Genomic DNA, 53,364 nt, shown 5'->3' on the forward strand with positions numbered 1-53,364 from the left:
GCTACGGTCAGCAGCCCGGTTACGGTCAGCAGTCGTCCCAGCCGGGTTACGGCCAGCAGCAGTACGGTCAGCAGCCCGACTACGGTCAGCAGCCCGACTACGGTCAGCAGCCCGGCTACGGTCAGCAGCAGCCCGCGTACGGACAGCAGCAGGGGTACGGCCAGCCTTACGGCGGTCCTCCCGGCGCTCCCGCTCCGCTCGCCGAGTGGTGGCAGCGCCTGGTGGCGCGGATCATCGACGGAATCATCCTGGCGATCCCGACATTCATCATCAGCGGGGTGCTGACCGCCATCCTCGTGACGTCTCCCAGTTTCAACCTTGAGTCGGGCGCCGTCACGGAGGGGAGCGGCATCTTCCTCGCGAGTCTGCTCAGCTCCCTGATCGCCGCGGCGATCTACTTCGCCTACGAGTTCTTCATGATCAGTAGGGGTGGGCAGACCGTCGGCAAGATGGTCATGGGCATCAAGATCGTGCCCGTCGGCAGTGCCCTGCCGCCGGGCGGGCTCAGCTCCGACGTCGCGCTCAAGCGCGGCGGTGTGTTCTTCGGTCCGCAGTTCCTGAGCTGGATCCCCGTCCTCGGCTGGATCGTCAACATCTTCAGCCTCGTGAACGTGCTGTGGCTGCTGTGGGACAAGCCCCTGCAGCAGGCGCTGCACGACAAGGTGGCCGGGACGGTCGTCGTCAAGATCAAGTAGTTCCGGGTAAATCGGGGCCGGCGGTTGAACCGTCGGCCCCGATTTCGCGCCCGGACGAGAAAAACGGGGATCGTTAGGGGCGGGTAACCGTCTCGGCCGCGGAAGCCACGGAAGCGTAAAAATCATTTGCCGCGCCTTGGCCGGCGCGGGGGGACTTATGATCGGGCCCCGGTGCGGCGGAATATTCGTGTTTGAGGCCGACAAGGGGCTCAGGGGAGCTCACAAGCCGCTATGAGACGCCAATGCCGGTTCTGCCCTCGCCGAGGGTTCGCACGCCAGTCATCGAATGGCGGGACCGGCCTGCCTCCGGCATCCCCGGGGACGGCCCGCGGGTTTCTCTCCTTCACCTTCCGTCGCGCGTTCAGGGTCTTCTCGCGGAGCCGGATCACCGGGTGTGCGGTGTTGCCTGGGTTGTCCGGTGAGCCCATCGTCTTTGGTGGTTATACGGTCTACGACTATGTACTCCGCGCCGGAGTGGGTCGTACTCTTGGCAAGAAAGCGTTGAAGATCCGTCTTGTTCCGCAGGCTTGCGTCGCATCGGCTGCCACCCGGGTGATGAAGCGGGCCGCTCTCCATCCGGATGTTCCACCGGCGGTGGACATTCTCGCGATGAACCCGCCCGCGGTGATCTCCGGTTCCGTGACAAGGCGTTGTTCATCCCGGCGGGCAGGCTCTCCCACCAGGAGCTTCGCCCCTCCGAGGCCGGTGGCGCGGGGGCCGGAGAGCGGGCGGGCATTGGTATTTCCGAAGGCGACGGTGATCACCTGATCGTCCTGTCGGTTTTTCCCTGCGGCTTTACGACTGCAACCGGTAAGGCGGCTGGAGAGAAGCATTAGGCTGGAGAGTGACGGGCATGGTCGCCCCTGCTGACGCACGTCGCCGTCCGGTGGCGCTATGGTCATCTGTGGGCGGTTCCAGACTGAACGGGCGGACACCCGCGTGGCTCGGGAGTCGTCGCCAAATTTTCATGGTCTCCAGAAAGCCACCTAGCGGTACGGAGCGAGGACGAATGTACGACGTATTGTCCGCGTTGATACCTCCGGCGGTCGTCGGCGGAGCCTTCATCTTCGGAGTCGTCAAGCTACTTCGGAGTGAAGCCGCCGGTCGCCGGCCAAAACAGTCCGACCCGGCCGAGTCGCAGAACAGCTGATCCACCGGAGCGCCGACTGAGAGTGTCTCGGTTGCCTGTGAGAATCGCCGGGCTCCTGGAATTGCCGCTCTTCGATCGCGGGTATATGTTTAGCTTGCGAATGAAACAATACTCCGCGAAAGGATTGTGTAGATGGCCAAGCAGATCCAGGAGATTCTCATCGACGACCTCGATGGGGGCGAGGCCAATGAGACTGTCGCCTTCGCGATTGACGGCACCAGCTATGAGATTGACCTGAGTGACGTTAACGCGAAGAAGCTCCGCGACTCCCTGTCGCCTTTCGTGCAGAGCGCCCGTCGTTCCGGCGCGTTGGCACCCCGCCGCCGCCGCGCGGGTGGCGCGCGGGCACTCACGCGAGAGAAGAGCGCCGACATCCGGGCATGGGCGAAGTCCCACGGCCTTAATGTCAGCGAGCGCGGTCGAATCGCCTCCAAGATCGTCGAGCAGTACGAAGCGGCTCACTAGATCGGCTCAGTAGATCGAGTGAATCATGCGGTTATGGCGGTCACGGTGGGGTCCGGTGGCGGCCATGACCGCATGATGTGTTTGTCCGGCGGACAAACGTCGTTCGCTTGCGGCGTAGCGGGAACATCCCACCCCCCGTAAGTAGTTGGATGGAGGGTGAACGCCCTGCTCTCGGGGAACGTCTTCTGCATAGAGCGGTCGCCGGGTCGGGGCTACCATGCGGGATGACAGGGCCCGGATATCCCGGACCTGCCTGACCGCTCTGTGAGGAGCGACGAGATGTTCGAGAGGTTCACCGACCGCGCACGGCGGGTTGTCGTCCTGGCCCAAGAAGAGGCCCGGATGCTCAACCACAACTACATCGGTACGGAGCACATTCTTCTTGGCTTGATCCATGAAGGTGAAGGCGTTGCCGCCAAGGCTCTGGAGAGCCTCGGCATCAGTCTTGAAGGTGTGCGTCAGCAGGTCGAGGAGATCATCGGCCAGGGCCAGTCCGCGCCGTCGGGGCACATTCCGTTCACCCCGCGTGCCAAGAAGGTCCTTGAGCTGTCCTTGCGCGAGGCGCTGCAACTGGGTCACAACTACATCGGCACCGAGCACATCCTGCTCGGCCTCATCCGTGAGGGCGAGGGCGTGGCCGCCCAGGTGCTGGTGAAGCTGGGCGCCGATCTCAATCGGGTCCGACAGCAGGTCATCCAGTTGCTCCACGGCTACCAGGGCAAGGAACCGACCGCCGCCGGCGGTCCGGCCGAGGCCGCTCCTTCGACCTCTCTGGTGCTTGACCAGTTCGGCCGCAACCTGACCCAGGCCGCTCGCGAGGGCAAGCTCGATCCGGTCATCGGCCGGGAGAAGGAGATCGAGCGGGTCATGCAGGTCCTGTCCCGCAGGACCAAGAACAACCCGGTCCTGGTGGGTGAGCCCGGCGTCGGCAAGACCGCCGTCGTGGAGGGCCTGTCCCAGAAGATCGTCAAGGGCGAGGTGCCCGAGACGCTCAAGGACAAGCAGCTCTACACCCTGGACCTGGGCGCCCTGGTGGCGGGTTCGCGCTATCGCGGTGACTTCGAGGAGCGCCTGAAGAAGGTCCTCAAGGAGATCCGCACCCGCGGCGACATCATCCTGTTCATCGACGAGCTGCACACGCTCGTCGGCGCGGGCGCCGCCGAGGGGGCGATCGACGCCGCCAGCATCCTGAAGCCGATGCTGGCCCGAGGCGAGCTGCAGACCATCGGTGCCACCACCCTGGACGAGTACCGCAAGCACCTGGAGAAGGACGCGGCGCTTGAGCGGCGTTTCCAGCCGATCCAGGTGGCCGAGCCCAGCCTCAGCCACACGATCGAGATCCTCAAGGGTCTGCGGGACCGCTACGAGGCCCACCACCGCGTCTCCATCACCGACGGTGCCCTGGTGGCCGCCGCGCAGCTGGCCGACCGCTACATCAGCGACCGGTTCCTGCCGGACAAGGCGATCGACCTCATCGACGAGGCCGGCTCGCGCATGCGCATCCGCCGCATGACCGCGCCGCCGGACCTCCGCGAGTACGACGAGAAGATCGCCAACGTGCGGCGCGACAAGGAGTCCGCGATCGACGCGCAGGACTTCGAGAAGGCCGCCGCCCTCCGGGACCAGGAGAAGCAGCTCCAGCTCAAGCGCGAGCGCCGGGAGAAGGAGTGGAAGGCCGGCGACATGGACGTCGTCGCCGAGGTCACCGAGGAGCTCATCGCCGAGGTCCTGGCGACCGCCACCGGCATCCCGGTCTTCAAGCTCACCGAGGAGGAGTCCCAGCGACTGCTCCGCATGGAGGACGAGCTGCACAAGCGGATCATCGGCCAGGACGACGCCATCAAGGGCCTGTCCCGCTCGATCCGCCGCACCCGCGCCGGTCTGAAGGACCCGCGCCGCCCCGGTGGCTCGTTCATCTTCGCCGGTCCCTCCGGTGTCGGTAAGACCGAGCTGTCCAAGGCGCTGGCCGAGTTCCTGTTCGGGGACGAGGACGCGCTGATCATGCTGGACATGTCGGAGTTCATGGAGAAGCACACCGTCTCCAGGCTGTTCGGCTCGCCTCCCGGCTACGTCGGATACGAGGAGGGCGGCCAGCTCACCGAGAAGGTGCGGCGCAAGCCGTTCTCGGTCGTGCTGTTCGACGAGATCGAGAAGGCCCACCCCGACATCTTCAACTCGCTGCTGCAGATCCTGGAGGACGGTCGCCTGACCGACGCCCAGGGCCGGGTGGTGGACTTCAAGAACACCGTCATCATCATGACGACGAACCTGGGCACCCGGGACATCTCCAAGGGGCAGGGGGTCGGCTTCGCGAAGAGCAACGACGCCGAGTCCAACTACGACCGGATGAAGTCCAAGGTGCAGGAGGAGCTCAAGCAGCACTTCCGGCCGGAGTTCCTCAACCGTGTCGATGACATCGTGGTCTTCCACCAGCTCACGCCGAAGGAGATCATCCGCATCGTCGACCTGATGCTGGCCCAGGTGGGCCTGCGTCTGAAGGACCGCGACATGGGGATGGAGCTCACGCAGGAGGCCAAGCAGCTGCTGGCCGACCGTGGCTACGACCCGGTGATGGGCGCCCGCCCGCTCCGTCGTACGATCCAGCGCGAGCTGGAGGACACCCTGTCGGAGAAGATCCTGTACGGCGAGCTCCGTCCCGGCCAGATCGTGAAGATCGGGATCGAGGGCGAGGGGGAGAACGCGAAGTTCACCTTCGTCGGTGAGGACGCGCCGGTCGACCGGGTTCCCGACTCGGCCGCCGCCATCGCGGAGCCGATCCAGAACTAGGCCTGCGGGCCCTGGCCGTTGAGGACCGGTCAGACGGTGCCTCGCCAGGTCGGCGGAGGTCACCGCAGCGTGCTGCGGTGACCGGCGACGGCCCGGCGAGGGGTCGTCCGGCCGCGTCGGGCGGAATCCAGGGCACCGGGTATGGCCTGGTCAGGCGGAAAGGACAGACCCCGCCGTGAGGATACTCACGGCGGGGTCTGTCTATTTGTTACCAAAGAAGGTGTCTCGCCACGATAGGTAGTACTACACTGCGTAGAGCGAGTTCGATAAGTCTTGCCCGAGTGATCCGTGGGTCGCAGTGATCGCGGTGAGATCGGCGTCGAGGTCAGCCTGGCGACGTACCGGGAAATCAGCTCCGTGAGTGACGCGGAGCCCGGTGGTCGCACGGAATGCTTCGGACGGCCGGGTCGAGCTCCCGGCAGGGAGAGCCTCCGGCTCACGGCGCTGGAACACCGGCGTGGGGCGATCGGAGACGCTTACACGGAAGTACTTCTTGGAGGCACGCATGCGTTTACGGCACGAGGACGGGACGCTCGTTCACCTGGCCTACAACGCGGGCGTGCACCCCGCCGAGGACCTGGAGAACCTCATCGCGCACCTGACGAGGTACGCGGTGCCGGTGCGCAAGCGCCTCGGAGTGGAGCGCATGGGCGTCGGCCTCTGGCTCTCCCCGAGCGTCGCCGACCATCTCACCGCGGACCGGATAGAGCTGGTGCGTCTGCGCCGCTCCCTTGAGGAGCGCGGCCTGGAGGTCGTCAGCCTCAACGGAACCGGCGGCAGGAACCAGGAGTCCCCCGGTCCCGACTGGGCCAAGCCCGAGCGTTACCGCTACACGATGGCACTCGCCAAGATCCTGGCCTTCCTGCTCCCGCAGGATGTCCGCTTCGGAAGCATCTCCACCATCCCCATCGGCTGGCGCCGCGACTGGCCGGCCGACCTGCACGCGATAGCCTCGCGCCGGCTGGAGCGCCTCGCCCGCGAGCTGCGCGGGCTGTACAGCGTCACCGGAAAGACGATCAGGGTCGGCTTCGAGCCGTGGCCCGGCTGTGTCCTGGAGACCACCAAGCAGGCGCTCGACAGGGTCTCCGGCATCGACTCCGAGCACCTGGGGGTCTGCCTGGACGCCTGTTACCTCTCCGGCGGCGCTGAGGAGCCCGGAGTCGCCCTGCGCGGCCTGGCGGATGCCGGAGCCCCTGTCGTCAAGCTCGGCCACGTGCACAACCACATGGCCGCCGCCTGCCAGGAGCTGCCCAGTACCCGCTCGGTGCTGGAGGACACCCTCACCGCGATGCTCTCCGGCGCGGTGAACGGCACCGCTCACATCGAGGTGGAGACGCACGACCTGGCCGTGCCGCTTCGGGCCAAGGGGCCCGGCGCACTGGTCAACGTGATCGCCGAGGAGCTCGACTGGGCCCGCACCAGCCTCACGGCTCTCGGCCTTCGCCTCGCCGCCTGATCGCCTTCGCCCGCCAGGTCCGCGGCGCGGCGGTGGGAGCCTTTCCCGCCGTGCACGGAGGCCCCGGCGGGAAAGCACCCGGTGACCGTGAGCAGGGCGGCAGGTGCCTTGTCGAGGGCGCGTTCAGCCGGGTAGGCGGTAGGTGCCGTCGTCGAGGACCTCGGCCAGGCCGTCGGAGATCAGGCCGTCGAGGGCGCGCTCTCGCTGCGGGGCGTCGTCCCAGACCACGTCGAGGGCGCCCTTGGGCACCGGGCCGTGGGCCTGGCGCAGCACCGCGAGGAGACGGCCGCGGCACTGGCGGTCCGTGCCCGCGTACGTCTGGCCCCTGCGCGCGGGACCGTCGTAGGCGGGCTTGCCCGCCAGGCGCCAGGCGCACAGGTCGCTGACCGGGCAGTCGGCGCAGCGGGCGGCCCGAGCGGTGCAGACCAGTGCGCCGAGCTCCATGACGGCGACCGCCCAGACGGGGGCGCGGTCGGCGTCGGGGAGCAGCGAGGCGGCGAGCCTGCGCTCGGGGGGCGTGGTGGCCTTCGGCGGGTATTCCTCGCCGCTGACGGCCCGCGCCAGGACCCGCCGCACGTTGGTGTCGAGGACCGCGTGCCGGCCCCCGAAGGCGAAGCTGGCGACCGCGGCCGCGGTGTACTCGCCGACGCCGGGAAGCGCCAGCAGGGCGTCGTGCTCCGAGGGGACCTCGCCGCCGTGCCGGTCGGTGATCGCGCGGGCGCACGCGTGCAGGTTCAGCGCCCGGCGGGGGTAGCCGAGGCGGCCCCAGTGGCGCACGGCCTCACCGGGGGCTTCGGCGGCGAGGGAGGCGGGCGTGGGCCAGCGCTCCGTCCACTCGGTCCAGACGGGCAGCACCCTGACCACCGGTGTCTGCTGCAGCATGATCTCGCTGACCAGGATCGACCAGGGCGAGGCGCCGGGCGCCCGCCAGGGCAGGTCGCGGGCGTTGCCGGCGTACCAGTCGAGGACGGGTTCGAGTAAGCGGTTCGACTCGGGCACCTTTTGACGATAGTGCGGGATCAGGCCCCCTTGTCCCTCCTTCACCTGCCTTCACCCGCCTTCTGATGATGATCGGTGGCCGAAACGGGGACGGTAGCGGCGGGTCTCCCCCTGTGGCCCGCGAGCACTAACCATACTGTTGGTATGGATCCCGACACGTTCCGTAGCGATATCGGAGCCGACATCTACTGGCGGCGCCGGATGGCCGCGCTCGTCGGTGTGCTCGTGGTGGTCGCCGTCGTGGCGTGGGCCTGCTCGTCGACGAGCGGGCCGCAGGACGCCCGGGAGAAAGGCACCTCGGCCGCCAAGAAGGACGTGCCGGACCCGCTGCTGGCCATCCTGCCGACCGTGACGGTCATCCCCTCGCCGTCCGCGAGCCCGTCCGCGAGCCCGACCCCGGAGCCGAGGGAGAGCAAGGCGGCCCCCAGGCCCCGGCGGCCCGGTGAGGCCTGCACCTCCCCGCAGCTCGTACTGAGCATGGAGGGCCAGGGGACGGTCTACCCGCCGGGCATCCGGCCCAGGTTCATCCTCACCCTCGTCAATGTCGGCAAGGTGATGTGCACCACGGACGTGGGGCCGCGCACCATGGAGGTGCGCATCACCTCCGGTGACGACCGCGTGTGGTCCTCCTCCGACTGCGTCAGCGGCGAGACGGAGAACATCCGCAAGCTCGACCGGGGCATCCCCTATGTCCGGGAGCTGGTGTGGGACCGCCGCAGGTCCGGGAACGACTGCACCGCCGACCGCGTCGCCGCGCGTCCCGGTACCTATGTCGCGGTGGTGCACGCCCCAGGCCTGAGGAGCCGCAAGGCCGTCTTCCACCTTCGCTAGCGATGTCCCCCCGGGTTCACCGGGCCGGTGAACCCGGGGCACCGAAGGGCCGCCTTCGCGAGGCGGCGGCCGGAGAACCGGCCGAGGTTCGCGGCCACTGCCCGCCCAGGCCGCCGGGCGAGGCGTACCGGAAGGACCCGGGAGCCTCCGCGCTCGGCCGGGGGATTTCTCACACGTAGCGTTCCAGGATGGACGACTCGGCCAGCCGGGACAGGCCCTCGCGGATGTGGCGGGCCCTGGCCTCGCCCACCCCGCCCACCTCCTGGAGGTCGTCGATGCTGGCGGCCAGGAGCTTCTGCAGGCTGGCGAACTGGTCGACGAGGCGCTCGACCACCGTGCCCGGCAGGCGCGGAACCTTGGCCAGCAGGCGGTAGCCCCTGGGACTCACCGGTGTCTCCAGGGCGTCGTTGCCCGAGTGGCCGAGGATCTGGGCGATGACCGAGAGGTCGAGCAGGTCGGCTGAGGAGAGCTGGTCGAGCTCGTGAAGCGCCTCGGCGAACCTGCGCGGGCGGCGGCCCGTCACGGGCAGGTAGTCGCGCACGATCAGTTCGAGGTCGCTCTCCGTGCCGGCCACGAGCTCGTCCAGCTGCAGGGAGAGCAGGCGGCCGTCAGTGCCGAGTTCCACCACGTAGCCCGCGATCTCCTCGGAGATGCGCCTGACCATCTCCAGCCGCTGGGCGACCACCGCGATGTCGCGGACCGTCACCAGATCCTCGATCTCCAGCGCCGAGAGCGTGCCGGAGACCTCGTCCAGGCGGAGTTTGTAGCGCTCCAGCGTGGCCAGGGCCTGGTTGGACTTGGACAGGATGACCGACGACTCCTCCACCACGTAGCGGATGCCGTCGAGGTAGAGGGCGATGATCCGCATGGACTTGCTGAGCGAGATGACCGGAAAGGATGTCTGCAGGGCCACCCGCTGGGCGGTGCGGTGCCGGGTGCCCGACTCGTCGGTGGGCAGGGACGGATCAGGCATCAGGTGCACGGCCGCGCGCACGATCCGCAGGTCGCCGGAGTTGAGGACGATCGCGCCGTCCATCTTGGCCAGCTCGCGCAGCCGGGTCGCGGAGAACTCGACGTCCAGCTCGAAGCCGCCGCTGCAGATCTCCTCGACGGTGCTGTCGTATCCGAGCACGATCAGGCCGCCGGTGTGTCCTCGCAGGATGCGCTCCAGGCCGTCGCGCAGGGCCGTGCCCGGTGCGACGGCGGCGAGGACGTCCCTGCGGCGTTCGTCGAGCCCTTTGTACGTTGCTGCCACATGACCCCCGTGGTCTGCGTATAGCGCTCAGCTTACCGGCGAAGGCCCCGCCCGGCCCGAAATCATCTGACGACCACGGGCCGCGCTCGCGCCTCAGGTGACGTGGGTGAGGGCGTCCCAGACGTTCTCCGCCTCGACCACGTCGAAACCGGGCGCGAAGGCCGCGCCGCGCCCGGCCATCGGGACCAGGGAGTTGTCGCCGTTGCGTCTCTTGCCCACCTCCAGGGAGCCCGCCGGGACCAGTGCCCGGGTGAAGCCCAGCCGCGCGGCCTCCGACAGGCGGCGCCGCACGTCGCGCACCGGGCGCAACTCCCCTGCCAGGCCCACCTCGCCGAGCACCACCAGGCCGGCGGGGAGTGCCTTGTCGCCGGCCGCGCTGGCGACCGCCAGCATCACGGACAGGTCGACCGCGGGATCGCTGAGCTTGATCCCGCCGACGGTCGCGGTGAAGACGTCGCACCCGCCCAGCTTGGCGTTGAGCCGCCGTTCCAGCACGGCCAGCACCATCGTCACCCGGTAGGTGTCCAGCCCCGAGGAGGAGCGGCGCGGCTGCTGGGCCTCGGTCCTGGCGACCAGTGCCTGGACCTCGGCCGGCAGCGGCCGGGTGCCCTCCAGGGTGACCGTGACGCACGTGCCGGGCACCGGGTCGGTGCGGTGTGAGACGAACAGGCCGCTGGCGTCGGTGATGCCCTCGATGCCGCTCTCGTGCAGGTCGAAGCAGCCGACCTCGTCGACCGGGCCGTACCGGTTTTTGATCGCGCGGACCAGGCGGAGGCGGGAGTGCCGATCGCCCTCGAAGTGGAGCACCACGTCGACGAGGTGCTCCAGCGTGCGGGGGCCGGCGATCGAGCCCTCCTTGGTGACGTGGCCGACCAGCACGGTGGCCATACCGCGCTCCTTGGCCAGCCGCACCAGGTTTCCCGCGACCTCCCTGACCTGGGTCACCCCACCGGGCACGCCGGTCGCCTGGGCCGAGCCGATCGTCTGCACCGAGTCGACGATGAGCAGGTCGGGCTGGACCTTCTCGACGTGTGAGACCAGCGCGCCCAGCTCGGTCTCCGCGGCCAGGTAGAGGCGGTCCTGGATCGCGCCGATCCGGTCGGCCCTGATCCGCACCTGGGCGGCCGACTCCTCACCCGTGATGTAGAGGACGGTCTGCTGCCGGGCGATCTTGGCCGCCGCCTCCAGCAGGAGAGTGGACTTGCCGATGCCGGGCTCACCGGCCAGCAGCACGACGGCCCCGGGCACCAGGCCGCCGCCGAGGACCCGGTCGAGCTCGGGCACCCCGGTGCCGCGCGCGTGCGCCACCTCGGCCTTGACCTGGCCGATCGGAACCGCCGGCGCCGACACCGCTCCGGCGGAGGCCACCCGCGCACCCGCGGGTGCCGTCTCCTCCTCGACCGTGCCCCAGGCCTGGCACTCGCCGCAGCGCCCCACCCACTTGGCCGTCTGCCACCCGCACTCGGCACAGCGGTAGCCACCAGCCTTCTTCGCCATGGCCGCACGTTACCTGTAGGACCCGACAACTTTCACCCGGCGGGGGCGCCGTACCGGATGGAAGTCGTCCGGGGAGGCGCCGGACGGTCCTTCGGACGTGCCGTCAGATGTGGCCTTCGAGGTCGGCCAGGAGCAGGCGCTTGGGCTTGGCGCCCTTGATCTGCCGGACCACCTCGCCGTCCTTGTAGAGGTTGAGCGTCGGCAGGCCGAGGACGCCGTACCTCGCGGAGATCTCGGGGTAGTCGTCGGCGTTGAGTTTGGCGATCGTGAGGCGGTCGCCGTACTCGGCCTCGATCTCCGCCAGGACCGGCGCGATCATCTTGCACGGCCCGCACCACTCGGCCCAGAAGTCGACCAGGACCGGCTTGTCGCTCCGCAGCACCTGCTCGTCGAAGTTCTCGCTGGTCAGTGTGATCATGGTTTTCCCGCTTTCCTCAGTACGCATCCTGGGCAGGCGGTGGTCAGCTGTGCCGCCACCTCCGCCCTCCGGGTGAGAAGCGCGCGGATCTCGTCGTCGATCTGGGCCAGCTTGCGCTGGTAGACGGCCACGGACTCCGGGCACGATCCCCCCGAGGCGTGCCCGGCCCGCAGGCAGGCCACGAACGGTCGGGCGTCCTCCAGGGTGAAGCCGACGGCGAGCAGCGACCGGATCTCGGAGACGAGCCGCAGGTCGGTCTCCCCGTACTCCCGGTAGCCGTTGGCCGAGCGCCGGGCCGTGATCAGTCCCTGCTGCTCGTAGTAGCGCAGTGCCCGGGTGCTGACACCCGCCCGCCGCGCCAGCTCGCCGATCCGCATCCGGTCCTCCTCATGAGCCGACGATAAACCTTGACATCAACGTCAAGGTCAAGCCGGTGTCCCGTTGTTCCTCCTCGCGCCCGGCCGGCGGGCGGGTGGCCGCGGGACAGGCTCAGAACCGCCTCCAGCGCAGCAGGTTGGGGTAGGCGATCTCCAGGCCGGGGGTCTCGGCGATGGCGAGGTCGGCGACCGGGGGGGTGAACTCGATGCGGAGCACCGCCTCCAGGTCGGCGCGACGCTCGAAGCACATGCGCAGGTCGAGTTTCTCCACCTGCCAGCCCTGACGGTTCCAGAAACTCTCGACGGCCTTGGCCGAGTACGCGGGGATGGACTGGCTGAACCAGCGGCCGAAGGCGCCCCGGGTGGGGTCGATGTCGATCACGAAGGCCGCGCCGCCGCGTCGCGTCACCCGGGAGAGTTCGGCCAGGCCTGGTTCGCAGCCGGGGCCGAAGAAGTAGGCCCAGCGAGCGACGGCCACGTCCACGGAGGCGTCGGGCACCGGAAGCGCCTGGGCGGTGGCGGTGTGGATCTCGACGTTTCGCAGGGCATGGCAGCGGCGCCTGGCCAGCCGTACGAGATCCTCGTGCGGTTCGACGCCGATCACGCGGGCGGCGGTGGCGGCCATGGCCGGCAGGTGGTAGCCGGTGCCGCAGCCGATGTCGAGGACCGTCGCCCCGGTCCACGAGCGGACGGCTGCCATCGCGGCCTCGGCACGCCCCTCGGGATCCACCGCCCGGTTCTCCAGCTCGTAGGTCTGGGGGGTGTTCCAGATGTTGGGGCTGGGGATGGCCCCCTTGGCGAACCTCGGCATGCCCTTACCGTAGTGACTCCTCCGTCCCGGTGAGGAGAGCGGTTCCTCGCCCCCTCCTCGAACGCCCGGCGGTCTCCTCGCCGGACACGACGATGTGATCTCGGTCGCGTCGGTGGTGGCGGACAGCACTGCTCGCCGGACCCGCTTAGGCTGGCAAAGGTGAGCGACATGAGCGAGCGGGCCGGTATGCCCAGCGGTGTTCGCCAGGGTGTGCTCCGAGCCGGAGACGAGGAAGCGGTATGAGCGTCCGTGTATCCAGCGCGAAGATCGCGCTGTCCACCGCGTCGGTGTATCCCGAACGCACCCCCGATGCCTTCGAGTTGGCCGCGCGTCTGGGATACGACGGCGTGGAGATCATGGTGGGCGCCGACCCCGTGAGCCAGGACATCGATGTCCTGGAGCGCCTGTCGGACCACTACCAGCTGCCGATCCTGGCCATTCACGCGCCGTGTCTGCTGGTGACGCAGCGGGTGTGGGGCAAGGACCCGTGGGCCAAGCTCCAGCGCGCGCAGCGCGCCGCCGAGCGGGTCGGTGCCAGGACCGTCGTGGTGCACCCGCCGTTCCGCTGGCAGCGCGACTACGCGCGCGACTTCGAGCTCGGCCTCGCCAGGATGCGTGAGGAGACCGACGTGGTCTTCGCGGTGGAGAACATGTTCCCGCTGAGGGCCAGGGGCAACGAGGTGGTTCCCTACTCGCCCGACTGGAATCCGGTCGACTACGACTTCCCGCAGGTCACGCTGGATCTGTCGCACACGGCGGTGTCCGGGTCCGACGCCATGGAGATGTTCACCAAGCTCGGCGACAGGCTGGCCCACCTGCACCTGGCCGACGGCCTGGGGGTGTCGAACAAGGACGAGCACCTGGTTCCCGGGCGGGGCGGCCAGCCGTGCGCGCCGATCCTGGAGCGGATGGCGGGCAACGGCTACTCGGGGCTGGTCGTGCTGGAGATCAACACGCGCAAGGCCGCCAGCCGCACCGAGCGGATCGACGATCTCGCCGAGGCGCTGGCCTTCGCCCGGCTGCACCTCGCCGCGTCCAGCAACGTATGAGCGAGCCCGTCGTGAGCACGCCGTCCGCGAACGGCTCCGCCCAGGACGGGGCCGGAGCGGTCAGAAGGCGCCCGGGGCGCAGGCCGGGGTCGGCTGACACACGCGGGCAGATTCTCGCGGCGGCGCGCGAGACCTTCGCGGAGAAGGGGTTCGACAGGGCGACCATCCGGGGCATCGCCCGGCAGGCGGGGGTGGATCCGGCACTGGTCCACCACTACTTCGCCGGCAAGGAGGGGATGTTCGTCGAGGCGATGGAGCTGCCGATCGCTCCCGAGAGCATCGTCTCGACCGTCCTGGCGGGGCCGCGCGAGGAGGTCGGCGAGCGGCTGGCCCGGTTCATCCTGACCATCACCTCGGACGACGGGGCCCGCCAGCCGCTGCTGGCGCTGGTCCGCACCGCGATGACCAACGACCAGATGGTCGTCATGATCCGCGAGTTCATGACGCAGGCGCTCCTGGCCCGGGTCGCGGAGGTACTGGGAGTCCCGCCGATCCGGATGGAGGCGGCCTTCGCGCAGCTGTTCGGCGTGGTCCTGGTGCGCTACGTGCTCAAACTGGAACCGCTGGCCTCGGTGGACATCGAGGAGTTGGTCGAGCTGCTCGCTCCCACGATCCAGCGCTATCTCGACGCGCCTTCCTAGCCTCGGCGGCATGTAGAGCATTGTTCTGGGAACGGTGTTGACCGTAAGGTGGCCACGGCCGCCGTCCGCCTCGGCTTGAAGTTAAGTTACCGATCAGTAGTATTTATGGTGACCCGTCGTCAGCGTGGATGACAGGCAGTCGTACGCTGTCAGCCAACGTCGTCTGTGGGAGGACCCGTGCTCTGGGTAGCGATTATCGGGCTGGTCATGACAATCGTGGCGCTCGCGCTCGCCGCGCGCCGCGTGTTGTTCCTGTACAAGCTCGCCACCATCGGGCCGGGCGCGCCCGAGCGCGTCGAGTACGCGAAGAACAACCTCGGTGAGGAGCTCAAGGCACAGCTGGTCGAGGTTTTCGGGCAGCGGAAGCTGCTGAAGTGGACGGCGTCCGGTATCGCGCACTTCTTTGTCATGTGGGCGTTCCTCATCCTGGCGACCGTCTACCTTGAGGCGTACGGCGCGCTGATCCAGGGGGCCGTCACCGGAACCCCCGACTTCCACATCCCGCTCATCGGGACGTGGCCGATCCTGGGCTTCCTGCAGGACTTCATCGCGGTCGCGGCGCTGCTGGGACTCATCGCCTTCGCGACCATCAGGATCAAGAACGCTCCGAAGAAGCTGGGCCGCAAGTCCCGCTTCTCCGGGTCGCACCTCGGCGGCGCCTGGCTCGTCCTCTTCATGATCTTCAATGTGATCTGGACGATGTTCCTCTTCCGCGGCGCCGCGGCCAACACCGGCAACCTGCCCTACGCCTCGGGGGCGTTCGCCTCCGACGCGACGGCCGCGCTGCTCCGGCCGCTGGGCGAGACGGCCAACGAGGCGATCGAGCACGTCGGCCTGCTCCTGCACATCGGCGTCATGCTGGTGTTCCTGGTGATCGTGGTGAACTCCAAGCACCTGCACATCTTCACCGCGCCGATGAACGTGGCCTTCTCCCGCCGCCCGGACGGCAACGGCGCGGCCCAGCCGATGCGGATCGACGGCAAGGTCGTCGACTTCGAGGACGAGGACCTCGACGGTGACCGGCTCGGCCGGGGCAAGATCGAGGACACCACCTGGAAGGGCTTCCTCGACTTCTACACCTGTACCGAGTGCGGCCGTTGCCAGTCGCAGTGCCCGGCCTGGAACACCGACAAGCCGCTGTCGCCGAAGATGCTGATCCTGGACCAGCGCGACCACGCCTTCAAGGTGGCGCCGTACCTGATGGCCACCCAGGAGCAGCGCGCCGACCTGCACGAGGACGTGCTGGCCCTGCTGGAGAAGCCGCTGGTCGGCGAGGACGGCGTCATCCACCCCGACGTGCTGTGGTCCTGCACCAACTGCGGAGCCTGCGTCGAGCAGTGCCCGGTGGACATCGAGCACATCGACCACATCCTCGACATGCGCCGCTACCAGGTGATGGTGGAGTCCAACTTCCCCTCCGAGGCCGGCGTCATGGTCAAGAACCTGGAGAACAAGGGCAACCCGTGGGGGATGTCCGAGATGAAGCGGGCCGACTGGATCGAGGAGCTCGCCGGCCGCGAGGTCGACCCGATCGAGGTCCAGCTCATCGACGAGAAAATGGACGAGGACACCGAGTACCTGTTCTGGGTCGGCTGCGCGGGCGCGCTGGAGGACCGGGCCAAGAAGACCACCAAGGCGGTCGCGGAGCTGCTGCACGTCGCGGGTGTCAAGTTCGCGGTGCTCGGCCCGATGGAGGCGTGCACCGGTGACCCGGCCCGCCGCCTGGGCATGGAGTTCCTCTTCGACATGCTGGCCAAGCAGAACATCGAGACGCTGAACGAGGCCGGGGTCAAGAAGATCGTCGCGACCTGCCCGCACTGTTTCAACACTCTCGCCAACGAGTACCCGCAGCTGGGCGGCACCTACGAGGTGGTGCACCACACCCAGTTGCTGGCCAAGCTGGTGGACGAGGGCAAGCTGATCCCGGTCACGCCGATCGAGGAGAAGATCACCTACCACGACCCGTGCTTCCTCGGGCGCCACAACAAGGTCTACTCCCAGCCTCGCGACATCATGGCCAAGGTGCCCGGTGTGCAGACCCAGGAGATGCACCGTCACAAGGACCGCGGCTTCTGCTGCGGCGCGGGCGGCGCGCGGATGTGGATGGAGGAGCGGCTCGGAAAGCGCATCAACACCGAGCGGGTGGACGAGGCACTGACCACGGACCCGGACACCATCTCCACGGCCTGCCCGTTCTGTCTGGTCATGCTCGGTGACTCGATCAACGAGAAGAAGAACGCGGGCGAGGCCAGGGAGACGCTGGAAGTCGTCGACGTCTCCCAGTTGCTGATCAAGTCGATCAAGGGCCAGCCCGTCGAGGCATCCTGACGCCCGATGGGCGAACGTCAGGCGCGGCATTTTTTCTCATGTCGCGCCTGACCTGCGGTCAAGATCTCATGAAAAGGACGTAAGGTCCAAAAACCTTCCTTTCACATAACGGTCAAATCACGGTAACCTCAACGTCGCGTAGCTCATTCAACGGGGAGGGGGCTTGACGATGCCCGCCGTCGTCAGCGATGCCGAGGTAACCCTGGCCGATGTTCTCTCATTGAGGCTGGCCGTCGACGAGCCGCTGGCCGACGGTACCGAGCTGGTCCTGCGCAACCGGGCCACCGCGGTCGAGAGCCGGGTGCCGCTGGGGGCGCCGGGCGTACGGGTGCGCGAGGCGGCGCTGGCGGTCTCGCTCGCGCCGCTGGAGCTGGGACCCGGCCGCTGGGACACCTACCTGCAGCAGGGCTCGTCGCGCACCCGGCTGCGCAGCGTCGACCCCGGGTTCTCCCTCGACCACCTGGACGCGTACGCGCTGAGCCGCCGCACGCTGGCCTACCGTGCCTACCGGACCCGTAACGGCTTCCTGGCCCTGAAGATCGACGACGCCCGGCCGGCGGCCGAGGTCCGTTCCGTCTGGTTCAGGGAAGGGCGCTTCGAGGTCACCGGGCTGCTGGCCTTCACCGGCCTCGACGACGACGAGGCCCGGCACGAGGCGCGGCTCGCCCTGCGCCGCAGCCGGCCGGACGCCGAGCTGACCTCTGTTGCAACGGTCCAGGGCGTGCGCTTCCACGCCGCGCTCTCACTCTGCGACGTGCTCGCCGCGGCTCCCGACCAGACCGGTACCTGGGAACCCTCGCTGCGGGTGCGCGGCGTGGACACACCACTCCGGCTGGGCTCCCGGCTGGACGACGTCGACGGCAAGCGCCGCCGCCTGCACTATCCCGCCGCCCAGATCGACGGGGTGCCGATCCGTCCCTGCTACACGGCGGACGACGAGCTCAGGATCGAGGTCGGCGGGTGAGGATCTGCCTGCTCGTCCCATCCGTCTACGGTATGCGTGGTGATACCCGCTCGGTGGTCAACCTCGCGGGAGAGCTGGCAGAACGTCACGACGTCGAGATCATCAGCGTCCGCCGCCAGCGCGAGAAGCCGTTCTTCCCGGTGGCGCCCGGTGTGAAGCTGTCCTGGGTGGTCGACGCCCAGCCGGGGGTACGGCACCTGCTCCCGCGCGGCCAGATGCGCACCGAGGTCGCGCTCTGGCGGCGGTTGCGTGGCCTGAAGGCCGACGTGCTCATCAGCACCCGCCCCGGCCTGAGCGTCCAGGTGGCCAGGCACGCGCCGCGTGACGTCGTGCGGGTCGCCCGCGAGTGGGGCCGCCCGCCGGTACCGGGGCCGATCAGGAGGTTCTACCCGCGCCTGGACGCGGTCGCCGTCGCCACCGAGTCGAGCAGGCAGGAGTGGAACCGCCTGCTGGACGGGAACGTCACGGTCGACGTGATCCCGGACGCGCTGCCCGCCGGGCCGTGGCCACGCTCGCGGATGGACAACCGCATCGTCGCCGCGGGCGGGCGCCTGGTCACGGTGAAGGCCCACGACCGGTTGATCCGCGCGTTCGCCGCCGTCGCGGGCAAGCGCCCCGACTGGCGGCTGCGCCTGTACGGCGGGGGGCCCGAGGAGAAGCGCCTGCGGGCCCTCGTCGGCGCCCTCGACCTGCACAACCACGTCTACTTCATGGGCACCACCTCCGACCTGACCGGCGAGTTCGCCAAGGCCTCGATCGTGGCGACCACCTCCAGGACGGAGGTGCTCGGGATGACCGTGATCGAGGCGATGGCCAGCGGGGTGCCGGTGATCGCGTTCGACAGTCCGCGGGGAGCGGGCGAGTTCGTGGCCGACGGGCGGAGCGGGGTCCTGGTCGCCGAGGGGGAGGGCGAGATCGAGGCGTACGCGTCCGCGCTGCTCGCGCTCATCGACGACGAGCGGCGGCGGCGGGAGCTCGCGGCGGGGGCGCTGGAGGCCGCGGCGGTCTACGGCGCGGGCGCGGTGGCGGGCCACTGGGAGAAACTGATCGCGGCTACATCCCGCTGTGCCTGACCCGGGTACCGTTGGGACATGCATGGGTACAGCGGTGACAAGCAGGCTTATCTGACCCGGTTACGGCGGATCGAGGGGCAGATCAGAGGTCTGCAGCGGATGGTCGAAGAGGATGCCTACTGCATCGACGTGTTGACCCAGGTGTCCGCCGCCACGCGGGCGCTCCAGGCGGTGGCGCTCGGCCTGCTCGAGGATCACATCGGTCACTGCGTCGCCGACGCCATCAACATCGGGGGCCCGGAGGCGCAGGAGAAGGTCAAGGAGGCGTCGGCCGCGATCGCCCGTCTCGTCCGTTCGTGACTAGTCACATGACTATTTTTTCCGACCACGTCCCGGACCCCGTTACAGGGTCCGGGACCGGGTCTTGAAAACGGTTCCTCCGGTGGCTTCAGCAGACAGCCGAAGCACTCAACCCGAGCGCGTTGTCGAGCTCCACCAAGGTGAGGGGCCGTTCGCTGATGGCGACGGCGGACAGCACCTCGGCATAGAGCGCGATCTCGTCCAACGCGACACGGTCGTGGACTCTAGAGTCCAGGTCGTCGTGCCCCACCGCGTCGTCCTTCCTTCCGCAGCCCACACCCACTTCGAGGTTACGGCGGGCGGTCATCGGTGCCCATGGCCCATCGGGACCATTCCTCGCCCCGCCCGGCAGGTCCTCAAGGAGGATCATTTCCCGATTACGAGATCACAATTCAGCTAATTGTCTGATGCGTAGGGGCCTAGAAGGATATAGGGAGAGTAAGGATGAAATAACTCTATTTGTGGTTTAAGCATACTGGTATGTGTCAGAAGTGGCGTGGATAGGTTCCCGACACTCCTGGGAAGGGGTCGTCCCGCTCGTGTGTCAGCCGGTGCACGACGGCCGAGGCCGTCGTGAAGCCGCGCTCGGGTATCTCGGTCCCGGTGAGACGACACCACGCGAGCCCGGTGGCGTAGGCGGCGCCGAGCAGGGCCGCGGCCGAGGCCCGGTCCGGCGGGTGGAGCGCGGAAGGCAGCTCGCCCGAGCGCGGCCAGCAGCCCCGCAGCGGGTGTGCGGCGTCGGTGAGCACCACGTGCAGGATGTGCCGCAGCTCGGGATCCAGCCACGGGTAGAGCCCGTCGGCCACCCGCGGCGCGAAGGCCGCCAGGTCGGCGGCGAGCAGCGAGGCGGCCACCGCCCGTGGGTCGGCACCCATCGGGGCGAGGAAGCCCAGTGTCTGGACCAGGTCGTAGACCATGTGCTGGAAGTGGTCGCCGGGTGAGGCGTCGGGCAGCGTCAGGTGGACCGGGCAGCGCGAGAGCCACGCGTGGCGCACCACCTCGTCGCCCTGGTGGGCGATGACGGGGTCCTGGCAGGCCCGGCGGAGCAGTGGTTCGATCATGGCCAGCAGGGCGTCGGCGCGCGGCCCGAATCTCGGGTCGCCGCGTACCGCGGCGGCGGTGTCGGCCATCAGCGCGACCAACCGCAGGCCCGCCTCGGGGTGCCCCGCCCTGACCCGCTCGCCGTACAGCGCGACCAGCTCGTCCAGCGAGGTGGGCGGCAGCCAGCGGACCCACTCGTCGCCGGGCAGCGGGCGGGCGAGGAACTCCCCGAACATCGACAGCAGCACCTCGTTGCCGTCGAAGGCGGGGGCGTAGGCGCACCACATGAGCGTGCCCCAGATCGCGGCGACCGGGCTGGCCACCTCTCCGGCGAAGAGCCGGGCGAACGGCCCGGTGAGCGGGAAGTCCTCCCTGCGCCTGCCTCGCTGGGCGACGACCAGCTCGCGGACCCGCTCGGTGATCTCGTAGGGCACGTCGGGGCCGACGAACCCCTGGACCGACCCGCGGTCGACGGCGAAGTCGGGGCCGGTCGGGATCAGATGCGGCAGCACCATCGAGGTGACCTGGACGACCTGTGCCGCGGCGCGGAACTCCCGGTCGGCGGGAGGCGCGGTCAGGTACCAGCGGCCGTCGGCGGGATCCTGGCGGTACCACCGGGCGTGGGCACCGAACAGCCAGCGCCCGCCGTCCGGGGTGGCCAGCGTGCGCTGGGCGATGGCCTGGGCCCGTGCGAGCGGAGGGAGTCCCGTCCACCGGTGGTCGGCGACCATGATCCGCACGTCGCGCTCGATGGCGTCGAACCCATCCCACTGCCACATGCCGGTCATCGGCATTCCGGGGCGAGGGCCCCTGGCCTCAGCCACGGGCGGGATGCCCCTGCCTCCCTTCGGTCAAGGTGGTGTCCGGCGCCGCGATCGCCAAGCGGGCCTCGCACGATCGTAAGGCTCTCCCGGTCGCTCCGGCAGGCGGGCGTCCAGGCCGGCGGGCGTGCCGTTCAGACCGGCGGCAGAACGGTCGCGGCCCGATGGCGGGCGGCCCTGGCGACGTAGCCGGCCGAGGTGCGGGCGAAGGAGTCGCGGTCGTCGTCCGTGAGCTCTCGGACGATCTTCCCGGGGACGCCCGCGACGAGTACCCCCGCCGGGATCCGCTTCCCCGGTGCCACCAGGGCGCCGGCCGCGATCAGCGACCCCGCGCCGATCCTGGCGCCGCCCAGCACGATCGCGCCGATGCCGATGAGCGCGCCGGTCTCCACATGGGCCCCGTGCACCATGGCCTTGTGTCCGAGGCTCACCCGGGGCTCCAGCACGGCCGGTTCGCCCGGGTCGGAGTGCAGGCAGCACAGGTCCTGGATGTTGCACTCCTCGGCGACCTCGATGTCCTCGTCGTCCCCGCGGAGGACCGAGCCGTACCAGACGTTCGCGGCGCGGCCCAGCCGGACTCTTCCGACGACCACCGCTCCCGGGGCGATGTAGGCGTCCGGATGAATCCGCGGGATCGCGTCGCCGTCGAGGGCGGCGATGTAGGGCATGGCGTTCATGGAGACGATGTTAGAGGGGGGCGTTCTGTCCGGTATTTCGGCAAGCAGGTGGCGTGTTCAGGTTGCAGAGTCGGGCAGTAAGCAGGAAAGTCGTCTCCTGACGTCACCTTTCCCGCCACACAACCTCCACGGGCAGTGCCATGACAAACCAGCACGAGAGCTTTCCCGACCTGATGCATGAGGACTCGTTCGAGGTCGTCATGCGCGGTTACAGCCGCCGACAGGTTCACGACTACATGGACCGCCACCGCCACCAGATCCGCGACCTGGAGGAGCGGCTCGCGCGCGCGATCGGCCAGGCCGAGCAGAGCCGGATCGAGCTGTCCGAGGCGCGCAAAAGGCTCTCGGACGCCCCTCAGGACTACGACGAGCTCGGCGAGCGGCTCAGCCAGATACTGAAGCTGGGCGAGGAGGAGGCCGCCTCCAAGAGGCAGGTCGCGGAGGCGGAGGCGATCAAGCTCCGCGACGACGCGGCCGCCGAGTCCGAGCGACTGATCACCTCCGCGCAGGATCGGGCCGAGGCCCTGCTGAACGCCGCGCAGCAGGAGGCCGAGCGCCGGGTGGCCGAGGCCACCGCCACCGCCGAGCAGCGACTCGCCCAAGCCGGCAAGGAGGCGGAGGAGACGGTCAACGCGGCCCGTGCCGAGTCCGAGGAGACCCTGCGCAGCGCCCGTGCCGAGGCCGACCGGATGGTCACCTCGGCGAGGAGGGAGGCGGAGCAGACCGTCGAGCACGCCCGTGCGGAGGCCGACTCCACGCTGAACACGGCCCACGCGGAGGCGCGGGCGACGGTCATCGCCGCCAACACCGAGGCGCACTCCACGCTGTCGGCGGCCCAGCAGCGGGCCAACGCCCTGGACGAGACCACCGGCCGCCGGGTCGTCTACCTCACCGACACCCACCACGAGGTCATGCGCCGCCTGCACGAGATGGGTGCCGTCCTGGGCGACCTGCTCCACCGGGAGAGCAGTGCGGGTCCCCTGGTCGACGAGGACGCGGTGCTGCCCCCGGCCCGTGTCCAGCCCGCGCTGACGGCTCCCGCCCCGGTCGAGGCCGCCAACGATGTCTCCGGGGTCGCCGAGGTCTCTGACGGGACGCCGGGCGCCGTGTCCGACGGCACCGAGGCATCGGCGGAGCACACCGAATCCGAGCTCGTTGACGCCGCACCCGACCTGGAGTCCGTACGGGTGATCGTGGAAGACGACGCCCCCCGCAAGGACGCCGGCGACCGTTCTGCCGAGGAACTCGAGGTGTACGACGACACCGACGTCGACCTCACCCAGCCCGTGGGAAAGAACGGGGAGAGGCACGCCGCTCCCCGCAGGTGAGTTCCCCTCGCCAGGAGCGTGAGCCGGGATCGGCGCGGCTGACCGTGGATCTCAGCGGTGCCACCACGTGGCCGGAGCCCGGAGCCGTCCGGAGGTCAAGCGGAAGCCCCCGCCCCCGATAGGGTCGGGGGCTTCCGCGATTGGGGGCCCGGCGCCGGGACCGCATCGGATCCGCTCACCCCGGCACCGGGCGGTCTTCAAGTGTCCGTCTCCGGCTCCGCCTCGCCGGAACGTTCCCGCTGGACGCGCAGATGCTCACGCAGCTCCTCCGGGCCGTCCGCGTCGATGGTCATCGCGCAGCCGACATCACGCTGGGCGGAGGTCAGCGGGTGGTGGCGGGTTGCCCACCACCTGCCCGCGTCGCTCCGCCAGATCGTCCAGTCGGGAAACTCCCGGGCGATTTCCGCTAGATGTCGGTCGAAAGACATCCGTGCACCTTCCCCGCGCCCAGGCCCGTCTTTGCGACGTTCCACCTCCGACGGTGAGGCACTTCTCTAGAGAAATCAATGATCGTGAAGGACAGGTCAACCTATCGGTTGACGGACGGCCTTGAACTATGAGTCGAAGTCGTACTGAAGTACGTAAGAGGCGGCGTCGAGGACCATCTCGTTGACCTCGACGGCGACGCCGTCGGCGGTGCGGGCGACCCGGGCGATCACGATGACCGGGGTGCCGGCGGGCAGGTCGAGCTGGACGGTCTCGTGGGGATGGGGCATGCGGGCGCGGAGTTCCTCGGTGAAGTGCGCCGGGGCGTGGCCGAGCTCGCCGAGGCGCGCGTAGACGCCCCCCGGTCCGGTGTCCTCCCTTGTGATCGCGGTCCCCTCCACCAGTTCGGCGGGGAAGTGGGAGACCGACAGTTGCACCGGCCGCCCGTTCACCGAGTAGCGCCGCCTGCGGACCCAGACCTCGGAGCTGTCCAGCACCCGTGCCACAGGGTCCTCGGCCCGCTCCCGGTCGATGTCCACCTCGTCCACGGTGTAGGGGCGGCCCTCGGTGTCGGAGTCCCAGATGGCCGCGCCGCGCCCCCACCTGTCACGAGAGAGCCGTCGGGAGCCGTGTCGCCTGATCGGGCGGAACTGCCTGACATACACTCCCGAGCCGCGTTTTGGGATGGCCAGTCCTTCGTTGATTAACACGGAAAGGGCCTGTCTGGCGGTGGCGCGGGCTATGCCGTGCCGTGCCATCAGGGCGTTCTCGCCCGGAAGCCGATCCCCGTCTCGGAGATCGCCGGACAGGATCGCTTCGCGAAGCCCGTCGGCGATGCGCCGATAGATCGGGGGCTCGGGAGGTACCGGGGACTGCTGCACGTTCGATCACCCTCTGTCACCAACCGGGTTTGGCGTCTCCAGAGAACTTGCCCCGTCTTGTCCACGATCGCACAGATACAGGGGTTGGTAACCTGTTTCTTTTGGGAGGTATCGTGCCCGTGTGGCGAGCTTAAGGAGTTTCTCCGGCCCGTTACCGTGGAACGATCCCAGCCGCTATTCGGTCGGCCCACCACCGGCGCGTCGCGGTCGCGGCCAGTACGGCACCCGCTGTGTTGACGATCACGTCGTCGACGGAGCTCACCCGCCCCAGGTGCAGGACGTACTGGAGGATCTCCACGGTGAGTGAGGCGCCCGCCGCCACGGCCGCGATCCGGGCGAGCGAGGCGAGGCGCGCCGAGCGCACCGGGAGCATGCCGCCGAGCGCGGCGAAGACCAGAAGGTTCCCGCCGACCTGCACGAACGCCGCCTGTGCCGGCCCCTGGACGGTCGCCCACAGGTCCACGAGGGGGAGAAGGCTGACCTCCGAGTCGCCCGCCCGGGGCGTGAGGATCATCCAGATCCAGGGGGCGGTCCCGGTCACCGCGACCACGTCGGCCAGGGCGGTGCGGACGGGGAAGGGGTGACCTTTGCGGGCGCGGTGGCGGGCCAGCAGGTGGACGGCGACCACGGCCACCGGGATCGCGACGAAGGTCGCTATAACGATATTTCCCCATAGCTGCCATGCCTGGTGCATGAGGCAATGATGCCGGTGCGCGAAGCCCGGCCGGCGGGGCTGTGAGGTTACGAGAAGGTGGCCTTCAGGCAAGGGGCGTCCGGGGGGCGCCGGGCCCGAGCGGACCGGTACGGCGCGGGAGCCGGCACCTCGGGCCGAACGGTGGCCGGAGTCGAGGCCCGGAGTGATGGCCGGAGTGGTGGCGGGACGAGGCGGGCGGTCGCGGCCGACCCGGGATCAGATGGTTCTGGCCAGGGCGCGGGAGATGCCCAGGGCGGCGGCCTTGACGGCGGGGGCCAGCCGGGTGGGCTGGAAGCGGGCCAGCGGGACCGAGATGGACAGCGCGGCCACGGCCACCCCGTCGCCGAACACCGGGGCCGCGATGCAGGCACCGCCCAACTGGGCCTCCTCCCGCTCGTAGGCCAGCCCCGCGGCCTGGATCTGGCCGAGCACCTCCTCCAGGTGCCGGGGGTCGACTATCGAGTGCGGGGTCAGCCGGCGGAGCGGCCGGCCGAGAACCTCGTCGATCAGGTCGGGTCCCGAGTAGGCCAGCAGGGCCTTGCCGATCCCGGTACAGGTCAGCGGGAGGCGCCCACCGACGCGCGAGGGCAGCGCGAAGGCCGTCTGGCCACGGATCTTCTCGACGTAGACGACGTCGAGGCCGTCGCGCACGCCCAGGTGGACGGTCTCGTGGGTGGCCTCGTAGAGGTCGTGCATGAAGGGCAGCGCCGCGTGTCTCAGGTCGCGCTCTCCGGGCACGATGCTGCCGAGCTCGAAGAGGCGGCGGCCGAGATAGTAGCCGTCGGGGCGGCGGGTGACCGCGCCGATCGAGGTCAGCTCGGTGAGCAGCCGGAAGGCCGTGGTCTTGGGCAGATGGCAGCGCTCGGCGACGTCGGCCAGGCGTAACGGCCCGCCCGTGGGGCGGAACGCGTCAAGTACGAGCCAGGATTTCTCCAGCACGGACAGTCGGTCGGGGTTCCGTTTCACGGAACTCATTCTTGCTTATGAATCACCTGGGCCCTATACCCGTATGGAGTGACCCAGCGAAGTACATCCCCGAGGAGAAGTCTTGTCTGACCAGGTGAACCACTTCATCGGTGGGGTGCCGGTCGCCGAGGGCGCGACGTTCGCCACGTACGACCCGGTGACCGGGCTTGTGGTGCGTGAGGTCCGCGAGGCGGACCGGGCCGTCGTCGACAGAGCGGTGGCCGCCGCCCGCTCGGCCCTGCCCGCCTGGGCGGCGCTGCCGGTGGCCGAGCGGGCCGCCTGGATGCGCCGCCTCGCCGACGCGATCGAGGAACGGTTCGAGGATCTGGTGGCCGCGGAGATCGCGGACACCGGCAAGTCGGTCACCCAGACCCGGACCCTGGACATCCCGCGCGGCGCCGCCAACTTCAGGTCGTTCGCCGAGATCGCGGCCCAGCACCCGGAGAACGCGTTCCACCTGACGGACGTGCTGAGCTACACGGTGCGCAAACCCCTCGGGGTGGTCGCGGTGATCGTGCCGTGGAACCTGCCCTTCCTGCTGGCGACCTGGAAGCTCGGCCCCGCGCTCGTCGCGGGCAACACGGTGGTGGTCAAGCCCTCGGAGCACACCCCGGGCTCGGTCGCGGTGCTCGCGGAGATCGCCGCCTCGATCGGCCTTCCCCCCGGCGTCCTCAACGTCGTGCACGGCTTCGGCGGAGGCTCCACCGGCCAGTTCCTGGTGGAGCACCCGGGGGTGGACGCGGTCACCTTCACCGGCGAGAGCCGCACCGGCTCGACGATCATGAAAGCGGTGGCGGACCGGGTCAAGCCCGTCTCGTTCGAGCTGGGCGGCAAGAACGCGGGGCTGGTCTTCGCCGACGCGGACCTCGACGCGGCGGTCGAGGGGAGCGTGCGGTCGGTCTTCACCAACGGCGGCCAGGTCTGCCTGTGCACCGAGCGGCTGTACGTGGAACGGCCCGTCTTCGAGGAGTTCACCGCGCGGCTGGCCAAGCGCGCGGGGGAACTGCGGTTCGGCCGCCCCGCCGACCAGGACACCACGATGATGCCGATGATCTCCGCCGAGCACCGGGACAAGGTGCTCTCCTACTACGAGCTGGCCAGAGGTGAGGGCGCCGAGATCCGCGCCGGCGGTGGCGTGCCGCGTTTCGGCGACGACCGCGACGGCGGCTACTACGTCGAGCCGACGGTGCTGACCGGACTGCCGCACGACTCCAGGGTGAACCGGGAGGAGATCTTCGGCCCGGTCTGCCACGTCGCCCCGTTCGACACCGAGACCGAGGCGGTCGAGCTGGCCAACGACAGTGAGTACGGCCTGGCGGCGACGGTCTGGACCACCAACCTGAGCAGGGCCCACCGGGTGGCGCGGTCGCTGGAGGCCGGACTGGTCTGGGTCAACACCTGGTACCTGCGCGACCTGCGAACCCCCTTCGGAGGAGTGAAGCTGTCCGGCATCGGGCGCGAGGGCGGCACCCGCTCGCTGGACTTCTACTCCGAACCCACCACGATCACCATCAAGCTGGAGCCGGGAAATGACTGAGTGGAGCGAGGCCGTCGACGCGCAGACGGAGGCGGCCGACCGGTTGCTGGAGGCGGCACGGAGCGGCAAGCCGTGCCCCCCGGTACGTGAGACGTTGCCCGGCCGGAGCGCCGAGATCGGCTACGCCGTACAGGAGATCAACACCAGGCGGGCGCTGGCGGAGGGGCGGCGGCTGGTCGGCAGGAAGATCGGGCTGACCTCCCCCGCGGTCCAGCGCCAGCTCGGTGTGGACCGGCCGGACTTCGGGATGCTCTTCGCCGACATGGCCCACCTCGACGGCCTGCCCGTCCCGACCGACCGCTTCCTGCAGCCCAGGGCCGAGGCGGAGGTGGCACTGGTCCTCGGCGCCGACCTGGAGGGCGGCCCCTTCACGGTCGCCGACGTGATCCGGGCGGTCGACTTCGTGCTGCCCGCGATCGAGATCGTGGACAGCCGCGTCGCGGAGTGGGACATCACGCTCGTCGACACGGTCGCCGACAACGCCTCCAGCGGCGCGTTCGTGCTCGGCAACACCCCGGTCGAGCTGCGCGGCCTGGACCTGCGCCTGGCTGGGATGACCATGAGCAGGAACGGCCTGGAGGTCTCCACCGGCGCGGGCGCGGCCTGCCTCGGGCACCCGCTCAACGCCGCGGTCTGGCTGGCCGACGCGCTGGGCCGCACGGACTTCCCGCTGCGCGCGGGGGACGTCGTGCTCACCGGCGCGCTCGGCCCGATGGTCGGCGTCGAGTCCGGCGATGTCTTCGAAGCGCACATCGAGGGCCTCGGCTCGGTCAGGGCGGTGTTCTCATGAAGATAGCGATCATCGGTTCGGGGAACATCGGCACCGACCTGATGTTCAAGGCGCTGCTGTCGAAGAAGGTCGAGGTCTTCGCGATGGCGGGCATCGACCCGGACTCCGACGGCCTGGCCCGCGCCCGCCGCCGCGGGGTCGCCACCACCCACGAGGGCGTCGAGGGTCTGGTCGCGCTGCCCGGGTTCGCCGAGGTGGACGTCGTCCTCGACGCGACCTCGGCCGGCGCGCACCGGCACAACGACAAGGTGCTGCGGGCGCACGGCAAGCGGGTCATCGACCTGACCCCCGCGGCCCTCGGCCCCTACGTGGTGCCTCCGGTCAACCTGGAGGCCCACCTCACCGAGTCGAACCTCAACATGGTCACCTGCGGCGGGCAGGCCACGATCCCGATCGTCGCGGCGGTCGCCTCGCAGGTGCCCGTCCGGTACGCGGAGATCGTCGCCTCGATCGCCTCCCGGTCGGCGGGACCCGGCACCCGGGCCAACATCGACGAGTTCACCGAGACGACCTCCCGGGCGATCGAGCAGGTCGGCGGGGCGGCCAAGGGCAAGGCGATCATCGTCCTCAACCCGGCGGAGCCGCCGCTGATCATGCGTGACACGGTCTACTGCCTGGTGGACGAGTGCGACGAGCCGGCGGTGGTGGCGGCCGTGCGGGCCATGGTGGAGCGGGTCCGCGACTACGTGCCCGGCTACCGGCTCAAGCAGGACGTGCAGTTCGAGAAGGTCCCGGCCGGGGAGCCGCTCCCCGACGGCACCCGCGACGGCGGCGTCAAGGTGACCGTCTTCCTGGAGGTGGAGGGCGCCGCCCACTACCTGCCCGCCTACGCGGGCAACCTCGACATCATGACCTCCGCCGCGCTGCGTACCGCCGAGCGCCTGGCCGAGATGGACCGTACGGAGGTGACGGCGTGAGACTGTACGTTCAGGACGTGACGCTGCGGGACGGCATGCACGCCATCCGGCACCGCTACACCGTCGCCCAGGCCGCCGAGATCGCCGCGGCCCTCGACGCCGCCGGGGTGGCGGCGATCGAGATCGCGCACGGCGACGGCCTCTCCGGGGGCAGCTTCAACTACGGCGTGGGCGCGCACACCGACGACGAGTGGATCGAGGCGGTCGCCGGGGCCGTGAGCCGGGCGAGGCTGACCACCCTGCTGCTGCCCGGCATCGGCACCATCGGGGACCTCAAGCGCGCCCACGCGCTCGGCGTCACCTCGGTCAGGGTCGCCACCCACTGCACCGAGGCCGACATCTCCGCCCAGCACATCGCCACCGCGCGCGAACTCGGCATGGACGTGTCCGGATTTTTGATGATGTCGCATATGGCGGAGACCGAGGAGCTGGCCAGGCAGGCCAAGCTCATGGAGTCGTACGGGGCGCAGTGCGTCTACGTGACCGACTCCGGCGGCCGATTGACCATGGACGGGGTCAGGGAACGGATCCGGGCCTACCGCTCGGTGCTCGACGAGGGCACCGAGATCGGCATCCACGCCCACCACAACCTGGGCCTGGGCGTGGCCAACTCGGTGGTCGCGGTGGAGAACGGCACCTACCGGGTGGACGCCTCCCTCGCCGGGATGGGCGCCGGCGCGGGCAACTGCCCGATCGAGGTGTTCGTCGCGGTGGCCGACCTGATGGGCTGGGACCACGGCTGTGACCTGAACGCCCTGATGGACGCGGCCGACAACCTGGTCAGGCCGCTGCAGGACCGGCCGGTCCGGGTGGACCGGGAGACGCTGACGCTCGGCTACGCCGGCGTCTACTCCAGCTTCCTGCGGCACGCCGAGGCGGCCTCGGCGCGGTACGGGGTCGACACCCGGACCATCCTGACCGAGGTGGGACGCCGCCGGATGGTGGGCGGCCAGGAGGACATGATCGTGGACATCGCGCTGGACCTCGCACGTTCGGGAGAGCAGTCATGACCGACATCCACAAGCTCGCCGCGGTCCTGGACGAGGCCGTCCGCACCGGTCGCGCGGTGCCCAGGCCCGAGCAGGACTACGACGTGGCCGACGCCTACCGGGTGCAGGAGGAGCTGATCCGGCTCCGACTTTCGCGGGGGGACCGGCTGGCCGGGGTGAAGCTGGGCTTCACCAGCGAGGGCAAGCGCCGCCAGATGGGCGTGCACGACATCATCTTCGGCCGGGTGCCGGAGTCGTCGGCCATCGGTGACGGCTCGTACGCGGACCTGTCCGGCTACATCCATCCGAGGGTGGAGCCGGAGGTCGTCTACCTCATCGGGCGGCGCGTCGCGTCGCCGGCCGACGCGTTCGCACCGGACGCCATCGCGGCCGTCGCCCCCGGGATCGAGGTCATCGACTCGCGCTACGAGGACTTCAGGTTCTCGCTGCCCGACGTGATCGCCGACAACACCTCGGCCGCCGGGTACGCCGTCGGCCAGTGGCGGCCCTACGACCCGTCCCGGTGGAACCTGGGCGTCGTGCTGGAGATCGACGGACGCGTGGTGCAGGTCGGGTCGACCGGCGCCATCCTGGGCGACCCGCGCCGGGCCCTGGCGGAGGCCGCACGCCTGGCGGAACGGATCGGGACGGTCCTGGAGCCGGGGTGGATCCTGCTCGCCGGCGCCGCCACGCCCGCCGAGCCGCTCGCGCCCGGCGCGCGGGTGCGGGCCGAGATCCAGCACCTGGGATCGGTGTCGTTCACCGCGTCCGTGCCCGGAGAGAAGTCCTGAACGCCGGCGACCGCAGGAGCGGAGAGAACATGAGCGACGCGCTCGTCGTCACCGGGAAGGCCACCCCCAGGGGAAGGTTTCCGCACGTCAAGCGGGCGGGTGACTTCCTGTACGTGTCCGGGACCAGCTCGCGCAGGCCGGACAACACGATCGTCGGCGCCGAGGCCGACGAGTTCGGCACGGTCACGCTCGACATCGCCGAGCAGACCCGGGCGGTGATAGAGAACATCAAGGACATCCTCCGGGCGGCCGGAGCCGACCTGCGCGATCTCGTGCAGGTCACCGCCTACCTGGTGAACATCAATGACTTCGGCGGGTACAACGCGGTCTACGCGGAGTACTTCGACGAGGCCGGTCCGACCCGCACTACAGTGGCCGTTCACCAGCTGCCGCACCCGCATCTGCTCATCGAAATCCAGGCCGTGGCCTACCGACCGGAGGGGCGCCCGTGATCCCACCCATCGACTTCACCAAGTGGATCGACGAGCACGCCCACCTGCTCAAGCCGCCGGTGGGCAACAAGATGGTCTTCGAGGGCGCCGGTGACTTCATCGTCATGGTCGTCGGCGGGCCGAACGCGCGGACCGATTTCCACATCGATCCGTACGAGGAGCTCTTCTACCAGATCCGTGGCAACATGCACGTCAACGTCATGACCCCCGAGGGACCGCAGACCGTGCACGTGCGCGAGGGGCAGATGTGGCTGCTCCCGGCGAACACGCCGCACTCGCCGCAGCGCCCCGAGGAGGGGTCCGTCGGCCTGGTGGTGGAGCGGATCAGGCCGGAGGGCGTGCTGGAGAGGTTCCTCTGGTACTGCCCGGAGTGCAGCGCCGTGGTCCACGAGGTGGAGCTTCAGGTCCGCGACATCGTGACCGACCTGCCGCCGATCTTCCAGGCGTTCTACGACGACGAGAAGGCGCGCACCTGCGGGAACTGCGGCGCCGTCCACCCCGGCAAGGGATAGCCGTTGATCATCGATGTGCACACGCACCACGTCCCCAAGGGCTGGCCGGATCTCGGCTGGCCGGGGGCGCCACGGCTCCGGGTCGACTCCGAGCGGGAGGCCGTGATCCTGCTCGGTGACCGGGAGTTCCGCCGGATCGCCGACGACTGCTGGAACCCCTCGGTCCGTCTGGAGCGGATGGACGCCGACGGGGTGGACGTCCAGGTCGTCTCGCCGACGCCGGTCTTCTTCTGCTACGAGCGCCCGGCGGCGGAGGCGGTACGGGTCGCGAAGATCTTCAACGACCTGGCGCTGGAGATCTGCGCCTCCGAACGGCTGGTGCCGTTCTGCCAGGTGCCGCTCCAGGACCCCGACCTGGCCTGTGCCGAGCTGGACCGGTGCATGGCCGCCGGGCACGCGGGCGTCGAGATCGGCAACCACGTCGGCGACCGTGACCTCGACGACGAGGGGGTCGTCCAGTTCCTCCAGCACTGCGCCGCCGTGGGCGCCCCCGTCTTCGTGCACCCCTGGGACATGGCGGGCGGGCCCCGGCTGGAGCGCTGGATGGCGCAGTGGCTGGTCGGCATGCCCGCGGAGACACACCTGTCGGTGCTCGCCCTGATCCTGGGCGGGGTCCTCGATCGGGTGCCGGACACGTTGCGCCTCTGCTTCGCGCACGGCGGCGGCTCGTTCGCCTTCTGGCTCGGCCGGTTCGAGAACGCCTGGCACCGCCGGGGCGACCTCGTCGGGGTCTCCGAGTTCCCGCCGTCGCACTATCTCGACCGGTTCAGCGTGGACTCGGTGGTCTTCGACGAGCGGGCGCTGCGACTGCTGGTCGACACGATGGGAGAGGACCGGGTCATGCTCGGCTCCGACTTCCCCTATCCGCTGGGCGAGTCGCCGGTGGGCTCACTGATCCGCGGGGCGGGGTTCCTCTCCGCGGACGCCCGCGCCAAGCTGCTCGGCGGCAACGCCACCCGGTTCCTGGGCCGCTGACCCGGTGGCGAGCAGGGGAGCCAGGGTGCGGCGGCCCGCTCGGGGTCCCGCCGCACCCGGGGTGCCGGCCGATCCGCCGGTGACGGCATGATGGAAAGGTTGCCGGCACCTACCCCGGAGTTGACTCATGGCCATCAGCCGTGCGGAGTGCGTCGCGCTCGACGCCGCCGATCCCCTCAAGCAGATCAGGGACGAGTTCGTCCTGCCCGACGGGACGATCTACCTGGTCGGCAACTCGCTCGGCGCCCCGCCGAAGGCCGCCGCGGCCGCGGTCGCCAGGACCGTGGAGCAAGAGTGGGGCGGCCGGTTGGTCGGCGCCTGGAACGTCTCCGGCTGGTACGACCTGCCGCTGACCACCGGTGACAGGATCGCCCCGCTGATCGGCGTGGGCCCCGGCCAGGTGGCGGTGGGTGAGAGCACCTCGATCGCCATCGTCAAGGCCGTGTCCGCCGCCCTGGGCCTGCGGCCGGAGCGCCGGGTCGTCGTCTCGGACCTGGCCAACTTCCCCACCGACCGCTACATGGTCCAGGGGCTGGCGGAGGCGCTGGGCGGCTACGAGATCCGTGACGTCACCGGTGTCGACGACCTCTCCGGCGCTCTCTCCGAGGACGTCGCGTGCGTGCTGCTGTCGGAGGTGGACTACCGGACCGGCGCCCGGCACGACACGGCGGCGGTCACCGCGCTGGTCCAGGCGGCGGGCGCGCTGATGATCTGGGATCTGTGCCACAGCGCCGGCGCGTACCAGGTGGACGTCTCGGCGGCCGACCTGGCGGTCGGCTGCACCTACAAGTACCTGAACGGCGGTCCGGGGTCCCCGGCCTTCGTCTACGTCCACCCGGACCACCAGGCGGCGGGGCGGCACCTGCTGACCGGCTGGCACGGTCACGCGGAGCCGTTCGCGTTCGAGCCGGACTTCCGTCCCGCCGAGGGCATCCGGCGTTTCACGGTGAGCACCCCGCACGTGGTGTCCTACGCCCCGCTCAACGCCTCGCTCGACATCTGGGAGCGCGTCGACCTGGCCGCCGTACGGGCCAAGAGCGTGGCACTGACCTCGCTCTTCATCGAGCTCGTCGAGGAGCTCTGCGCGCCGCACGGGCTGGGGCTCCTCTCGCCCAGGGACCCGGAGCGGCGGGGCAGCCAGGTCAGCTTCAGCCACCCGGACGGCTATCCGGTCATGCGCGCCCTGATCGACCGTGGCGTCCACGGTGACTTCCGCGCGCCCGATGTCCTCAGGTTCGGCTTCGCGCCGCTCTACATCCGCTTCGTGGACGTCTACGACGCGGCCGTGACCCTGGCCGAGGTGCTGGAGAAGGAGAGCTGGCGCGACGACCGCTACAGCCGGCGCCTCGCCGTCACCTGAGCATCCCCCGCCGGGGGACGCTCAGCGGTCGCTCAGCCTGCGTCCCCCGAACATCGGGTGCCTGGTCTCCCAGTACCTCCAGCCCTCCACCCGCGCGGGGATGTTGGCTATGCCGGCGGTGACCTTGCGTACCCGGCAGTTGTAGACCTGGCGCCACGCCGTGAAACTCACCCGGTATCCGAAGACGCGGTACCACAGGTTGCCGTACATGCCGTCGCTGATCTCCCGGGTGTACTCGTGTCCGGTCTCGACGATGTGCTCGTCCGCGAGCAGCGGGTTCACGTCGTTTCGCAGCTGGCGGATCAGTTTTCCCGTCTCGATCTCGCTGACCTTCTCCCTTTCTATTTCCATCTCGGCGTACACGCGGTGTTGCCGGACGACCGTCGCCGCCATCGTGCCGCCGGGTCCGTCGATGAACCGGGTACGGGGAACGAAGAAGTTCTTCGGCCTGAAGGAGTGGAATCTGAAGAAGGACCTCGGCCTGCACTTCCTGCGTGCCTGTTCCGCGAGCGAAGGGCGGGAGCCGGCGGAGTCGGCGGCGGAGGGGGGTTCGGTGCTGACCGAGGCGATGGGCGAGGTCGGGTCGGGTGGTGGCTCGACGAGCGCGGACGATCCGGTGGTCGAGGTGCTGGTCGAGCCGGTGGTCGAGGTGCTGGTCGAGCCGGTGGTCGAGGCGGCGGGCGAGGTGCTGGTCGAGCCGGTGGTCGAGGCGGCGGGCGAGGTGCTGGTCGAGCCGGTGGTCGAGGCGGCGGGCGAGGTCGGGGCGGGTGGCGGGACGTTGGACGCGGACGCGGACGCGGCCGCGGGTGTGGAGACGGTGACGGCGAGGGCCAGGGACAGTACGGTCGTCCCTTTCATCGGCCGACGTCCCCTGTACCGGTTGGAGGGACTCGGGGTCCGGGAGTGGACATGGAGACCTCACTCCTTTCCACATGTGATCCACGACCGATTCGCCGGCCGGGCCGTCACCTGGCACGACCCGGCGGGACAGTGACGATGCTTACAGCCGAAATTCGCCGCCACGTGGTGCCACGCCGAACTCCACCCCACCGAACAGGGAAAGAGCGAGTCATGCCGCCCACCCCGTTTTCCGGCGTCTTCGTGACGGTCCTCAGCGGGGAACGATCGGCAGGGTGATGTGGGAGTCGGGGAAGACGGTCTGGCGCTGGACGACGAACTCGTCCGGCGTCGATTCCGCGGAGGTGCGGCCGTTGCCGGGGTTGAGGTCGAATCGCGGGAAGTTGGAGCTGGAGATCTCCACGCGGATGCGGTGCCCGGCCTTGAAGACCTGGCTGGTGGCCACCAGGCTGATCACGAACTCGGCGGGACTGTCCGGCTCGGTGCGGGCCCTGAGGATGCCGTCGATCACGCTCATCGCGCGGCCGTCGGGGTGGACGTCGACCAGCTTGGCCGTCCAGTCGGTGCTGACCGCCGAGGTCGCCGCCCGCAGCGTGACCTGGAGCGGGCCGGTCACCTCGATGTCCGATTCGAGGACGTCGGTGGTGAAGCAGAGCACGTCGTGCCGGAGTTCCACCTCGCGCTGGTCCTGCGGGCCGACATTGGTGGCGTCGGCGAGCAGCAGCGGACCTCCCACCGTGGGAACCGGGTCGCGGGGGTCGAACACGAACGTGGAGGGGGCGGTCCTCGCGGGGGTGTCGGTCGACAGGCTGCCGTCGGAGTGCAGGTGGTAGCGGGTATGGACGGCGCGGGCCGGCGGCCAGGCCTCCTCGTCCCGCCACACGTTGTCACCCATCACGAAGATTCGCACGGCCGGACCCCGGTCCGCGCCGCGCAGGAACTCCAGCTGCCGGCTCTCCAGCCGGGCCGCCGCCGCCGAGGCGGCGAAGCCGAAGTCGAGGGCACCGGTGCCCGCCGTGCCGGGACCGTGTGACCAGGGCCCGATGACCAGCGGACCACCCAGGCGGCGGTGGTTCTCCAGGGTGCCGGCGAGGAACAGGTCGAACCAGCCGGCCGTGTGCATGACCGGCACCTCGATCCGGTCGTGCCGCAGCGTCTCGGCCAGGCCCTCCCAGTAGGCGTCCCGCCTCGGGTGCGAGGTCCACTCCTGCCACCACGGGATGGCCGGGATGTCACGGAGCGGGAGCGTCCGCGCGGCCCGCGCGGGATCGCCGATGACGGGCAGCAGCGCGCCGAACCCGGCACCCACGTCCTCGCCCGCCGCCGTCCGGTGCAGCAGGTCGAGCATCGACTGCATCGATCCCCAGTTCAGCGCCGACCCCAGGGCGAACGCCCCGCCGTGGTACTTCAGCCCGTCGTAGAAGTCGTGCGGCGTCATGGACGCGACCACGGCCTTGAGTCCCGGCGGGCGCGTCGCCGCGGCCTGGAGCGCGCATCCGGCGAGGTACGACATCCCGGACGCCACGACCTCGCCGTTCGACCACGGCTGGGCACAGATCCACTCGATGGTGTCGTAGCCGTCCGTTCCCTCGTCCAGCCAGGGCCGGAACGTGCCGTCACTGCTGCCGCGCCCCCGGCAGTGCTGGAGCACCACCGCGAACCCGGCCTCCAACGCGGGGATCGTCGGCGTCATCCGGAACGAGCCCTCGCCGTACGGGGAGCGGACCAGCATGGTCGGGAACGGTCCGCCCGAGGCGGGACGGTGGACGTCGCCGCGGAGGATCGTGCCGTCGCGCATGGGGACGGGGGTGTCGTGCTCGGCGGCGAGGGGCAGCGGTGCGCGGTTGAGTTTCGCCATCGGGGGGGGCTCCTCAGGTCAGGGTGTAGGCGTCGTAGCGGACGGCGTCGGCGGTGCGGGCCGCCGAGGCCACGGCCAGGGTGCGGTTGAGCCACAGGTAACGCTCGTCGCCGGTCTCGAAGCGGCAGAACAGCCGGAAGTAGTACTCGCCGGGGTCGACGGGCTCGCCCAGAGACAGGCGTTCCAGGACGGAGGGAGGGCCGTGCCGCACCCCGCTGGTGGAGATGAACAGGTGCGCGCCGTCGTGGGTGCGCAGCGTGTAGCGAGTGTCGACGCTGGCCATGCCGTCGGCGTGCAGGACCTGCCAGTCGGCGCCGCCGGGCAGCACGGTTCCCGACAGGCGCGGCCCCTCGAACGATCCGCCCACGATGTTGATCACCCGGCGCCTGCCCCACGGGGAGTCGCCGAGGTCGATGATCGGGTCGAGTTCCACGTGGAACGCGGCGAGCGGTTCGAGGTTCACCGCGTCACGCTCCAGGACGGGCGCTCGTTCAGTGACACCGGGTCGAAGCCCGCCGTGCGCTTGTACGACGCGGCGATCTCGGTCCGCTCGGCGAGGGGGACGACCCGCTCGATGTCGTCGAAGCCGTCCGGGGCACGCTCGTGGGCGAGCTTCATCACCACCTCGGGGCCCATCCGCCGGTTGGACAGCTGCAGCGCGGTGGTCACCGGGCGGCGGGCCGTCTCGTAGGCGGCGAGGTCGCCGTGCGCGAGGGAGTGGGCGAGCACCCGGGCATCGATGATCGCCTGGGAGGCGCCGTTGGAGCCGATCGGGTACATGGCGTGGGCGGCGTCGCCCAGCAGGGTCACGTTGCCCGACGTCCAGTACGGCAGCGGGTCGCGGTCGACCATCGGGTACTCGTACGCCGCCTCGGCGCCGGAGATGATCCCGGGCACGTCCAGCCAGTCGAACCGCCAGTCCGCGAAGTGCTCGACGATCCTCCGCGGGTCCGCCGGGCGGTTCCAGTCGCCCCGGGCCGGGGCCTCGCCGTCCAGCGGGCGTTCGGCGATCCAGTTGATCAGTGTCCGCTCGCCCGTCTCGATCGGGTAGGCCACGAACTTCCGCGTGCCGTCCCCGGCCATGATCATGGACCGCCCGGTCAGGAACGGCTCGCGGTAGGTCGTGCCGCGCCACAGGACCAGCCCGTTCCAGGGCGGCGGTCCCTCGCCGGGGAACAGGTGCGCCCGGACCGCCGAGTGGATGCCGTCCGCTCCGACGAGCAGGTCGTCCGCCTCGATCCGCAGGTCGCCCGTCCCGATCCGCAGGCCGTCCGCGCCGGATCCAGGGCGCGGGCCGGTGGAGACGACGCGGCTGCCGGTCCGCACGGCCTGCGCGCCGAGGCGCTCGGTCACGGCCTCCAGCAGGAGCATCTGCAGGCGTCCGCGGTGGACCGAGTACTGCGGCCAGCCGTATCCCGCGCCCAGGCCCCTGGGCTCCGACCAGATCGGCGTGCCGTACCGGTTGAAGTAGGCCAGTTCCCCGGTGGCCACCCCGATCTCGGCCAGCCGCTCCGCGAGGCCGAGCTCGGTGAGCTCGCGCACGGCGTGCGGCAGCAGGTTGATGCCCACCCCCAGCGGGCGGATCTCCCCGGCGGCCTCGCACACGACCACGTCCTCGAAGCCGGCGGCGTGCAGGCTGAGCGCCGTCGCCAGCCCGCCGATGCCGCCTCCGGCGATGACCACCCGCACAGCTGCCTCCCGGGGATTGTTATGGCCGTAACAATATTCACGACGGACCTCTCGTTGCGCAAGACTTGGCCGATGGACAGAGCAGACCTTCGGTACGCCGCCTACGCGCGTGAGCGCCTGGCGGCCATGCCGCCCCCGGCCGACGCCGAGGCCTTCGCGCTGGCCTACAACCTGCTCCAGCTGGCCTACCTGCTCGTCACGGACCTGGAGACGCGGATCCACCGCCCGCGCGGCTGGACCCTTCCCGGCTTCCGCCTGATGTTCAAACTCTGGCTGCTCGGCCCCACCCAGCCCGCCAGGCTGGCGGAGATCTCGGCCACCTCCCGCTCCGCGGTGACCAACGCCGTCAACACCCTTGAGCGGGACGGCCTGGTCGAGCGCCGCCCGCTCCCCGAGGACAGACGGGCCGTGGTGGTCGGCCTCACCCCGGCGGGCGAGGCGGCGGTCCGTGAGATCTTCGCCGAGCAGACGAGCAGGGAACAGGAGTGGTTCTCCTGCCTGGGGGCCGATGAGCGCGGGAACCTCACGGACCTCCTGGGCCGGGTCCTCGCCGCCCGGCCCGGGGACGCCCCCTGAGCGGAGCCGGCTCGGGCGCCGCCCGGCTCAGGGGCGCGGGATGCTCCGCAGATTCGCCTTCGCCATGTCGACCATGCGCCCGACCCCGCCGGTGAGCACGATCTTGCCCGCGGCCAGGGCGAACCCCTTCACCTGCCCCGTGGTGATGCGCGGCGGCATGGCCAGCACGTCGGGGTCGGTGACCACGTCCAGCAGGAAGGGGCCGGGGGTCGCGAAGGCGGTGGTCAGGGCCTCACGTACGTTCGCGGGGTCCTCCACCCGCAACGACCCGATGCCGGCCGCGGCGGCGATCGCCGCGTAGTCGACGGGAGCGTGGTCGGTGCCGAAGTCGGGAAGTCCGTCCACCAGCATCTCCAGCTTCACCATGCCGAGCGAGGAGTTGTTGAACACCACGGTCTTCACCGGCAGGTCGTGCAGCCGGACCGTGAGCAGCTCTCCGAGGAGCATGCCGAGCCCGCCGTCCCCCGACAGCGAGACGACCTGCCGCCCGCGGTCGGTGAACTGGGCGCCGATGGCGTGCGGGAGCGCGTTGGCCATGCTCCCGTGCACGAACGAGCCGATGATGCGGCGGCGGCCGTTGGGACTGAGATAGCGGGCGGCCCAGACGTTGCACATCCCGGTGTCCACCGTGAACACCGCGTCGTCGGCGGCGAGCTCGTCCATCAGGTTCGCGACGTACTCGGGGTGGATCGGGCGGTGGTGCTCGATGTCGTGCGTGTAGGCCTCCACGACGTTCTCCAGCGCCTTCAGATGCCTGGCCAGCATCCTGTCGAGCTGGCGGCGGTCCGTCTTCTGCGTGACGTGCGGCAGCACCGCGCGGATCGTCGCGCCGACATCGCCGTGTACGGCCAGCTCCAGCGGGGTCCTGCGGCCCAGCCGTGCCGGGTCGTGGTCGATCTGGACCGTGCGCGCCCCCGGCAGGAAGTCGTCGTAGGGGAAGTCGGTCCCCGCCAGTACCACCAGGTCCGCCTCGCGCATCGCGTCGTAGCAGGCGCCGTAGCCGAGCAGCCCGCTCATTCCCACGTCGTAGGGGTTGTCGTACTGGATCCACTCCTTGCCGCGCAGCGCGTGCCCGACCGGTGCCAGGGTGCGCCCGGCCAGTCCCATGACCTCCTCGCGGGCGTGGCGCGTCCCGGCACCGCAGAACAGCATCACCTTCTCGGCGCGGTTCAGCGCCTCGGCCAGCCCGGCCACCTGGTCGGCGGGCGGCACGACCGTGCCGGTCCTGGTCAGGAAGTCGTGTCTCCCGGCGGCGCGGGCGGTGGACATGCTCGCCACGTCACCGGGGAGCACCAGCACCGAGACGCCGCCGAGGCCGATCGCCTGCTGGACGGCGGTGCGCAGCACCCGGGGCATCTGCTCCGGCGTGCTGATCGTCTCGCAGAAGTGGCTGCAATCCACGAACAGGCGTCCCGGATGGGTCTCCTGGAAGAAGCCGGTGCCGATCTGAGTGGAGGGGATGTGCGAGGCCAGCGCGAGCACGGGGGCGCCGCTGCGATGGGCGTCGTAGAGTCCCTGGATCAGGTGGGTGTTGCCGGGGCCGCAGCTCCCCGCGCAGGCCGCCAGGCGCCCGGTGACCTGTGCCTCGGCCGCGGCGGCGAACGCTCCCGCCTCCTCGTTGCGCACGTGGACCCACTCGACGTGGCCGGACTTCCTGACCGCGTCGACCACCGGGTTCAGGCTGTCGCCCACCACCCCGTAGATTCGTTCCACCCCGGCCTGGCGGAGAACCTCGATGAACTGCTCGGCGACGGTCGCCATGGTGCCCCCTCGTGTATGGCGTCACCGGTGTACCTCACCGCATTTCGCCGTGTCATTCCCCGGGGAGGGGCCTGACCGGCCTCGCGGTGTGCCGCTCGGCGGAGGGAGCGCCGCTTGTTCGCCACGCAAAAGGCTCATGTCCGGACATGATGTGGCGCGGGGGATACGTTCTTTAGGGAGAGGGGGTACGTCTCGCCGAAAGCCTGTCACTTTCCGTGGTGTGCCGCTTACCATGCGACGGAGGTCACCCACTTTCGGAAGGTTCCCACATGCCCGGGCAGAACTCGGCGACCGCGTCTGACTACGTGTTCGACAACGACGGGGATCACTCGTCCGACCAGCACCGCTACCTCGCCCAGCTCCTTGACCCGCTGACCTTCGAGCGCCTCGCGCTGACCGGCGTCGAAGCCGGCTGGAACTGCCTGGAGGTAGGGGCCGGCGGGGGCAGCGTGGCGCTCTGGCTGGCCGAGCGGGTGGCGCCCGGCGGGCGCGTGCTGGCGACCGACATCAAACCCGGCCTGATCCCGTCCAGGCCGGGGCTGACCGTCGCCCGCCACGACATCGTCGCCGACCCGCTGCCGGTGGACGCGTTCGACCTGATCCACGCCCGGCTCGTGCTCAGCCACCTGCCCCAGCGCCGCCAGGTCCTGCGGCGCCTGCGCGCCGCGCTGCGGCCCGGCGGCTGGCTGCAGATCGACGAGATCGACATCACCCGCTGGGTGGCGCCGCCCACCCTCGGCGGGCGGGAGGGCGAGCTGTACGGGGCCTACATCGCCGCGATGACCCGGGTGCTGGGCGCCGCGGGCAGCGATCCGACCTGGGGCGGTTCCGCCGCGCGGGAGATGGCCGGGGCGGGCCTGGTCGATGTCGACCCGGTGCGCTGGACCGAGGTGTGGGAGCGCGGCTCCGCCGGGCTCGGCCTGCTGATCAGCAACAGTCACCACCTGGAGGAGCGCCTGGTGGAGGCGGGGATGACCGTACGGCGACTCCGGGAGGTCCGCGAGGTCATGTCCGCTCCGGGGTTCAGCGCGCCCTCCTTCGAGATCCACTCGATCCTCGCCCGCAGGGCCTGCGACGGCTGAGGGCGAGACGGCGGCGTTCCCGGGACGAGACCGGCTCTCCGGAAGGACGATCCGGGAGGTGGGCCCGGAGAGGACATGATCGGGAAGGGGCTAGACGGGCGGCGCGGGGGTAGAGGCCGTGGCATGACGGTCACGGGCTTCACCGCGCGGATCTCCGAGGCGTGGACGCGTGCCCGCCACCGTCACGGCTGGCTGGACCATCTGGTGCGTGCCGGGGTGCGCTACGACGAGGTGGACGCCGGACGGCTGTCGGCGGCGCTCACCTACTACTCGTTCTTCGCCGTGTTCGCGCTGGGGCTGCTCGGGTTCGCCATCATCGGCCAGGTCCTCGACGACCCGGAGGTGGTGCGTACGGTGCAGGGCTACCTCTCGGAGAACTTCCCCCGGCTGGACGTGCAGGCGCTGCAGGACGCCAGGAGCACGGCCGGCGCGATCGCCTTCGTCGGCCTGCCCATCACCGGCCTGTTCTGGATGGACGCCCTGCGCTCGGCGATCAGGGCCACCTGGCGGATCGAGGAGTATCCGGGCCGTCCCGTGCTGCGCCACATCATCGACCTGGGAGTGATGGCGGGCCTCGGGTTGCTGCTGTCGGCCTCGCTCGCGGTGGCCTTCGTCGCGGAGACGGTGCTGAACTGGATGTTCGCGCACACGGTGGGCGTCGACGACACACTGTCGCGGTGGCTGCTGTCGGCCGCCGCGTTCGTGCTCGGCCTGGCCGTCAACACCCTGCTGGCGGTCGCCCTGCTCTGCGGCCCGCCCCGGCTGAGACTGCCGCCGCGCCGGGTCCTCGGGCCCGCGCTGCTCATCACCGCCGGTCTGGAGGCCCTCAAGTCCCTGGGGCAGTTCTATCTGGAGATGACGGTGGGCAATCCCGCCTACCAGGTGGTCGCCGGAGCCGTCGGGATGCTGGTCTTCCTCAAGATCCTTAACCAGCTGATCCTCTTCGCGGCGGCGCTCACCGCCACCGGCACCGCGGGCACCGTGGTCGACCTGGCCGCCCGCCGCGCCCGCTCCGAGGCGGCGCGCGAGGGCTTCTCGCCGGACGCCCCGCGGAACCAGGCGGGTGGTTCCCCGGAGCCGCCTCCGGTCACCCCCCATGTCGCCCCCCATGAGGGCCCGCAAGGCGTCGGGCACCTCGGCACGCGGGATCCGGCCGTCTGATTCTCGGGTGTCCACCGACGTCGCGCTCGGCGACCGGACGTCAGGGGCGATGCTCCGCCACCGGCTGCTCGGGCGTCGGCGGGCGGTAACGGAATGCTCTCGATCCGTGCCTGCGGAGACGGTGGTTTCGCGCGCCCACACCCGCGCTGAGCTGCATGATCGTCTGGAGTCCGGGTCCTCGCAGGTGCGAAGTCTGGTGACCTGTCGCGAACATTCAGATTCATTCTTCGCTCTGCGGCTTGAAGCCACATATGTCCCATGGGCATAGTGTTTCGAATCACACACGCACCAGTCGCGGCGTGCGACCGCCGGGCTCTCCGAGCCCGGCGGCTGTCGGCTACGCGCAGGAACCGCGGATTGGACAAGAAGAATGAGTTCCCCCCCTCCGATCCGCTCGAAGATCCTTAGGATCCTCGTCATTCCTGTGCTCTCGCTGATCGCCCTCTGGACGGTCATCGCCTACACGGCGGTCTCGCAGATCGCCGGCATCTCCCAGACGCAGACCCGCTGGCAGGTGACCGGGGCGCCGATCCGGGAGATGATCGTCGAGATCCAGCGCGAGCGCCAGCTCTCCGCCGACGCGGCCGGGGCCACCGCACAGCACAAGCCGCTCTCCGAACAGCGGAGAGCCACCAACCGCACGGTGGATCTGGTACGCCAGGCGATCTCGTCCGCCGAGGGCTACGAGCCGGAGAACGCCCCGACCGACATGCGGGCCCTGAAGTCGGCCATGGACGGGCTCGTTCTGGTGCGCGCCTCCGCCGACAACGGCTCGATGAGCGCGATCCAGGTGACCGACGCCTACAACGCCTTCATCAGCGCCGCCAACAAGCAGTTCGGCGACTCGACGGAGCTCGCCGATGTGTCCTCCTTCCGGATCATCCGCGGCATGAGCGCCTACAGCACCACCGCCGAGTACCTGGGCAGGGAACAGGCCATACTCGCCCCCGTGCTGAAGCACGGCAGGATGACGCACGCCGAGCAGGTGGCCTTCGTCGCGGCGATGACCAGCCGAAGGAACTACCTGACCAACGCGGAGCGGGACATGGGCCCCGAACTGCAGGCGCGCTACCAGCAGGTCGCCGGGGACGCCGCCCACCAGCGGCTGCTGGCCGCCGAGAACAAGATCTTCGCATGGGACCTGAAGGGGAAGCCGCCGCTGGACGCCGCCGAGTGGAAGCGGGACTCCGGGACGGTGCTGAGCACGGTCAACCAGCACACCCAGGAGGAACTGGCCCGCGCCACGATCAAGGGCGGCGAGCTCAGGAGTTCGGCCTTCCTGCGCGTCGGACTGGTCCTGGGCCTGGGCCTGCTCGCGATCGTCGTCTCGATCGTGTTCTCCTACCGGTTCGGCCGCTCCCTGATCGATGAGCTGAAGCGCCTCCAGGCCTCGGCCGTGGAGCTGGCGGAAGAGCGGCTGCCGCGGCTGGTCGAGCGGCTGCGCAAGGGCGAGGACGTGGACCCGGCGACCGAGGCCCCCGAATTGGACCGCGCCAACACCGCCGAGGTCGACCGGGTCGTGCACGCGTTCTCCGCGGTGCAGCGCACCGCGGTGGAGGCCGCGGTCGGCCAGGCCACACTCCGCAAGGGCGTCGGCCAGGTCTTCCTGAACCTCGCCTGGCGCAACCAGGCGCTGCTCCACCGCCAGCTCACGCTCCTGGACACGATGGAGCGCCGCGTCGAGGAGCCGGAGATCCTGGAGGATCTCTTCAAGCTCGACCACCTGACCACCCGCATGCGGCGGCACGCGGAGAACCTGATCATCCTGTCCGAGGCGGCCCCGGCCCGCAGGTGGCGCGACCCGGTACCGATCTTCGACGTGGTGCGCAGCGCCGTGCTCGAGGTCGAGGACTACACCCGTGTCACGGTCCTGCCCATGCCGCAGGCGCCGCTGCTGGTGGGCGCCGCGGTCACCGACGTGATCCACCTGATCGCCGAGCTGGTGGAGAACGCCACGGTCTTCTCGCCGCCGAACACGGTGGTCCACGTACGGAGCATGGTGGCGGCCAACGGCTTCGCGCTGGAGGTCGAGGACCGGGGTCTGGGGCTGAACCAGGCCACCCTCGACGAGCTCAACGCCAAGCTCGCCGACCCGCCGGAGTTCGACCTGGCCGACAGCGACAGGCTCGGCCTGTTCGTCGTGGCCAGGCTCGCGGCCCGGCACGGGATCAAGGTCGTGCTGCGGCCCTCGCCGTATGACGGCACCACCGCGATCGTGCTGCTGCCGCAGAGCCTCCTCGCCACCTGCGAGGCACTGGCCGCCGAGGCCGTCCCCCAGGCGCGCCGGGTGGGCGCCCATCCGGGCGGGCCGGCGCGGGAGCTGACCGCGGCACCCGAGGTGCTGCCCGGGGCGTTCTACAGCTCGCAGGACCTGCCGGTGGCGCGCACCCCCGAGCCCTCGCCGGGATGGTTCCCCGCGCCACAGCAGCGGCAGGAGACCCCGGCCCCCTCGATACCCGTGCGGCGGGCGGTGTCCGTACCGGACATCGACGATGACCTGGACGGGTTGCCGGTGCGGGTGCGGCAGGCCAACCTGGCCCCCCAGCTCCGCCAGACACGCTCACCCGAGCGGCGCGACGTTCCCGCGCGTACTCCCGAGGAGCTCTCAAACCTCATGTCGTCCATGCAACAAGGCTGGCAGCAGGGTCGCAGCCAGGCCGAGCAGGACCAGGACGTGTGGAAGCGAAAGGATGGCCACTCCGATGCCCGACCCCAGATCTGAACTGAGCTGGCTTCTCGACGACCTGACCCAGCGGGTCCCCGGTATCCGGCACGCGATCGTGCTGTCCGCCGACGGCCTGGCGATGGGCGGCTCCCGGGAGCTGACCCGGGAGGACGCCGAGCACCTGTCCGCCATCTCCGCCGGGAGTCACAGCCTCGCGCTGGGCACCGGGCGGCACTTCGGCCTCGGCGGTGTGCGGCAGACCATCATCGAGATGGAGGGGGGCTTCCTGTTCGTCACCGCGGCGGGGCAGGGAGCCCGGCTGGCCGTGCTGGCCGCGGGCGACGCCGAACTCGGCATGGTGACCTACGAGATGGCGCTGTTGGTCAAGCGCGTCGGCGAACACCTGTCCTCCCAGCCGAGGGGAGCTGCCCCGGCACCCGCCTGGAACGGTGCGAGATCGTGACGGGAGAGGATCCCGGGCCCTTGGTCAGGCTCTTCGGGGTGACCGGCGGTCGGGCGCGCCCGATCGGGGAGAGCTTCGACCTGGTGGCCATCGTCACGACCGTCGACATGCCCTTCGAGCCGGTCGGGTTGATGCCCGAGCATCTCGACGTGCTGTCGGCCTGCCGTCGGCCGACCCCCGTGGCGGACGTGGCGGCGCACCTCAAGCTGCCGCTCAACATCACCCGCGTACTCCTCAGCGAACTGCGCCGCGAGGGCCTGGTCACCATCGACAAGCCCCGGCCGATGGGGAAGACGATCGACGAACGCATCTACAGGGAAGTGCTGCATGGAATACGCGGCCTCTGAGCCGGGCATGAGCCCGGCCGACAGCCCGGCGATGGCCATCAAGATCCTTGTCGCCGGCGGTTTCGGGGTCGGCAAGACGACCATGGTCGGTACGATCAGCGAGATCAGGCCCCTGCACACCGAGGAACTGCTGAGCGAGCGCGGCGTCGGCGTGGACGACCTCGCGGGCGTGGAATCGAAGATCACCACGACGGTGGCGCTGGACTTCGGCCGGATCACCATCCGCGACGGGCTCTGGCTCTACCTGTTCGGCACCCCGGGCCAGGACAGGTTCTGGTTCATGTGGGACGAGCTCTCCGTCGGCGCGCTCGGCGCGGTCGTGCTCGCCGACACCCGTCGGCTGCAGGACTGCTTCCCCGCGGTGGACTACTTCGAACAGCGCGGGCTCCCGTTCGTGGTGGCGGTCAACTGCTTCGACGGCGCGCGGCGGCACGACCCGATCAAGATACGCAGAGCGCTGGGGCTGGACGGGGTGGCCCCGATCATCCTCTGTGACGTGCGCAGGCGCGAGTCGGTCAAGGAGGTGCTGACCACGCTGGTCACCTACTCGGCGGGAGGCGCCTTCCAGGCGGCTCAGGCGGGCGCCTGACGGTCACCGTTCGCCTTCGGGGGGTTCGGGGCGGTCCCCGCCTCGCAGCCTGTCGCGCTCTCCCAGCAGGCGGGCGGTCTCCGCGGAGACCTCGGTGGCCAACACGGCCGACACGACGTCGATCAGGTGGCTGGTGAAGAGCCGGTCGTCCTTGCCCTCGGGGCCCGCGGCGCGGCGGGCGAGTTCCACGTAGGTCACCCGGATGGCCATGAAACGCTGGTGCAACCGGCGCAGCGCGACCTCGGAGAGCAGCGGGGCCACCAGCTCGCGCCACCGGTTGATGCTCTGCCGAGGATCGTCCCGCACGCCCCGCAGGGCGGGCAGGTCGCCGCGGTGGACGAGCTGCTCCATGATCTGCAGATAGGACCGGCCGCCGTCGGGGTCGGCCAGCTTGGCGGCCATCGGCCGCACCAGCGCGGCGGCGAGGGCGCGGCGGGCCTCGGCCTCCGGAAGGCTCCCCCTGGACTCGTACTCGTCGAGCAGCTGGTGGCGGCGGGCCTCGATCTCGGGATGGTGCTTGGCGAGCACCGCGTTCAGCAGCCCCGCCCGATCCCCGAAGTGGTACTGGAGCGCCGTCGAGTTGCGCTGCCCGGCGGCGGTGTTGATCTCGCGGAGCGACACGCCGTCGATCCCCCGCTCGGCGAACAGCCGCTCGGCCGCCGCCACCAGGCGCCTGCCGGTCGCTTCCGGGTTGGGGGGCATGCGCGCTCCTGTCTTGCCGGTGGATCCGTCGGTCGTTAAGGTAATAATGCATCTGTCTGAAATCATCAAGCAGTCGCCTCAAAGGTGGCGGCACACGGCAAGGATAGAAGGCGTCCCCTTCTGACCTGTCGGCCGGAAGGTAAGGGGAGGACCCCATGGCCATTGATTTCACCCTCGCCCCCGAGCACGAGGAGATCCGCCGCCGGGTACGGGCCTTCGTCCAGGAGACCGTCATCCCGGCCGTCAGCGGCTTCGACGACGAGGAGAAGGCGACCAGCCGCGACGAGTACATCCGGGTCATCTTCGAGCTGCGCGAGAAGGCGCGGGCCGAGGGACTGTGGCTGCCGCACATGCCCAAGGAATGGGGCGGCATGGGCCTCGGCCACGTCGAACTCGCCATGGTGCAGTCCGAGGCCGCCAAGACCCGACTCGGGCCCTGGGTCCTCAACTGCGCGGCGCCCGACGAGGGCAACATGCACACGCTGCTGCACTGGGCGACCGACGAGCAGAAGGAGAAGTACCTCAAGCCACTGCTCAAGGGCCACCAGATGTCATGCTTCGCGATGACCGAGCCGGAGGTGGCCGGCTCCGACCCCACGCTCATCCGGACCCACGCCGTCAGGGACGGCGACGAGTGGGTCATCAACGGCCACAAGTGGTTCATCTCCAACGCCCGCCGGTCGAGCTTCGCCATCCTCATCGCCAAGACCGAGCTCGACGTGCCCGAGGGCTCGCGTGGCGGCAACACGGCCTTCCTGGTCGACCTCCCGCAGGAGGGGTGGAACGACGTCCGCGAGGTCGAGACGATGCACGGCTCCACCGGTCACAGCGAGATCGTCATCACCGACCTGCGGCTGCACGACAGCCAGATCCTCGGCGGGCGCGGCAACGGCCACCGGCTCGGCCAGTACCGCCTGGGCCCGGCGCGGCTGGCGCACTGCATGCGCTGGATCTCCCAGGCCGAGACGGCGCTGGACATGATGGTCGACCGCGCGCTCAACCGCTACAGCCACGGATCGCTGCTGGCCGAGAAGCAGGGCATCCAGTGGCTGATCGCCGACTCGGCGATGGAGCTCTACCAGTGCAAGCTGATGGTCCTGCACGCCGCCTCGAAGATCGACAAGGGCGAGGACTTCCGTACCGAGGTCTCGATGGCGAAGCACTTCGTGGCCAACAGCCTCAACCGGATCGTCGACCGGGCGATCCAGGTGCACGGCGCGCTCGGCTACTCGACCGACACCCCGCTGGCCAACATGCTCCAGCACGCCCGCTGGGCCCGCTTCGCGGACGGTGCCGACGAGATCCACCAGATGCGCATCGCCGAGCGTACGATCGCGGCGTACCAGAGCACGGGTTCGACCAACGCCGCGACCGGAGGGCTGCCACTTTGACCACGGAGAACACGGGGAACACGGGCGCCGGGCTGCTCAGCGGGCTGGGGGGGCAGAGCCCGGTGGAGGCGGCCAACGTGGTCCGCAGCGACCGGCTGGAGGGCAGGGTCGCCCTGATCACCGGCGGCGGCAACGGCATCGGCGCGGGCGTGGCCCGGCGGCTGGCCGAGGGCGGGGCCCGCCTCGTCCTCGCCGACATCGACGACGCCGCGGGCGAGAAGCTCGCCGACGAGCTGGACGCGACCTACGTCCACTGCGACGTGTCCCGGCCGGAGGACAACGAGGCGGCGGTGGCGACCGCGGTCGAGCGGTACGGCAGGCTCGACCTCGTCTTCCTCAACGCGGGCATCACCTCGGGCTGCGGGCTGGGCGAGGACTTCGACATCCGGCGCTACCGCCTGGCGATGGGGGTCAACCTCGACGGTGTCGTCTTCGGGGCGCACGCCGCGATCCCGGCGCTGCTGGCGGCGGGCGGCGGCACGATCGTGGCGACCGCCAGCATGGCGGGCATCGTCGGCATCCCCTCGGACCCCATCTACGCCGCCAACAAGCACGCCGTCGTCGGGCTGGTCCGCTCGCTCGGCCAGGATCTCCAGCCGCGGGGGATCAGGGTGCAGGGGCTCTGCCCCTCGTTCGCCGACACCGCGATCCTCGGCGAGGGCAGGGAGACGCTCCAGCAGCTCGGCTTCCCGATCCTGGAGGTCTCGGCGGTCGTCGAGACGTTCGTCCAGCTGCTCGACAGCGAGGGCACCGGCGAGTGCTGGTTCGTGATCCCCGGTCGCGAGAGCCAGCCCTTCTCCTTCCGCCGGGCTCCGGGACCGCGAGTCTGAGGGGGAGCATATCGGGGTGATTTGTCCGAATTTTGGTGGTTCGTAGGCTCCGGCGGTCCGTCACGGGGTAGAGCACGAAAGGGGGTGGACCCGCGGGGTCCGCGGCCCTCTTCCGCGTCGCGGGGAGGAACACATGACAGCTCGACCGCATCGGCCCACCCGGCCGGCCCGGGTGCCCGCCGGCGCCTCCACGGCGGGAGACGGCGTCGCCATGGGTTCGGGCCCGGTCATCGTGGACGTCTACATCGACTTCCTCTGCCCGTTCTGCAAGGCGTTCGAGGAGGCGGCGGGACCGGCGCTGGCAAGGTTGGTGGCGGGCGGGGCGGTCAGCCTCGTCTACCACCCCATGGGCTTCCTGGACGAGCTGTCCACCGACCGCTACTCCTCCCGCGCGTCCGCCTCGTCGGGTTGCGCCTCGGACCGGGGGAGGTTCGTCGAGTACGCCCACGCGCTCTTCGCCGACCAGCCCCCGGAGGGAGGCCCGGGGCTCACCGACGACGAACTGGTCGAGGTCGGCCGCCTCGCGGAGATCACCGATCCGGGGTTCGGCGGATGCGTGCGCGAGGGCGTCTACCTCGACTGGGCCGCCCACGTGACGGAGACGGCCATCGAGCGCGGGGTGAGCGCCACACCGACGGTCCTCGTCCAGAACGTCCCGGTACCCGCCAACGCGCAGGCCATCCTCACCGCCGTGCTGGCCGTCGCCCGCTCGCGCCGGTGACCGAGGTACCTCGGGAAGTGCCGGAATCCCGCGTCCTCCGACGTGCGGGACCCCGGCACCCCCGTACGTCAGGCGGTACCGGGATCCTCCCGCACCGAGATGGCGCCCGAGGGGCAGAGCCGCTCGGCCCGGCGGACGTCGGCGTGCGACCCGGGCGGCGGCGACTCGTCGAGGAGCACGACGGTGCCGTCGTCCTCGCTCTGGTCGAACACCTCCGGCGCGGTGAGCACGCACATGCCCGCTCCGATGCACCGCGCCGTGTCCGTGGTCACCCTCAGTGCGTTCTCTACCATCTGACCGGCAGCTCCCGTACGCCGTAGATGGACATGGTGTCGCGCATGCGGACCTCCTGCGCCGGTATGGCGAGTCGTAGACCGGGGAACCGATCAAACAGCATGGGAAACGCGGTGCGCATCTCCACACGGGCGAGCTGCTGGCCGAGGCACTGGTGCAACCCGTGCCCGAATGTCAGATGCCCACTCGCGGGGCCGGTGATGTCCAGCCGGTCGGGATCGGTGAAACGCGAGGGATCGCGGTTGGCGGCCTGGACCGAGAGGGTCACCACCTCACCCGCCCTGATGAGCTCCCCGTCCACCTCGACGTCCTCCAGGGCGGCGCGGATCGGGCCGATGTGGATGATGCTGAGATAGCGCAGCAACTCCTCGACCGCGTTGTCGGCCAACGAGGGATCGGCGCGCAGCGCGGCGAGCTGTTCGGGGTGCTGCAGCAGGGCGAACGTGCCGAGCCCGAGCATGTTGGCGGTCGTCTCGTGCCCGGCGGCGAGCAGCAGGAACCCGATGTTGCCCAGCTCCTCGTCGGTCAGCTCACCACCGGTGACGAGCCCGCTGAGCAGGTCGTCGGCGGGCTCGGCCCGCTTGAGCTCGATGAGCCGGGCGAAGAACGCGGCGACGCGGGCGACCGCCGCGCGAATGTCCTCGACGGCGGACTCCAGGTTCAGCAGCACCGCGGTGGCCTGCTGGAACTCCTCACGGTCGGAGTACGGGACGCCGAGCAGCTCGCAGATCACCAGCGAGGGAATGGGCAGCGCGAACTCCCTGACCAGGTCCTGGGGAGGCCCGGCCTTCTCCATCGCGTCCAGCCGCTCCTCGGTGATCTCGTGGATCCTGGGCTCCAGCTGCTTCATCCGCCGCACGGTGAACTGCGCGGTGAGCAGCCTCCGGTAGCGGGTGTGGTCGGGCGGGTCCATCCGGATGAACATGCCGGGGTCGGCCGGGCGGCGCATCTCCTGCATCAGCGGGAAGGGCACCGGGACGTTCAGCAGCTCGCGCCGGGAGCTGAACCGGGGGTCGGCCAGGATCGACCGCACCGCGGAGTAGGAGGTCACCAGCCAGCCGACCCGGCCGTCGGGGTAGGCCATCCGGGTGACGGGCCGCTCCTCGCGCAGTGCGGCCAGGCGCTCGGGCGGGGTGAAGGGGTCGGGGCGTCCGAAGGGAAAGGCGATCGCCTCCGCGTGGGACTCTGTCATCCGTTACTCCTGTGCAGAGATGCGGCTGGTCTCCCTCCAGAAAACTACATCAAATGTAAAATTACAATAGGTGCAGAGTATGGTGCTGTGCAGTAAGATGTCCGCATGAGTGAGGTTCTGGGACTGCGTGAGCGCAAGAAGCTGCGCACCCGGCACGCACTCATCGCCGCGGCGATCGAGCTCTTCGTCGAGAAGGGCTACGAGCAGACGACCGTCTCGGAGATCGCCGCAGCGGCCGACGTCTCGACCCGCACCTTCTTCAGCTACTTCGCGAGCAAGGAGGACGTGGTCTTCCACAACTCGCGAGACGGCATCGACCGCGCCCTGCGGGTGATCGCCGAGCGCGGTCCCGGAGACCGGGCGGTCGACCTGCTGAGCCGCGCCATCACCTCGGGGTTCGCCGCGCTCGCCGTCGACGACCAGCTCGCCCGTGAGATAGCGCCCATCAACCACCTCATCCTGACCGTCCCCTCGCTCAGGGCGCGCGGCCTGCTGCTCCTCTTCGACAGCCAGCAGGAGCTCGCCGAGGCCCTGCACCGGGCGTGTCCCGACGAGCTGAACCTGGCCGAGGCGTCGGCGGCCGTGGGGGCGGTGATCGGCGGGGCCAAGCTCGCCGCCTTCGTCAGCATGCGGCACGGAGCCTCCCCCGAGGAGATGCTGGAAGCCGGACGCCAGGCCACCGAGTTCACCCTCGCCGGCCTGCGCGCCACCTTCACGCCGCCCTGAGCCCGCCCGCCGGGACGAATACGCGGGCGCTCGATCCTGTCGGCCCGCAGTTCACAGCCGAGCAGGAACACGAAGACGACAAGACCGAACTCCCCTCGGGGTCGTGCTCACCGGGTGGGTCAGGAGGCCGGCACCGGCCGCGGCCTCCCGCCCGAGAACGCCCCCATGCCGTACAGCAGTGGGTTTCCAGGACCGGCCTGTACGTT

54 protein-coding genes are annotated in these 53,364 nt (G+C 70.1%); 33 read left to right on the forward strand and 21 right to left on the reverse strand.

Going from position 1 to position 53,364, the window contains the following annotated elements; genetic code table 11:
* The 4 genes from AB0K21_RS32355 to AB0K21_RS32370 all read left to right on the forward strand — a co-directional run.
* Positions 1 to 695, forward strand: a 695-nt coding sequence (locus AB0K21_RS32355) for an RDD family protein (RefSeq protein WP_364155455.1), incomplete at its 5' end; no start/stop codon positions are given.
* A gap of 1,282 nt (positions 696 to 1,977) precedes the next feature.
* Positions 1,978 to 2,310, forward strand: coding sequence for an Lsr2 family protein (locus tag AB0K21_RS32360; RefSeq protein ID WP_012895497.1), 333 nt, complete (start codon positions 1,978 to 1,980; stop codon positions 2,308 to 2,310).
* Positions 2,311 to 2,589: 279 nt separating this feature from the next.
* Positions 2,590 to 5,097: an ATP-dependent Clp protease ATP-binding subunit gene (locus AB0K21_RS32365; RefSeq protein WP_030905625.1), complete on the forward strand. Its 2,508-nt coding sequence runs from the start codon at positions 2,590 to 2,592 to the stop codon at positions 5,095 to 5,097.
* 505 nt (positions 5,098 to 5,602) lie between these two features.
* Positions 5,603 to 6,553, forward strand: a complete 951-nt coding sequence (locus tag AB0K21_RS32370; RefSeq protein ID WP_343962239.1) for a TIM barrel protein — start codon at positions 5,603 to 5,605, stop codon at positions 6,551 to 6,553.
* A 123-nt stretch (positions 6,554 to 6,676) separates the two neighbouring features.
* On the opposite strand, the gene AB0K21_RS32375 is transcribed toward AB0K21_RS32370, so the two are convergent.
* The gene (locus AB0K21_RS32375) at positions 6,677 to 7,552 is read right to left on the reverse strand and encodes an A/G-specific adenine glycosylase (protein ID WP_364155458.1); all 876 of its coding nucleotides are present in this window, start codon (positions 7,550 to 7,552) and stop codon (positions 6,677 to 6,679) included.
* 144 nt (positions 7,553 to 7,696) lie between these two features.
* Between AB0K21_RS32375 and AB0K21_RS32380 the strand changes: the two genes are divergently transcribed.
* Entirely contained in the window at positions 7,697 to 8,383 is a 687-nt protein-coding gene (locus AB0K21_RS32380) for a hypothetical protein (RefSeq protein ID WP_343962243.1), read from the forward strand.
* A 169-nt stretch (positions 8,384 to 8,552) separates the two neighbouring features.
* Here the strand turns inward: AB0K21_RS32380 and disA are convergent, their stop codons facing one another.
* The 5 genes from disA to AB0K21_RS32405 form a co-directional block, all read right to left on the reverse strand.
* Positions 8,553 to 9,638, reverse strand: a complete 1,086-nt coding sequence (gene disA / locus AB0K21_RS32385; RefSeq protein WP_343962245.1) for a DNA integrity scanning diadenylate cyclase DisA — start codon at positions 9,636 to 9,638, stop codon at positions 8,553 to 8,555.
* 93 nt (positions 9,639 to 9,731) lie between these two features.
* Complete coding sequence (radA, locus tag AB0K21_RS32390; protein WP_343962247.1) at positions 9,732 to 11,135, reverse strand: DNA repair protein RadA; 1,404 nt, start codon at positions 11,133 to 11,135, stop codon at positions 9,732 to 9,734.
* Between the two features lie 103 nt (positions 11,136 to 11,238).
* Positions 11,239 to 11,553 carry a thioredoxin gene (gene trxA, locus AB0K21_RS32395; protein ID WP_343962249.1) on the reverse strand — a complete coding sequence of 105 codons (315 nt, stop codon included), beginning with the start codon at positions 11,551 to 11,553 and terminating at the stop codon, positions 11,239 to 11,241.
* The gene (locus AB0K21_RS32400; RefSeq protein ID WP_343962251.1) at positions 11,550 to 11,930 is read right to left on the reverse strand and encodes a MerR family transcriptional regulator; all 381 of its coding nucleotides are present in this window, start codon (positions 11,928 to 11,930) and stop codon (positions 11,550 to 11,552) included. Before AB0K21_RS32400 ends, trxA begins: the two co-directional genes overlap by 4 nt.
* Positions 11,931 to 12,042: 112 nt before the next feature.
* Complete coding sequence (locus AB0K21_RS32405) at positions 12,043 to 12,741, reverse strand: class I SAM-dependent methyltransferase (RefSeq protein WP_343962253.1); 699 nt, start codon at positions 12,739 to 12,741, stop codon at positions 12,043 to 12,045.
* Positions 12,742 to 12,980: 239 nt separating this feature from the next.
* Here AB0K21_RS32405 and AB0K21_RS32410 point away from each other — a divergent pair, with 239 nt between their 5' ends.
* From AB0K21_RS32410 to AB0K21_RS32435, 6 genes are all read left to right on the forward strand, one after another.
* Positions 12,981 to 13,790 (forward strand): sugar phosphate isomerase/epimerase, encoded by an 810-nt coding sequence (locus tag AB0K21_RS32410; protein WP_343962255.1) that lies wholly within the window; start codon positions 12,981 to 12,983, stop codon positions 13,788 to 13,790.
* The gene (locus tag AB0K21_RS32415; protein WP_364155462.1) at positions 13,787 to 14,431 is read left to right on the forward strand and encodes a TetR family transcriptional regulator; all 645 of its coding nucleotides are present in this window, start codon (positions 13,787 to 13,789) and stop codon (positions 14,429 to 14,431) included. Before AB0K21_RS32410 ends, AB0K21_RS32415 begins: the two co-directional genes overlap by 4 nt.
* Positions 14,432 to 14,608: 177 nt before the next feature.
* Entirely contained in the window at positions 14,609 to 16,759 is a 2,151-nt protein-coding gene (locus tag AB0K21_RS32420; protein ID WP_343962259.1) for a heterodisulfide reductase-related iron-sulfur binding cluster, read from the forward strand.
* A gap of 169 nt (positions 16,760 to 16,928) precedes the next feature.
* Positions 16,929 to 17,723 (forward strand): hypothetical protein, encoded by a 795-nt coding sequence (locus AB0K21_RS32425; RefSeq protein ID WP_343962503.1) that lies wholly within the window; start codon positions 16,929 to 16,931, stop codon positions 17,721 to 17,723.
* 32 nt (positions 17,724 to 17,755) lie between these two features.
* On the forward strand, positions 17,756 to 18,796 hold the full coding sequence (locus AB0K21_RS32430; RefSeq protein WP_343962261.1) for a glycosyltransferase: 1,041 nt from the start codon (positions 17,756 to 17,758) through the stop codon (positions 18,794 to 18,796).
* Positions 18,797 to 18,814: 18 nt separating this feature from the next.
* Positions 18,815 to 19,096 carry a metal-sensitive transcriptional regulator gene (locus AB0K21_RS32435; RefSeq protein ID WP_030905552.1) on the forward strand — a complete coding sequence of 94 codons (282 nt, stop codon included), beginning with the start codon at positions 18,815 to 18,817 and terminating at the stop codon, positions 19,094 to 19,096.
* A gap of 88 nt (positions 19,097 to 19,184) precedes the next feature.
* Here AB0K21_RS32435 and AB0K21_RS32440 read toward each other — a convergent pair whose 3' ends face one another.
* From AB0K21_RS32440 to AB0K21_RS32450, 3 genes are all read right to left on the reverse strand, one after another.
* Positions 19,185 to 19,466: a hypothetical protein gene (locus tag AB0K21_RS32440; protein ID WP_343962264.1), complete on the reverse strand. Its 282-nt coding sequence runs from the start codon at positions 19,464 to 19,466 to the stop codon at positions 19,185 to 19,187.
* Between the two features lie 115 nt (positions 19,467 to 19,581).
* The gene (locus tag AB0K21_RS32445; RefSeq protein ID WP_364155466.1) at positions 19,582 to 20,925 is read right to left on the reverse strand and encodes a hypothetical protein; all 1,344 of its coding nucleotides are present in this window, start codon (positions 20,923 to 20,925) and stop codon (positions 19,582 to 19,584) included.
* 167 nt (positions 20,926 to 21,092) lie between these two features.
* Positions 21,093 to 21,635: a gamma carbonic anhydrase family protein gene (locus AB0K21_RS32450; RefSeq protein ID WP_343962268.1), complete on the reverse strand. Its 543-nt coding sequence runs from the start codon at positions 21,633 to 21,635 to the stop codon at positions 21,093 to 21,095.
* 140 nt (positions 21,636 to 21,775) lie between these two features.
* Here AB0K21_RS32450 and AB0K21_RS32455 point away from each other — a divergent pair, with 140 nt between their 5' ends.
* Entirely contained in the window at positions 21,776 to 22,963 is a 1,188-nt protein-coding gene (locus AB0K21_RS32455) for a hypothetical protein (protein WP_343962270.1), read from the forward strand.
* A gap of 197 nt (positions 22,964 to 23,160) precedes the next feature.
* On the opposite strand, the gene AB0K21_RS32460 is transcribed toward AB0K21_RS32455, so the two are convergent.
* The 4 genes from AB0K21_RS32460 to AB0K21_RS32475 form a co-directional block, all read right to left on the reverse strand.
* Complete coding sequence (locus AB0K21_RS32460; RefSeq protein ID WP_030905540.1) at positions 23,161 to 23,391, reverse strand: hypothetical protein; 231 nt, start codon at positions 23,389 to 23,391, stop codon at positions 23,161 to 23,163.
* Positions 23,392 to 23,517: 126 nt separating this feature from the next.
* The gene (locus tag AB0K21_RS32465) at positions 23,518 to 24,270 is read right to left on the reverse strand and encodes a GntR family transcriptional regulator (protein ID WP_343962275.1); all 753 of its coding nucleotides are present in this window, start codon (positions 24,268 to 24,270) and stop codon (positions 23,518 to 23,520) included.
* 151 nt (positions 24,271 to 24,421) lie between these two features.
* Complete coding sequence (locus AB0K21_RS32470) at positions 24,422 to 24,964, reverse strand: VanZ family protein (RefSeq protein ID WP_364155469.1); 543 nt, start codon at positions 24,962 to 24,964, stop codon at positions 24,422 to 24,424.
* A gap of 216 nt (positions 24,965 to 25,180) precedes the next feature.
* Entirely contained in the window at positions 25,181 to 25,939 is a 759-nt protein-coding gene (locus tag AB0K21_RS32475) for an IclR family transcriptional regulator (RefSeq protein WP_343962279.1), read from the reverse strand.
* A gap of 73 nt (positions 25,940 to 26,012) precedes the next feature.
* On the opposite strand from AB0K21_RS32475, the gene AB0K21_RS32480 reads away from it, so the two are divergent.
* The 9 genes from AB0K21_RS32480 to kynU all read left to right on the forward strand — a co-directional run bounded on the left by AB0K21_RS32480 (position 26,013) and on the right by kynU (position 34,253).
* Positions 26,013 to 27,467 (forward strand): 2-hydroxymuconic semialdehyde dehydrogenase, encoded by a 1,455-nt coding sequence (locus tag AB0K21_RS32480; protein WP_364155471.1) that lies wholly within the window; start codon positions 26,013 to 26,015, stop codon positions 27,465 to 27,467.
* The gene (locus AB0K21_RS32485) at positions 27,460 to 28,257 is read left to right on the forward strand and encodes a fumarylacetoacetate hydrolase family protein (protein WP_343962285.1); all 798 of its coding nucleotides are present in this window, start codon (positions 27,460 to 27,462) and stop codon (positions 28,255 to 28,257) included. The genes AB0K21_RS32480 and AB0K21_RS32485 overlap by 8 nt, the downstream gene beginning before the upstream one ends.
* Positions 28,254 to 29,174, forward strand: coding sequence for an acetaldehyde dehydrogenase (acetylating) (locus AB0K21_RS32490; RefSeq protein ID WP_343962288.1), 921 nt, complete (start codon positions 28,254 to 28,256; stop codon positions 29,172 to 29,174). Before AB0K21_RS32485 ends, AB0K21_RS32490 begins: the two co-directional genes overlap by 4 nt.
* A complete protein-coding gene (gene dmpG, locus AB0K21_RS32495; RefSeq protein ID WP_343962290.1) occupies positions 29,171 to 30,184 on the forward strand; it encodes a 4-hydroxy-2-oxovalerate aldolase in 1,014 nt (337 codons plus the stop codon). The genes AB0K21_RS32490 and dmpG overlap by 4 nt, the downstream gene beginning before the upstream one ends.
* Positions 30,181 to 30,954 carry a fumarylacetoacetate hydrolase family protein gene (locus tag AB0K21_RS32500; RefSeq protein ID WP_343962293.1) on the forward strand — a complete coding sequence of 258 codons (774 nt, stop codon included), beginning with the start codon at positions 30,181 to 30,183 and terminating at the stop codon, positions 30,952 to 30,954. The genes dmpG and AB0K21_RS32500 overlap by 4 nt, the downstream gene beginning before the upstream one ends.
* A 29-nt stretch (positions 30,955 to 30,983) precedes the next feature.
* Positions 30,984 to 31,406, forward strand: coding sequence for a RidA family protein (locus AB0K21_RS32505; RefSeq protein WP_343962296.1), 423 nt, complete (start codon positions 30,984 to 30,986; stop codon positions 31,404 to 31,406).
* Positions 31,403 to 31,918 carry a 3-hydroxyanthranilate 3,4-dioxygenase gene (locus AB0K21_RS32510; protein ID WP_343962298.1) on the forward strand — a complete coding sequence of 172 codons (516 nt, stop codon included), beginning with the start codon at positions 31,403 to 31,405 and terminating at the stop codon, positions 31,916 to 31,918. Before AB0K21_RS32505 ends, AB0K21_RS32510 begins: the two co-directional genes overlap by 4 nt.
* A gap of 3 nt (positions 31,919 to 31,921) precedes the next feature.
* Positions 31,922 to 32,893 carry an amidohydrolase family protein gene (locus AB0K21_RS32515; RefSeq protein WP_343962300.1) on the forward strand — a complete coding sequence of 324 codons (972 nt, stop codon included), beginning with the start codon at positions 31,922 to 31,924 and terminating at the stop codon, positions 32,891 to 32,893.
* Positions 32,894 to 33,020: 127 nt separating this feature from the next.
* Positions 33,021 to 34,253: a kynureninase gene (kynU, locus tag AB0K21_RS32520; RefSeq protein ID WP_364155476.1), complete on the forward strand. Its 1,233-nt coding sequence runs from the start codon at positions 33,021 to 33,023 to the stop codon at positions 34,251 to 34,253.
* A gap of 21 nt (positions 34,254 to 34,274) precedes the next feature.
* Here kynU and AB0K21_RS32525 read toward each other — a convergent pair whose 3' ends face one another.
* Complete coding sequence (locus AB0K21_RS32525) at positions 34,275 to 34,646, reverse strand: hypothetical protein (RefSeq protein ID WP_364155478.1); 372 nt, start codon at positions 34,644 to 34,646, stop codon at positions 34,275 to 34,277.
* Between the two features lie 19 nt (positions 34,647 to 34,665).
* Here AB0K21_RS32525 and AB0K21_RS32530 point away from each other — a divergent pair, with 19 nt between their 5' ends.
* Positions 34,666 to 35,247 carry a hypothetical protein gene (locus tag AB0K21_RS32530; protein ID WP_364155480.1) on the forward strand — a complete coding sequence of 194 codons (582 nt, stop codon included), beginning with the start codon at positions 34,666 to 34,668 and terminating at the stop codon, positions 35,245 to 35,247.
* Between the two features lie 117 nt (positions 35,248 to 35,364).
* Here AB0K21_RS32530 and AB0K21_RS32535 read toward each other — a convergent pair whose 3' ends face one another.
* From AB0K21_RS32535 to AB0K21_RS32545, 3 genes are read right to left on the reverse strand one after another with little or no spacing between them, the layout of a single operon-like run.
* Positions 35,365 to 36,969, reverse strand: coding sequence for a CocE/NonD family hydrolase (locus AB0K21_RS32535; protein WP_343962310.1), 1,605 nt, complete (start codon positions 36,967 to 36,969; stop codon positions 35,365 to 35,367).
* A gap of 13 nt (positions 36,970 to 36,982) precedes the next feature.
* Positions 36,983 to 37,432: a DUF3237 domain-containing protein gene (locus AB0K21_RS32540; protein ID WP_343962312.1), complete on the reverse strand. Its 450-nt coding sequence runs from the start codon at positions 37,430 to 37,432 to the stop codon at positions 36,983 to 36,985.
* Positions 37,429 to 38,658: a flavin-dependent oxidoreductase gene (locus tag AB0K21_RS32545; protein WP_364155483.1), complete on the reverse strand. Its 1,230-nt coding sequence runs from the start codon at positions 38,656 to 38,658 to the stop codon at positions 37,429 to 37,431. Before AB0K21_RS32545 ends, AB0K21_RS32540 begins: the two co-directional genes overlap by 4 nt.
* Positions 38,659 to 38,730: 72 nt before the next feature.
* Here AB0K21_RS32545 and AB0K21_RS32550 point away from each other — a divergent pair, with 72 nt between their 5' ends.
* Positions 38,731 to 39,234, forward strand: coding sequence for a MarR family transcriptional regulator (locus AB0K21_RS32550; RefSeq protein WP_364155485.1), 504 nt, complete (start codon positions 38,731 to 38,733; stop codon positions 39,232 to 39,234).
* A gap of 27 nt (positions 39,235 to 39,261) precedes the next feature.
* On the opposite strand, the gene AB0K21_RS32555 is transcribed toward AB0K21_RS32550, so the two are convergent.
* Positions 39,262 to 40,995 carry a pyruvate dehydrogenase gene (locus AB0K21_RS32555; RefSeq protein ID WP_364155487.1) on the reverse strand — a complete coding sequence of 578 codons (1,734 nt, stop codon included), beginning with the start codon at positions 40,993 to 40,995 and terminating at the stop codon, positions 39,262 to 39,264.
* Positions 40,996 to 41,264: 269 nt separating this feature from the next.
* Between AB0K21_RS32555 and AB0K21_RS32560 the strand changes: the two genes are divergently transcribed.
* The 6 genes from AB0K21_RS32560 to AB0K21_RS32585 all read left to right on the forward strand — a co-directional run bounded on the left by AB0K21_RS32560 (position 41,265) and on the right by AB0K21_RS32585 (position 47,302).
* Positions 41,265 to 42,077 (forward strand): class I SAM-dependent methyltransferase, encoded by an 813-nt coding sequence (locus AB0K21_RS32560; protein WP_343962322.1) that lies wholly within the window; start codon positions 41,265 to 41,267, stop codon positions 42,075 to 42,077.
* Between the two features lie 123 nt (positions 42,078 to 42,200).
* Positions 42,201 to 43,238 (forward strand): YihY/virulence factor BrkB family protein, encoded by a 1,038-nt coding sequence (locus AB0K21_RS32565; protein ID WP_343962324.1) that lies wholly within the window; start codon positions 42,201 to 42,203, stop codon positions 43,236 to 43,238.
* A gap of 370 nt (positions 43,239 to 43,608) precedes the next feature.
* Positions 43,609 to 45,960 carry a nitrate- and nitrite sensing domain-containing protein gene (locus tag AB0K21_RS32570; protein WP_364155490.1) on the forward strand — a complete coding sequence of 784 codons (2,352 nt, stop codon included), beginning with the start codon at positions 43,609 to 43,611 and terminating at the stop codon, positions 45,958 to 45,960.
* The gene (locus AB0K21_RS32575; protein WP_030905472.1) at positions 45,941 to 46,366 is read left to right on the forward strand and encodes a roadblock/LC7 domain-containing protein; all 426 of its coding nucleotides are present in this window, start codon (positions 45,941 to 45,943) and stop codon (positions 46,364 to 46,366) included. Before AB0K21_RS32570 ends, AB0K21_RS32575 begins: the two co-directional genes overlap by 20 nt.
* Before the next feature lie 20 nt (positions 46,367 to 46,386).
* Positions 46,387 to 46,713 (forward strand): DUF742 domain-containing protein, encoded by a 327-nt coding sequence (locus AB0K21_RS32580; protein ID WP_364155492.1) that lies wholly within the window; start codon positions 46,387 to 46,389, stop codon positions 46,711 to 46,713.
* Entirely contained in the window at positions 46,694 to 47,302 is a 609-nt protein-coding gene (locus tag AB0K21_RS32585; RefSeq protein WP_343962331.1) for an ATP/GTP-binding protein, read from the forward strand. Before AB0K21_RS32580 ends, AB0K21_RS32585 begins: the two co-directional genes overlap by 20 nt.
* A gap of 3 nt (positions 47,303 to 47,305) precedes the next feature.
* Here AB0K21_RS32585 and AB0K21_RS32590 read toward each other — a convergent pair whose 3' ends face one another.
* Positions 47,306 to 48,004, reverse strand: coding sequence for a helix-turn-helix domain-containing protein (locus AB0K21_RS32590; protein ID WP_343962333.1), 699 nt, complete (start codon positions 48,002 to 48,004; stop codon positions 47,306 to 47,308).
* 155 nt (positions 48,005 to 48,159) lie between these two features.
* Between AB0K21_RS32590 and AB0K21_RS32595 the strand changes: the two genes are divergently transcribed.
* The 3 genes from AB0K21_RS32595 (at position 48,160) to AB0K21_RS32605 (ending at position 50,946) form a co-directional block, all read left to right on the forward strand.
* Positions 48,160 to 49,395 (forward strand): acyl-CoA dehydrogenase family protein, encoded by a 1,236-nt coding sequence (locus AB0K21_RS32595; RefSeq protein WP_343962335.1) that lies wholly within the window; start codon positions 48,160 to 48,162, stop codon positions 49,393 to 49,395.
* Positions 49,392 to 50,225, forward strand: a complete 834-nt coding sequence (locus AB0K21_RS32600; RefSeq protein ID WP_343962337.1) for an SDR family NAD(P)-dependent oxidoreductase — start codon at positions 49,392 to 49,394, stop codon at positions 50,223 to 50,225. The genes AB0K21_RS32595 and AB0K21_RS32600 overlap by 4 nt, the downstream gene beginning before the upstream one ends.
* Before the next feature lie 133 nt (positions 50,226 to 50,358).
* Positions 50,359 to 50,946, forward strand: coding sequence for a thioredoxin domain-containing protein (locus AB0K21_RS32605; RefSeq protein WP_343962339.1), 588 nt, complete (start codon positions 50,359 to 50,361; stop codon positions 50,944 to 50,946).
* A 68-nt stretch (positions 50,947 to 51,014) separates the two neighbouring features.
* Here AB0K21_RS32605 and AB0K21_RS32610 read toward each other — a convergent pair whose 3' ends face one another.
* Together AB0K21_RS32610 and AB0K21_RS32615 are read right to left on the reverse strand one after the other, a co-directional pair.
* Positions 51,015 to 51,224 carry a ferredoxin gene (locus tag AB0K21_RS32610; protein ID WP_343962505.1) on the reverse strand — a complete coding sequence of 70 codons (210 nt, stop codon included), beginning with the start codon at positions 51,222 to 51,224 and terminating at the stop codon, positions 51,015 to 51,017.
* Positions 51,225 to 51,232: 8 nt separating this feature from the next.
* On the reverse strand, positions 51,233 to 52,432 hold the full coding sequence (locus tag AB0K21_RS32615; RefSeq protein WP_343962341.1) for a cytochrome P450: 1,200 nt from the start codon (positions 52,430 to 52,432) through the stop codon (positions 51,233 to 51,235).
* 105 nt (positions 52,433 to 52,537) lie between these two features.
* Here AB0K21_RS32615 and AB0K21_RS32620 point away from each other — a divergent pair, with 105 nt between their 5' ends.
* The gene (locus AB0K21_RS32620; protein WP_343962344.1) at positions 52,538 to 53,158 is read left to right on the forward strand and encodes a helix-turn-helix domain-containing protein; all 621 of its coding nucleotides are present in this window, start codon (positions 52,538 to 52,540) and stop codon (positions 53,156 to 53,158) included.
* Positions 53,159 to 53,364: the final 206 nt, after the last annotated feature.

Source organism: Streptosporangium sp. NPDC049248, from assembly GCF_040678965.1.
Taxonomy (GTDB): domain Bacteria; phylum Actinomycetota; class Actinomycetes; order Streptosporangiales; family Streptosporangiaceae; genus Streptosporangium; species Streptosporangium fukuiense.

Coding starts and splice junctions, on each gene's coding strand:
- AB0K21_RS32360 (WP_012895497.1), top strand. CDS start 1,978: ATGGCCAAGCAGATCCAGGAGATTCTCATCGACGACCTCGATGGGGGC.
- AB0K21_RS32365 (WP_030905625.1), top strand. CDS start 2,590: ATGTTCGAGAGGTTCACCGACCGCGCACGGCGGGTTGTCGTCCTGGCC.
- AB0K21_RS32370 (WP_343962239.1), top strand. CDS start 5,603: ATGCGTTTACGGCACGAGGACGGGACGCTCGTTCACCTGGCCTACAAC.
- AB0K21_RS32380 (WP_343962243.1), top strand. CDS start 7,697: ATGGATCCCGACACGTTCCGTAGCGATATCGGAGCCGACATCTACTGG.
- radA (WP_343962247.1), bottom strand. CDS start 11,135: ATGGCGAAGAAGGCTGGTGGCTACCGCTGTGCCGAGTGCGGGTGGCAG.
- trxA (WP_343962249.1), bottom strand. CDS start 11,553: ATGATCACACTGACCAGCGAGAACTTCGACGAGCAGGTGCTGCGGAGC.
- AB0K21_RS32400 (WP_343962251.1), bottom strand. CDS start 11,930: ATGCGGATCGGCGAGCTGGCGCGGCGGGCGGGTGTCAGCACCCGGGCA.
- AB0K21_RS32405 (WP_343962253.1), bottom strand. CDS start 12,741: ATGCCGAGGTTCGCCAAGGGGGCCATCCCCAGCCCCAACATCTGGAAC.
- AB0K21_RS32410 (WP_343962255.1), top strand. CDS start 12,981: ATGAGCGTCCGTGTATCCAGCGCGAAGATCGCGCTGTCCACCGCGTCG.
- AB0K21_RS32415 (WP_364155462.1), top strand. CDS start 13,787: ATGAGCGAGCCCGTCGTGAGCACGCCGTCCGCGAACGGCTCCGCCCAG.
- AB0K21_RS32425 (WP_343962503.1), top strand. CDS start 16,929: ATGCCCGCCGTCGTCAGCGATGCCGAGGTAACCCTGGCCGATGTTCTC.
- AB0K21_RS32430 (WP_343962261.1), top strand. CDS start 17,756: ATGCGTGGTGATACCCGCTCGGTGGTCAACCTCGCGGGAGAGCTGGCA.
- AB0K21_RS32435 (WP_030905552.1), top strand. CDS start 18,815: ATGCATGGGTACAGCGGTGACAAGCAGGCTTATCTGACCCGGTTACGG.
- AB0K21_RS32440 (WP_343962264.1), bottom strand. CDS start 19,466: ATGATCCTCCTTGAGGACCTGCCGGGCGGGGCGAGGAATGGTCCCGAT.
- AB0K21_RS32445 (WP_364155466.1), bottom strand. CDS start 20,925: ATGACCGGCATGTGGCAGTGGGATGGGTTCGACGCCATCGAGCGCGAC.
- AB0K21_RS32450 (WP_343962268.1), bottom strand. CDS start 21,635: ATGAACGCCATGCCCTACATCGCCGCCCTCGACGGCGACGCGATCCCG.
- AB0K21_RS32455 (WP_343962270.1), top strand. CDS start 21,776: ATGACAAACCAGCACGAGAGCTTTCCCGACCTGATGCATGAGGACTCG.
- AB0K21_RS32460 (WP_030905540.1), bottom strand. CDS start 23,391: ATGTCTTTCGACCGACATCTAGCGGAAATCGCCCGGGAGTTTCCCGAC.
- AB0K21_RS32470 (WP_364155469.1), bottom strand. CDS start 24,964: ATGCACCAGGCATGGCAGCTATGGGGAAATATCGTTATAGCGACCTTC.
- AB0K21_RS32475 (WP_343962279.1), bottom strand. CDS start 25,939: ATGAGTTCCGTGAAACGGAACCCCGACCGACTGTCCGTGCTGGAGAAA.
- AB0K21_RS32485 (WP_343962285.1), top strand. CDS start 27,460: ATGACTGAGTGGAGCGAGGCCGTCGACGCGCAGACGGAGGCGGCCGAC.
- AB0K21_RS32490 (WP_343962288.1), top strand. CDS start 28,254: ATGAAGATAGCGATCATCGGTTCGGGGAACATCGGCACCGACCTGATG.
- AB0K21_RS32500 (WP_343962293.1), top strand. CDS start 30,181: ATGACCGACATCCACAAGCTCGCCGCGGTCCTGGACGAGGCCGTCCGC.
- AB0K21_RS32505 (WP_343962296.1), top strand. CDS start 30,984: ATGAGCGACGCGCTCGTCGTCACCGGGAAGGCCACCCCCAGGGGAAGG.
- kynU (WP_364155476.1), top strand. CDS start 33,021: ATGGCCATCAGCCGTGCGGAGTGCGTCGCGCTCGACGCCGCCGATCCC.
- AB0K21_RS32525 (WP_364155478.1), bottom strand. CDS start 34,646: ATGGCGGCGACGGTCGTCCGGCAACACCGCGTGTACGCCGAGATGGAA.
- AB0K21_RS32530 (WP_364155480.1), top strand. CDS start 34,666: ATGAACCGGGTACGGGGAACGAAGAAGTTCTTCGGCCTGAAGGAGTGG.
- AB0K21_RS32535 (WP_343962310.1), bottom strand. CDS start 36,969: ATGGCGAAACTCAACCGCGCACCGCTGCCCCTCGCCGCCGAGCACGAC.
- AB0K21_RS32550 (WP_364155485.1), top strand. CDS start 38,731: ATGGACAGAGCAGACCTTCGGTACGCCGCCTACGCGCGTGAGCGCCTG.
- AB0K21_RS32555 (WP_364155487.1), bottom strand. CDS start 40,995: ATGGCGACCGTCGCCGAGCAGTTCATCGAGGTTCTCCGCCAGGCCGGG.
- AB0K21_RS32560 (WP_343962322.1), top strand. CDS start 41,265: ATGCCCGGGCAGAACTCGGCGACCGCGTCTGACTACGTGTTCGACAAC.
- AB0K21_RS32565 (WP_343962324.1), top strand. CDS start 42,201: ATGACGGTCACGGGCTTCACCGCGCGGATCTCCGAGGCGTGGACGCGT.
- AB0K21_RS32570 (WP_364155490.1), top strand. CDS start 43,609: ATGAGTTCCCCCCCTCCGATCCGCTCGAAGATCCTTAGGATCCTCGTC.
- AB0K21_RS32575 (WP_030905472.1), top strand. CDS start 45,941: ATGCCCGACCCCAGATCTGAACTGAGCTGGCTTCTCGACGACCTGACC.
- AB0K21_RS32585 (WP_343962331.1), top strand. CDS start 46,694: ATGGAATACGCGGCCTCTGAGCCGGGCATGAGCCCGGCCGACAGCCCG.
- AB0K21_RS32590 (WP_343962333.1), bottom strand. CDS start 48,004: ATGCCCCCCAACCCGGAAGCGACCGGCAGGCGCCTGGTGGCGGCGGCC.
- AB0K21_RS32595 (WP_343962335.1), top strand. CDS start 48,160: ATGGCCATTGATTTCACCCTCGCCCCCGAGCACGAGGAGATCCGCCGC.
- AB0K21_RS32605 (WP_343962339.1), top strand. CDS start 50,359: ATGACAGCTCGACCGCATCGGCCCACCCGGCCGGCCCGGGTGCCCGCC.
- AB0K21_RS32615 (WP_343962341.1), bottom strand. CDS start 52,432: ATGACAGAGTCCCACGCGGAGGCGATCGCCTTTCCCTTCGGACGCCCC.
- AB0K21_RS32620 (WP_343962344.1), top strand. CDS start 52,538: ATGAGTGAGGTTCTGGGACTGCGTGAGCGCAAGAAGCTGCGCACCCGG.